At 67.2% G+C, this 49,203-nt stretch carries 45 protein-coding genes (1 of these 45 only partly in view); 21 read left to right on the forward strand and 24 right to left on the reverse strand.

Features of this window, described 5'->3' with window-relative positions:
* From AC1DQR_RS02065 to AC1DQR_RS02080, 4 genes are all read right to left on the reverse strand, one after another.
* Positions 1 to 632, reverse strand: partial view of an NAD-dependent epimerase/dehydratase family protein gene (locus AC1DQR_RS02065; RefSeq protein WP_416052559.1) — the 5' portion only. The gene continues 385 nt to the left of window position 1, outside the view; the window shows 632 of its 1,017 coding nt (coding positions 1–632); the start codon lies at positions 630 to 632; its stop codon lies off the left edge, out of view.
* Complete coding sequence (locus tag AC1DQR_RS02070; RefSeq protein WP_416052560.1) at positions 629 to 1,609, reverse strand: 3-oxoacyl-[acyl-carrier-protein] synthase III C-terminal domain-containing protein; 981 nt, start codon at positions 1,607 to 1,609, stop codon at positions 629 to 631. The genes AC1DQR_RS02065 and AC1DQR_RS02070 overlap by 4 nt, the downstream gene beginning before the upstream one ends.
* A 152-nt stretch (positions 1,610 to 1,761) precedes the next feature.
* The gene (locus AC1DQR_RS02075; protein WP_416052561.1) at positions 1,762 to 3,651 is read right to left on the reverse strand and encodes a potassium transporter Kup; all 1,890 of its coding nucleotides are present in this window, start codon (positions 3,649 to 3,651) and stop codon (positions 1,762 to 1,764) included.
* 181 nt (positions 3,652 to 3,832) lie between these two features.
* Positions 3,833 to 4,858, reverse strand: a complete 1,026-nt coding sequence (locus AC1DQR_RS02080) for an aldo/keto reductase (RefSeq protein ID WP_477132420.1) — start codon at positions 4,856 to 4,858, stop codon at positions 3,833 to 3,835.
* 155 nt (positions 4,859 to 5,013) lie between these two features.
* On the opposite strand from AC1DQR_RS02080, the gene cls reads away from it, so the two are divergent.
* Entirely contained in the window at positions 5,014 to 6,447 is a 1,434-nt protein-coding gene (gene cls / locus AC1DQR_RS02085) for a cardiolipin synthase (protein WP_416052562.1), read from the forward strand.
* Between the two features lie 20 nt (positions 6,448 to 6,467).
* Here cls and AC1DQR_RS02090 read toward each other — a convergent pair whose 3' ends face one another.
* The 9 genes from AC1DQR_RS02090 to AC1DQR_RS02130 form a co-directional block, all read right to left on the reverse strand.
* Positions 6,468 to 6,938, reverse strand: a complete 471-nt coding sequence (locus tag AC1DQR_RS02090) for an ion channel (RefSeq protein ID WP_477132421.1) — start codon at positions 6,936 to 6,938, stop codon at positions 6,468 to 6,470.
* Positions 6,939 to 7,105: 167 nt separating this feature from the next.
* Complete coding sequence (locus AC1DQR_RS02095; RefSeq protein ID WP_416052564.1) at positions 7,106 to 7,597, reverse strand: nuclear transport factor 2 family protein; 492 nt, start codon at positions 7,595 to 7,597, stop codon at positions 7,106 to 7,108.
* Positions 7,597 to 8,382 (reverse strand): SDR family NAD(P)-dependent oxidoreductase, encoded by a 786-nt coding sequence (locus AC1DQR_RS02100; protein WP_477132422.1) that lies wholly within the window; start codon positions 8,380 to 8,382, stop codon positions 7,597 to 7,599. The genes AC1DQR_RS02095 and AC1DQR_RS02100 overlap by 1 nt, the downstream gene beginning before the upstream one ends.
* Positions 8,383 to 8,445: 63 nt before the next feature.
* Positions 8,446 to 8,994, reverse strand: coding sequence for a DUF3833 domain-containing protein (locus tag AC1DQR_RS02105; protein ID WP_477132423.1), 549 nt, complete (start codon positions 8,992 to 8,994; stop codon positions 8,446 to 8,448).
* A complete protein-coding gene (locus tag AC1DQR_RS02110; RefSeq protein ID WP_477132424.1) occupies positions 8,991 to 10,319 on the reverse strand; it encodes an MFS transporter in 1,329 nt (442 codons plus the stop codon). Before AC1DQR_RS02110 ends, AC1DQR_RS02105 begins: the two co-directional genes overlap by 4 nt.
* Positions 10,316 to 10,846 carry a chalcone isomerase family protein gene (locus AC1DQR_RS02115; protein WP_416052568.1) on the reverse strand — a complete coding sequence of 177 codons (531 nt, stop codon included), beginning with the start codon at positions 10,844 to 10,846 and terminating at the stop codon, positions 10,316 to 10,318. The genes AC1DQR_RS02110 and AC1DQR_RS02115 overlap by 4 nt, the downstream gene beginning before the upstream one ends.
* A 1-nt stretch (position 10,847) precedes the next feature.
* The gene (locus tag AC1DQR_RS02120) at positions 10,848 to 12,062 is read right to left on the reverse strand and encodes a class I SAM-dependent methyltransferase (protein ID WP_477132425.1); all 1,215 of its coding nucleotides are present in this window, start codon (positions 12,060 to 12,062) and stop codon (positions 10,848 to 10,850) included.
* On the reverse strand, positions 12,059 to 12,916 hold the full coding sequence (locus tag AC1DQR_RS02125; protein WP_477132426.1) for a DUF1365 domain-containing protein: 858 nt from the start codon (positions 12,914 to 12,916) through the stop codon (positions 12,059 to 12,061). Before AC1DQR_RS02125 ends, AC1DQR_RS02120 begins: the two co-directional genes overlap by 4 nt.
* Complete coding sequence (locus tag AC1DQR_RS02130) at positions 12,913 to 14,256, reverse strand: NAD(P)/FAD-dependent oxidoreductase (RefSeq protein ID WP_477132427.1); 1,344 nt, start codon at positions 14,254 to 14,256, stop codon at positions 12,913 to 12,915. The genes AC1DQR_RS02125 and AC1DQR_RS02130 overlap by 4 nt, the downstream gene beginning before the upstream one ends.
* Positions 14,257 to 14,444: 188 nt before the next feature.
* On the opposite strand from AC1DQR_RS02130, the gene AC1DQR_RS02135 reads away from it, so the two are divergent.
* The gene (locus tag AC1DQR_RS02135) at positions 14,445 to 15,059 is read left to right on the forward strand and encodes a TetR/AcrR family transcriptional regulator (RefSeq protein WP_174426277.1); all 615 of its coding nucleotides are present in this window, start codon (positions 14,445 to 14,447) and stop codon (positions 15,057 to 15,059) included.
* A gap of 105 nt (positions 15,060 to 15,164) precedes the next feature.
* Here the strand turns inward: AC1DQR_RS02135 and AC1DQR_RS02140 are convergent, their stop codons facing one another.
* Complete coding sequence (locus AC1DQR_RS02140; RefSeq protein ID WP_477132428.1) at positions 15,165 to 15,434, reverse strand: hypothetical protein; 270 nt, start codon at positions 15,432 to 15,434, stop codon at positions 15,165 to 15,167.
* Between the two features lie 257 nt (positions 15,435 to 15,691).
* Positions 15,692 to 16,708 carry a sigma-54 interaction domain-containing protein gene (locus AC1DQR_RS02145; protein WP_477132429.1) on the reverse strand — a complete coding sequence of 339 codons (1,017 nt, stop codon included), beginning with the start codon at positions 16,706 to 16,708 and terminating at the stop codon, positions 15,692 to 15,694.
* 324 nt (positions 16,709 to 17,032) lie between these two features.
* On the opposite strand from AC1DQR_RS02145, the gene AC1DQR_RS02150 reads away from it, so the two are divergent.
* Positions 17,033 to 18,442, forward strand: a complete 1,410-nt coding sequence (locus tag AC1DQR_RS02150) for a sigma-54-dependent transcriptional regulator (RefSeq protein WP_416052574.1) — start codon at positions 17,033 to 17,035, stop codon at positions 18,440 to 18,442.
* A gap of 173 nt (positions 18,443 to 18,615) precedes the next feature.
* Positions 18,616 to 19,446 carry a sensor histidine kinase gene (locus AC1DQR_RS02155; RefSeq protein ID WP_477132430.1) on the forward strand — a complete coding sequence of 277 codons (831 nt, stop codon included), beginning with the start codon at positions 18,616 to 18,618 and terminating at the stop codon, positions 19,444 to 19,446.
* 243 nt (positions 19,447 to 19,689) lie between these two features.
* Here the strand turns inward: AC1DQR_RS02155 and AC1DQR_RS02160 are convergent, their stop codons facing one another.
* Positions 19,690 to 21,648: a hybrid sensor histidine kinase/response regulator gene (locus AC1DQR_RS02160; protein ID WP_416052576.1), complete on the reverse strand. Its 1,959-nt coding sequence runs from the start codon at positions 21,646 to 21,648 to the stop codon at positions 19,690 to 19,692.
* Complete coding sequence (locus AC1DQR_RS02165; protein ID WP_416052577.1) at positions 21,645 to 21,890, reverse strand: histidine kinase; 246 nt, start codon at positions 21,888 to 21,890, stop codon at positions 21,645 to 21,647. Before AC1DQR_RS02165 ends, AC1DQR_RS02160 begins: the two co-directional genes overlap by 4 nt.
* 369 nt (positions 21,891 to 22,259) lie before the next feature.
* Between AC1DQR_RS02165 and nthA the strand changes: the two genes are divergently transcribed.
* The 5 genes from nthA to AC1DQR_RS02190 all read left to right on the forward strand — a co-directional run bounded on the left by nthA (position 22,260) and on the right by AC1DQR_RS02190 (position 26,289).
* The gene (gene nthA / locus AC1DQR_RS02170; protein WP_477132431.1) at positions 22,260 to 22,994 is read left to right on the forward strand and encodes a nitrile hydratase subunit alpha; all 735 of its coding nucleotides are present in this window, start codon (positions 22,260 to 22,262) and stop codon (positions 22,992 to 22,994) included.
* Positions 22,991 to 23,662, forward strand: coding sequence for a nitrile hydratase subunit beta (gene nthB / locus AC1DQR_RS02175; protein ID WP_416052579.1), 672 nt, complete (start codon positions 22,991 to 22,993; stop codon positions 23,660 to 23,662). The genes nthA and nthB overlap by 4 nt, the downstream gene beginning before the upstream one ends.
* Positions 23,655 to 24,041 carry a nitrile hydratase accessory protein gene (locus AC1DQR_RS02180; protein WP_416052580.1) on the forward strand — a complete coding sequence of 129 codons (387 nt, stop codon included), beginning with the start codon at positions 23,655 to 23,657 and terminating at the stop codon, positions 24,039 to 24,041. Before nthB ends, AC1DQR_RS02180 begins: the two co-directional genes overlap by 8 nt.
* A 172-nt stretch (positions 24,042 to 24,213) precedes the next feature.
* On the forward strand, positions 24,214 to 24,810 hold the full coding sequence (gene ribA / locus AC1DQR_RS02185; protein ID WP_043355124.1) for a GTP cyclohydrolase II: 597 nt from the start codon (positions 24,214 to 24,216) through the stop codon (positions 24,808 to 24,810).
* Between the two features lie 129 nt (positions 24,811 to 24,939).
* Positions 24,940 to 26,289: a sensor histidine kinase gene (locus AC1DQR_RS02190; protein WP_416052581.1), complete on the forward strand. Its 1,350-nt coding sequence runs from the start codon at positions 24,940 to 24,942 to the stop codon at positions 26,287 to 26,289.
* A gap of 6 nt (positions 26,290 to 26,295) precedes the next feature.
* On the opposite strand, the gene cqsA is transcribed toward AC1DQR_RS02190, so the two are convergent.
* Positions 26,296 to 27,624, reverse strand: coding sequence for an alpha-hydroxyketone-type quorum-sensing autoinducer synthase (gene cqsA / locus AC1DQR_RS02195; RefSeq protein ID WP_477132432.1), 1,329 nt, complete (start codon positions 27,622 to 27,624; stop codon positions 26,296 to 26,298).
* A 219-nt stretch (positions 27,625 to 27,843) separates the two neighbouring features.
* Positions 27,844 to 28,695 carry an AraC family transcriptional regulator gene (locus AC1DQR_RS02200; protein ID WP_416052583.1) on the reverse strand — a complete coding sequence of 284 codons (852 nt, stop codon included), beginning with the start codon at positions 28,693 to 28,695 and terminating at the stop codon, positions 27,844 to 27,846.
* Between the two features lie 123 nt (positions 28,696 to 28,818).
* Between AC1DQR_RS02200 and AC1DQR_RS02205 the strand changes: the two genes are divergently transcribed.
* Together AC1DQR_RS02205 and AC1DQR_RS02210 are read left to right on the forward strand one after the other, a co-directional pair.
* Positions 28,819 to 29,628 (forward strand): sulfite exporter TauE/SafE family protein, encoded by an 810-nt coding sequence (locus AC1DQR_RS02205; protein ID WP_416053258.1) that lies wholly within the window; start codon positions 28,819 to 28,821, stop codon positions 29,626 to 29,628.
* 96 nt (positions 29,629 to 29,724) lie between these two features.
* On the forward strand, positions 29,725 to 29,904 hold the full coding sequence (locus AC1DQR_RS02210; RefSeq protein ID WP_416052584.1) for a hypothetical protein: 180 nt from the start codon (positions 29,725 to 29,727) through the stop codon (positions 29,902 to 29,904).
* Positions 29,905 to 29,938: 34 nt separating this feature from the next.
* Here AC1DQR_RS02210 and AC1DQR_RS02215 read toward each other — a convergent pair whose 3' ends face one another.
* The 4 genes from AC1DQR_RS02215 to AC1DQR_RS02230 all read right to left on the reverse strand — a co-directional run bounded on the left by AC1DQR_RS02215 (position 29,939) and on the right by AC1DQR_RS02230 (position 33,372).
* Positions 29,939 to 30,364, reverse strand: coding sequence for a hypothetical protein (locus AC1DQR_RS02215; protein ID WP_416052585.1), 426 nt, complete (start codon positions 30,362 to 30,364; stop codon positions 29,939 to 29,941).
* 95 nt (positions 30,365 to 30,459) lie between these two features.
* Entirely contained in the window at positions 30,460 to 31,431 is a 972-nt protein-coding gene (locus tag AC1DQR_RS02220) for a GGDEF domain-containing protein (protein ID WP_477132433.1), read from the reverse strand.
* A 158-nt stretch (positions 31,432 to 31,589) separates the two neighbouring features.
* A complete protein-coding gene (locus AC1DQR_RS02225; RefSeq protein WP_416052587.1) occupies positions 31,590 to 32,006 on the reverse strand; it encodes a hypothetical protein in 417 nt (138 codons plus the stop codon).
* 205 nt (positions 32,007 to 32,211) lie between these two features.
* Positions 32,212 to 33,372 carry a site-specific integrase gene (locus AC1DQR_RS02230; RefSeq protein ID WP_477132434.1) on the reverse strand — a complete coding sequence of 387 codons (1,161 nt, stop codon included), beginning with the start codon at positions 33,370 to 33,372 and terminating at the stop codon, positions 32,212 to 32,214.
* Positions 33,373 to 33,493: 121 nt separating this feature from the next.
* Here AC1DQR_RS02230 and AC1DQR_RS02235 point away from each other — a divergent pair, with 121 nt between their 5' ends.
* Positions 33,494 to 34,462 (forward strand): DNA-binding protein, encoded by a 969-nt coding sequence (locus AC1DQR_RS02235; protein ID WP_416052589.1) that lies wholly within the window; start codon positions 33,494 to 33,496, stop codon positions 34,460 to 34,462.
* Positions 34,463 to 34,624: 162 nt separating this feature from the next.
* Here AC1DQR_RS02235 and AC1DQR_RS02240 read toward each other — a convergent pair whose 3' ends face one another.
* Entirely contained in the window at positions 34,625 to 36,193 is a 1,569-nt protein-coding gene (locus AC1DQR_RS02240) for a fatty acid--CoA ligase (RefSeq protein ID WP_477132435.1), read from the reverse strand.
* Positions 36,194 to 36,483: 290 nt separating this feature from the next.
* Here AC1DQR_RS02240 and AC1DQR_RS02245 point away from each other — a divergent pair, with 290 nt between their 5' ends.
* From AC1DQR_RS02245 to AC1DQR_RS02285, 9 genes are all read left to right on the forward strand, one after another.
* On the forward strand, positions 36,484 to 38,304 hold the full coding sequence (locus AC1DQR_RS02245; RefSeq protein ID WP_477132436.1) for an acyclic terpene utilization AtuA family protein: 1,821 nt from the start codon (positions 36,484 to 36,486) through the stop codon (positions 38,302 to 38,304).
* Between the two features lie 284 nt (positions 38,305 to 38,588).
* Positions 38,589 to 39,359: an AraC family transcriptional regulator gene (locus AC1DQR_RS02250; protein ID WP_416052592.1), complete on the forward strand. Its 771-nt coding sequence runs from the start codon at positions 38,589 to 38,591 to the stop codon at positions 39,357 to 39,359.
* Between the two features lie 108 nt (positions 39,360 to 39,467).
* Positions 39,468 to 40,280 carry a TIGR03084 family metal-binding protein gene (locus tag AC1DQR_RS02255; RefSeq protein ID WP_416052593.1) on the forward strand — a complete coding sequence of 271 codons (813 nt, stop codon included), beginning with the start codon at positions 39,468 to 39,470 and terminating at the stop codon, positions 40,278 to 40,280.
* A complete protein-coding gene (locus tag AC1DQR_RS02260) occupies positions 40,277 to 41,179 on the forward strand; it encodes a phosphatidylglycerol lysyltransferase domain-containing protein (protein ID WP_416052594.1) in 903 nt (300 codons plus the stop codon). The genes AC1DQR_RS02255 and AC1DQR_RS02260 overlap by 4 nt, the downstream gene beginning before the upstream one ends.
* A gap of 138 nt (positions 41,180 to 41,317) precedes the next feature.
* A complete protein-coding gene (locus tag AC1DQR_RS02265) occupies positions 41,318 to 42,940 on the forward strand; it encodes an acyl-CoA carboxylase subunit beta (protein ID WP_416052595.1) in 1,623 nt (540 codons plus the stop codon).
* Between the two features lie 55 nt (positions 42,941 to 42,995).
* Positions 42,996 to 44,150, forward strand: coding sequence for an acyl-CoA dehydrogenase family protein (locus AC1DQR_RS02270; RefSeq protein ID WP_416052596.1), 1,155 nt, complete (start codon positions 42,996 to 42,998; stop codon positions 44,148 to 44,150).
* 39 nt (positions 44,151 to 44,189) lie between these two features.
* Complete coding sequence (locus tag AC1DQR_RS02275; protein ID WP_416052597.1) at positions 44,190 to 46,190, forward strand: acetyl-CoA carboxylase biotin carboxylase subunit; 2,001 nt, start codon at positions 44,190 to 44,192, stop codon at positions 46,188 to 46,190.
* An 85-nt stretch (positions 46,191 to 46,275) separates the two neighbouring features.
* The gene (locus tag AC1DQR_RS02280; protein WP_416052598.1) at positions 46,276 to 47,061 is read left to right on the forward strand and encodes an enoyl-CoA hydratase/isomerase family protein; all 786 of its coding nucleotides are present in this window, start codon (positions 46,276 to 46,278) and stop codon (positions 47,059 to 47,061) included.
* Positions 47,062 to 47,133: 72 nt separating this feature from the next.
* A complete protein-coding gene (locus AC1DQR_RS02285; RefSeq protein WP_416052599.1) occupies positions 47,134 to 48,699 on the forward strand; it encodes an acyl-CoA synthetase in 1,566 nt (521 codons plus the stop codon).
* The last annotated feature ends 504 nt before the right edge of the window (positions 48,700 to 49,203 follow it).

Genomic DNA, 49,203 nt, shown 5'->3' on the forward strand with positions numbered 1-49,203 from the left:
TTGGGGGTAAAGGTCAGGTCCATCAGCACCTCGCCTGCGCGCGGCAACGGCAGCTTGCCGCGTCGTTGCGCCATCAGCGCCAGCACGCGCGGCATCAGCACGCGGTCGTGCGGGCCGAACAAGGCGCGTGGGCGCAGCATGACGAAGGCGGTGGCAGCCTGATTGCCTGCGCGCAGCCGTATTGCCGCCTCGGCCAGCGCCTTGGTGCGCGCATAGTGGTTGGCGTAGCGCGCTGGCCGGTAGCTCTCGGGAATGTCGAGATGATGCCGATAGTCGAAGTACAGCGACGGCGTTGAGACGTGCACGAAGCGTTCAACGCCGGCTGCGATCGCCGCGTCGGCGAGCCGCTCGGTGGCGGCCACGTTGGCCGCGTGGAAATCGGCGGAGGCGCCCCACGGCGATGACAGCGCGGCGCAGTGCCAGACGGTGCCCACGCCGCGCAGCAATGCGCGTGCCTGCGCAGCATCGAGCGTGGCCAGGTCCGCCGGCACGAAGTCCACGCCAAGCGCGCGCAGCGCCTCGCCCTGCGCGGGGTTGCGGCCGGTGGCGCGCACGGGCAGGCCACGCTGCAACAAGTACTCGACGGCATTGCGGCCGAGGCCGCCGGTTGCGCCGGTTACCAGCGTGATCACAATCGCAGCACCATGGCGCCCACGGTAAGGCCGGCAGCCGTGCCCAGCAGCAGCGCGCGCGAGCCGGCGCCGGCTCTGCCGCTGCGCATCGCTTCGTGCAATGCCGTGGGCAGGGACGCGGCGACCTGGTTACCGTGCGCGCGGTAGATATCCACCACCGACGCCGCCGGCACGCCCAGGCGGCGCCCGATGTGCCGCATGGCGAGGTGGCTGGCCTGGTGCGGCACTACCACGTCGATCTCAGCGAGCCGCAGCTTGCCCGCGTCGAGCAAGCTGGCCAGGAAGGCGTCCATCACCGTGGAGGCCAGCTTGAAGACCCGCTTGCCTTCCATATGGAACAGGAAGTCGGACTCGCGCGCGCCCATGCGCGGGTTGGTGCGGGTACCGCCTGCGCGGATCTCGCAGAAGGCCTTGCCCGCGGGATAGGTCTCCATGCGATAGGCCTCGATGCCGGTGCTGCCATCGCCGCGCTCCACCACCGCCGCCGCCGCACCGTCGCCAAAGATGAGCGAGGCCTCCGGCTGGCTCCAGTCCAGCCCACGGGAGGCGAGGTCGGATGCGACCACCGCGATGCGGCGGTAGGTACCGCTGTGCAGCAGGCTGGCCGCCACCTGCAAAGCGGCCAGGAAGCTCAGGCAACTGGCGTTGACGTCGAAGGCCGGTGTGCCGGCTGGGATGCCGGCGGCTTCGAGCAGCCGCGCGCCGGTGCAGGGCAGGGCTTGCTCCTGCACGCCGGCGGCGGAAATGACGAGACCGATCGAACCCGGGGCGATGCCACCGCGCGCCATGGCATCGCGCAGCGCGGCGGCCGCCAGCGCGGATTGCGTTTCGCCAGGGCCAGCGTGGTAGCGGTGGTCGATGCCGGAGGTTTTCCTGACGTAGCCGGCGGCTTTGCCGAGCACCTTGTCAAGCTCGGCGGAGGTGACCTGCCGGGCAGGGAGTGCTTTGCCTGTGGCCAGGATTCTTAATGGCAGCATGTCGTTGGTTGGGTCTCCCGCCGGCGTGAACTGAGCGGCGGGAGCGAATCGATCCTTGAGCGGCAGAGAGGTTGGTCACGAAAGAAAGTGCGTATTGTAGTGAGTTGGCCGGCAGGGGGGCTTGATCGCTCGATCGTTCGATCGCTTGACCGTCAGATCGAGACGCGGCGGCCGATCTCCACCACCTGATCGCTGGGCAGCCGGAAAAGATCGGTCACGTGCATGCCGTTCCTGACCATCAAGGCGAACAGTTTGCCTTGCCAGCGCGGCATCCGGCTGTCGCCCTCGCGCAGCACGATGGTCTCCAGGCCCATGTAGTAGGTGATGGTGCCCAGATCCAGCCCGCAGGGCAGCATCTGAGGCTGCAGCAGGAGCTTGGGAATATCAGGCCGCTCCATAAAGCCGTAGCGGGCGTTGGCGCGCCAGAAACCCGGCATCGGTTGCGTTAGCGTCAGGCGCTCGGCATCCTTGATCCATGGCACCGTCTCCGTCACGATGCTCACGGCAAGGATCTTCTGCTGCAAGGCGTGGTTGCGCTTGACATGCCACAGCATCACCGGCGGCGTGCCATCCAGCGTTCGCGTCAGGAACACCCCGGTCCCGGGCACGCGCGGAATGCGCTTTGCCTGCACCTCGCCCAGGAACGCGTCGATTGGCGTGATGTCTTCGTTGATGGCCGCCGAAATCGCGGCCGTGCCGCGGTGCCAGATCAACATGACGCCATAGACGACCGCCGCCAGCATCAACGGGATATACCCACCATCCAGTACCTTGGCGAGATTGGCCACGAAGAACCCGCCGTCGATGATCAGGAAGACGCCGGACACGGCCGCGCTGGCCCACAGGCTCCAGCGCCAGATATCGCGCATGGCGATAAACAGCAGCACGGACGTCATCAGCATGGTGAGGGAAACGGCGATGCCATACGCGGAAGCCAGTTGATCCGATGACTTGAAGAACAGCGCCAGGCTGACCGTCACCACCATCAGCAGCCAGTTGACCGTGCCCACGTAGATCTGCCCGTAGCCCTCCTCGGAGGTCTGCCTGATCTGCAGATGCGGCAGCCATCCCAGCAGGATCGCCTGGCGCGTCATGGAAAACGCGCCGGTAATAATGGACTGGCTGGCGATCACCGTCGCCACGGCGGCCAGGATGACCAAGGGCACCAGCAGCGGCGGCGGGCAGAGCAGGTAAAAGATGTTGTGCGTTGAGTCGGCCCCGGACAATACCAGCGCGGCCTGTCCGGCATAGTTGAGCAGCAGGCTGGGGAACACGATGGCGGACCATGCCAGGCGGATCGGGCGCGGGCCGAAATGGCCCATGTCGGCATACAGCGCCTCGGCGCCGGTCACGCAGAGGAAAATGCCACCCAGCACCAGGAAACTGGTATAGCCATTGGAAAACAGGAATTCCAGGCCATAGATCGGATTGAGCGCAATCAGGATCGACGGGTGCAGCAGGATGCCGCGAATGCCGAGCACGGCTATGCAAAAAAACCATAATGCCATCACCGGCCCGAAGGCCCTGCCGATGCGGGACGTTCCCATCGGCTGGATGGCAAAGAGCGCCACCAGTATGCCCACCGTGGCCGGCAGGATAATGGATTTGGCCTCGGGAAAGACAATCTCCAGTCCCTCCAGCGCGGAGAGCACGGAGATGGCGGGTGTGATCGCGCCGTCGCCATAGATCAATGCCGCCCCGAACAGCCCGGCGGCCACCACCAGCGGGCGTTTCTTCTGCTTGATCCCCAACAGCGACATCAAGGCGAGAATGCCGCCTTCGCCGTTGTTATCGATGCGCATGGCGAAGGACACGTACTTTACCGTGGTGATGATGATCAATGTCCAGATCAGCAGGCTCAGGAGGCCCAGGATAACCGGCGCCGACGGTTTGCCACCCGAGAGCGCGAGCACGGTTTTCAGGGTGTAGAGCGGGCTGGTGCCGATGTCGCCAAATACCACGCCCAGTGCGGACAGCCCCATGACGGCGAGGCCGGAACGGGGTTTAGCGGGCGTATCGATCAGCGCAGGGGCTTGCGGCATGACTATCTCTCCAGGCAACCCATTGAAGAACACTCCGGGAAGCCCGGGATGCAGAGCATGGTTTGTAAGCCGACGTGATGATAATCGCGAGGCAAAACCCGCGATCCGTCCGTGAAACGCGGACCGGCCCGAGCGCGAGCCGTTGGCCAGGACGGGCGGCCCGCCCTGGCGGGCAACGCGTTCAGGCTGCGGGAACCGGTCGCCCGGTCAGCGGATAGTTCGGATCGTTGTAGCCATGCGTGGAGGCATGTCCGGGGCGCACCAGCTGGTCAACCAGCGCCTCCTCTTCGGCGGAGATGGGCACGCCGACGGCGCCAAAGTAATCCTCGAACTGTGCCAGCGTGCGCGGCCCGGCAATCACCGAGCTGACGATCGGGTTGGCCAACACCCAGGCGGTAGCGAGCTGGCCCAGCTTGAGGCCGCGCGCATCGGCATGCGCTTTCAGCGTCTGGGCAATCACCAGCGATTCCTCGCGGAATTCCGTTTCCATCATGCGGCGGTCGGCGCGGCCCGCGCGTGAGTCTTGCGGGGGCTGTTGGCCGGGCAGGTACTTGCCGGTGAGCACGCCGCGCGCAATCGGGCTGTAGGGCACCACCCCAAGGCCGAAGTGCTGGCAGGCCGGCAGGATTTCCACCTCGGGCATGCGGTTAAGCAGGTTGTAGTAAGGCTGGCAAACCACCGGGCGCGGCACACCCAGCTGGTCGCACAAGCGTGCCACCTCGGCGACGCGCCAGCCGCGGAAATTGGACAAGGCCCAGTAGCGGATCTTGCCGGCACGGACCAGGTCGCCCATGGCACGCACGGGTTCTTCCAGGTTTTCGCCGGGGTAGTCGCGGTGCAGGTAGAGGATGTCGAGGTAGTCGGTGCCAAGGCGGCCCAGGCTTTGCTCGACTTCGCGCAGGATCCAGACGCGCGAGTAGTGCGAATGGTTGGGCGCAGCCTGCATCGGGTTGCCGAGCTTGCTGGCCAGGATCCAGTCATGGCGGTCGGCGGCAAGCAGCTTGCCCACCATGCGCTCGGAGCCGCCCTTGCTATACACGTCCGCGGTGTCGATGAAGTTGACGCCGTGCGCGCGAGCGCTATCGACGATGCGGCCGGCCTCGGCTTCGTCGGTCTGGTCGGCGAACATCATGGTGCCGAGGCACAGGGCCGATACCTTGAGGTTGCTGGCGCCCAGGCGCCGGTATTCCATCTTGAACTCTGACATTGCGGTCTTCCTTGATGTGGCTGGCGGTCAGGCAGTAACGCGGTAAGGCGTGAAAGCTTAACGCCTGCGGGGAAATTCTGCCTGCCCCCGGGCCGCGGCTATGCCAGAATGCTAGCCATTGTGGTCCGGCTCCGCCAAGGCGAAATCTAACAATCATGCTCAGCCCCTCCCTCGTCGCGGCGATCGTGCTGGCGTTCCATCTGCTTGGCGTCGTCGCGGCCTTGCACGCGGTCATGACGGTGCGCACCGCGCCCGGCGCCATTGCGTGGGCCGGCTCGCTGGTGATGATGCCGTACTTCACGCTGATCCCGTACCTGATCCTCGGCAGCAGCAGTTTCGCCGGCTACGTGAATGCCCGGCGCTTCAACAACGACCGGCTGCGCGAGGTCACGCACGAGATGGAGCCACACGAGCGCGAGGCGCGCGACGCCAGCGTGGTGCACTCGCCCCCCCAGCCTTACCTGCGCGCTTTGCCCCGGCTGACCGGCATGCCGTGCCTGGCCAACAACGCGGTGCGGCTGCTGGTCAACGGCGAGGCGACGTTCGAGGCCATCTTTGCGGCGATCGCCGCCGCGCGGCAGGTGGTGATCGTGCAGTTCTTCATCGTCCACGACGATGCGCTTGGGCGGCGCCTGCAGAGCCTGCTGTGCGAACGCGCTGCCGCGGGCGTGAAGGTGTATTTCCTCTACGACAGCATCGGCTCGCATGCGTTGCCGGGCCAGTACGTCAAGGTGCTGCTGGCCGCCGGGGTGGAGGCGCGCGCCTTTGCCACGCGGCGCGGCTTTGTCAACCGCTTTCAGCTCAATTTCCGCAACCACCGCAAGCTGGTGGTGGTGGATGGGGAGTGCGCGTTTACGGGCGGTCACAACGTCGGCAACGAGTACCTCGGGCAAAAACCGCCGCTGGCGCCTTGGCGCGACACGCATATCGAGATCCGCGGCAGCGCCGTGCTGGACTTGCAGATGGTGTTTGCCGAAGACTGGTTCTGGGCCGCGCGGGAGGTGCCCATGCTGCTGCCTCCGCCAGCAGCACCTGCCGGGGGCATGACCTGCCAGGTGGTGCCGTCCGGCCCCGCCGACGCGCAGGAGACCTGCTCGCTGTTCTTCGTCGAGGCGATCCAGGCGGCGCGCTGGCGGGTGTGGATCACCAGCCCGTACTTCGTACCGGACGAGGCCGTGTTCGCCGTGCTCCGGCTGGCGGTGCTGCGCGGGGTTGACGTGCGCATCCTGCTGCCGGCGCGCCCCGACCATCTCGTGGTGTTCGCCGCCTCCACGCTGTATGCCTACCAGGCCGTCTGCGCGGGCGTGAAGCTCTATCGCTACCAGCCGGGCTTCCTGCACCAGAAGGTCATCCTGATCGACGATGAGGCCGCGGCGGTCGGCAGCGCGAATCTCGATAACCGCTCGTTCCGGCTCAATTTCGAGCTGATGGTGATGACCGCGGACCGCGATTTTGCCGCCAGCGTGACGAGCATGCTGGAGGCGGACTTCACGCAGGCCCGCCAGATCGAGCGCAGCGAATACACCGCCGCGCCGACGCTGCACCGCGTGGCGATGCACGTGGCCACGCTTTTTGCGCCGATCCTGTAATCATGTGCCGTGCGCCGTGCCTACAGATCCGCTTGCGCCGCTTGCCTGGAGGTGCCGGTTGGCCAGTCGCGGCGCATGATGATGTAGGTGAAGGATGTCGACCAGCCGATCAGGATCAGGCCCACCAGCGGCTCGATGCTGGCGAGCAGGCGCGTGGCGCCAACCGGCGCGATGTCGCCCAGGCTTTGCGTGGTGAACGTTTCAAGCGAAAAGTAGAGGTAGACGATGGGCGTGATGGGATGGGCGCTGGCAAGGCCGCCCAGGCCCAGCACATGGCCCGCCACCCAGTAGCCGATGGCAAACACCATGGCTTCAAGGCTATGGGCCAGGATGATGCAGACAATCAGCACGCCAACGTTGACGCGGCCGGTCCAGCGGCGCGGATTCATGCCTGACAGCAGGCGCAGGGCTTCGTAGTGGATGGCGACCACGGTCACGGTGAGGATACTGGCGCAGGCCAAGGCCAGGAGGTCGTGGACGGTGAGGTTCATTGGGCATTCCTTGTCGGGCCGGGATCGCCTCGGTTGGGCGCGGCACGCGGGTAGTGACCGCCCTTGCCGCCGGGATGTTCCCCGGGGCATGGCCGCACACGGTCACAAACTGCTTGGAATGTAACGGGGGATCACGCGCAATGCCAGCCCGAAGCGCACTGGCGCGGCTAGGAAAGCGGCGCGGCAAAGCGGCGGCGCAGCCAGCCCACCAGCGGCCCGAGCCAGGGCAGTTGCTGCCAGAGCTCCTGCGCGGCGTCCCAGTAGTCACGATGGAGTGTCACGCGTCCATCGCCGTCAAAGCGGAAATGCGAGCTACCGTGCACCTGGTAGGGCTTGCCCTTCAGGGTGAAGTGGAAGTCCCACAGCACAAACGCCTGGCCCGGCTGCCGGAATTGCTCACCGATCACAAAGCGCGGGTTGTCCGTGGCGACGAACATGTGCGCAAAGATCCGGCGGATCGCCTCGCGTCCGCGCACATCGTTGAAGGGATCCTTGAAGCGGGCATCGTCGGCATAGAAGCGCGCGATGTCGGCCAGCGAGGCGGGCGAGAGCGTTTCGTACCATCGCAGCAGGGCAGTCAACTCGGTCAATTCGGTCAACTCGGCCAATTCGCTCAATTCGGTCAACTCCGTCAGTGCGTTCGGGCGGGTCAGGGGCATCACGGCGCGTCCATCACTTTTTGCAGGGCCGCAAGGCGCAGCCGGTAGGGTAACAGGCTGGCGAGCTTGAGCAGGCGGGTGAAGCGGCGCGGGAAATCGATCTCGAAGCGGCCGCGCGCCAGCCCCTGCAGGATGGCCTCGGCGGCGGCCTCGGGGGTGAGCAGGGCAGGCATCGGGAACGCGTTGTTGGCCGTCAGGCGTGTCCTGACGAATCCCGGGTTGACCAGGTAGACGCCCAGCCCGCGCGGATGCAGCTCGGCGTAGAGCAGTTCGGCCAGGTTGATCAGCGCGGCCTTGGTCGGCCCGTAGACGGTGGCGTTGGGCAGGCCCATGTAGCCGGCTACGCTGGCGACCAGCACCAGGCTGCCGCTGCCGCGCGCGAGCATGTCGGTGAGCGTGGCCTGCAGCCCGTAGTAGACGCTGTTCAGGTTGGTCTCGATGGTGTGGCGCACGCTCTCGGCCTCCAGCTCCCAGGGGCGCAACGCACGATAATCGGCGGCGCAAAACACCACCAGGTCCACGCCCTCCCAGGCTTCGCGCAGTGTGTCATGTGCCAGGTGCCAGGCGTGCGGATCGGTGGCATCCATCGGCAGCAGCAGCGCCGTCGCATGCTCGCCGGCAACCGCCTTGAGGGCTTCAGCCCGGCGCGCCGACAGGGCTACCCAGGCGCCGCGCGCAAGCAGGGCGCGCGCCAGCGCCGCGCCGATGCCGCTCGATGCGCCGACCAGCCAGACCCGCTTTTCGCGCCAATCCGTCCAGCGGGGGTTGAGTGCCGTCCAGGCCATGGTTGCCTCTCTGATTTACGCCGCAGCCGCGATCGGTCATTGCGGCCATTGCGGCTATTTCGGCTATTGCGGGCGCCGGAAGAACACCGTGACCTGGCCAACCTCGAAACCGAATTTCGAGACGCTGGCGCGATTGATCATGGTGCGCGCGTCGACCAGGTACATCCAGTCGTCGAACTGCACGTCATACGTGGCGTCTCCCACTGGCAGCCGCAGCGTGTAGCGCCAGTTCAGCGTGTTGCCCGCGCTGTGCCCGATCGCTTCGCCCACGACGTCGCCGGCGCGGCCGCGCCAGGTGCCGTCGGGCTGGCGCGCCAGCGTCCAGGTGCGCTGCTCGGTGCTGCCGTCGCTATAGGTGAAGTGCTCGTCCAGTACGAAGTCGCTGCCTTGCCGGCGGCCCTCGATGGCTACCGTGAAGCGCTTGACGACCTCGCCGCTGCGTTTCTGGAACATGCCCCAGGCCTCGGTCTTGCCGACAAAGAATGCCAGCACATCGAGCACGGGCTGCTGCTGCGCATACTGCGAAACGTCCGGGCCGGCGCAGGCAGCCAGCCATAGCGCGGCGTACAGCAGCAGGCGTTTGCCGCAGTGCGAAGGGTCAAGGCAAATCATGTCGGATCCTCCATCAGTGGTGCCGGGGCCGTGCGCAGGCACAGCATGGCGGCGAGCTTGAACAGGCAGGGCAGGCCGCCGTAGAGCAGCGCCAGGGCATGGCTGCCGGCCGCCGTGCCGCCCGGGCCAGGCTGGTAGCCGCACCAGGCCAGCAACGGCAGCGCCAGGCCCGACAGCGCGAGTGCCAGCTTGCCCAGCAGGCTCCAGATGCCGTAGTAGCCGCCGGGTTGCTCGCCGGGGGGAATCAGGCACGCCAGCAGCACCGGCGGCAGCGCCAGGTCGGCGCCAAGCGCAAGCCCCGCCAGCACGCACACGGCCAGGTAGGCGCCGGTGTCGCCCGTGCCCAGGCCAGCCGCCCAGACAAAGGCGGCCACCGCCAGCGCCATGCCAAGCCGCCACGCCCGCGCGAGGCCGATGCGCGCGGAAAGCCGGGGCCAGAGCGGCAGGCCGGCAGCGCCCGCCGCGAAATAGGTGGCGAGGAATGCGCCGGACCACTGCGGCGCGCCCAGCCGATCCTGGATGAAGAACAGAGCCAGCGTGGCCGGTATCGAGACCGATACCGCATTGAGGAAATACGGCAGCAGCAGGCGCCGGAATGCACGGTTGGCGAGCGTGGCGCGCCAGCCGTGCACGCCAGCGCTGTGGTGGCGCCAGGCCGGCGCGTGCCGCAGCAGCAACGCCAGCGCGCCCAGCAGCAAGGCGGCGAACACCAAGGCATAGCCCGCCATGGCCGGCGCGGCGGGCCAGCCCGATGCGCCCAGAAGCCAAGCGGGCAAGACGCTGGCCAGCATCACCCCGGCCAAGCCCGCTGCCTCGCGCCAGGCTGCGGCGCGGGTCAGCCTGGCCGGCTCGCGAGACAGGCGCGCGCCCCAGGCCAGGTAAGCAATGTTGACCACGCTGTGCGCGCTGTAGACCAGACCCAGCGAGAGCGCCAGCCAGGCGGCCAGCGCCCCGCCGCGTACAGGCGGCAGCCACAGCATGGCAAAGGAGGCCGAGAGCACCAGGCACGCCAGCCACAACGCGGGTGCCAGCTCGCCGCGCTGCGCCAGGTGGTCGATCCAGCGGCCGAGGAACGGGTCCTGCACGGTGTCGAGCAGCCGCGCGGCGAACAACACCGTGCCAGTCGCGGACAAGGCCAGCCCGAGCTCGCTTGCGTAGTAGGCGGGCACCTGCACGTAGACTGGCAGGGCGGCCATAGCCAGCGGCATGCCGAGCAGGCCATAGGCAGCCATGGCGGATGCCGGGGCGGGCGCTGGGAGGGCCGGATCGGGATTGGGCGCGGTGGGCGTCGCGGCAGTCGCGCTGCCAATGTGCGGCGCGGTCATCGCACGAGCCCGAGCAGGCGCTGGCGCAGCGCCGGCGCGCGCGTGGCCGGGTCGAGCCAGATCGAGAAAAACGCCTGCGCGAAGGCGGGGTCGTCGATCTCGGTGGTCAGCCGATCGCCTGCGTAGAAGCGCACGCCCTTGCCGGGCATCAACACGCCGGTGAGCGTGTCGCCCGGGCGCACGTCGACAAACGCCTGTGCCATGCTGGCGCGCCAGCTATCGAGCATCTGCGGGCTGGGCGGCGTGTTGCCGGCGCTGCCGATGCGCTTCATCTCGTCCAGGCTGGTTTCGACCAGGCGCTCGCGCTTGATGCTACGGTCGTAGGTGAGTTGCAGCGCAAAGGGCGCATCCGGCGCGATCGGCAGCTGTGCGCTCCAGAGCCGGGCGGTATAAAGGCGAAATCCAAACACGCGGAATTCGCCTTCGCCCGATAACCGGGCGGGCTGCACGTCTGCGCGCCAGCCCGCCGCGGCAGGCGCTGGAACACAGAGGATGGCCATGGCGAGGGCGGCGGCAGCGCGGCGCATCTCAGGCTTGCCGCTGAAGCACGAACTGCATGACGTCGGTGCGGCCTTCGTCGAATCCGGCTTCGCAGTAGCACAGGTACAGGCGCCAGGTACGGATGAAGACCGCATCGAAGCCCTGCGCGGTGACATCATCAAGCCCCTGCTCGAAGGCCGCGCGCCAGCGCCGCAGCGTCTCGGCGTAATCCGAGCCAAACGCCAGCGTGACGCGGCATTCCAGCCCGGCCCGCAACCCAGCCCTCAGGAATCGCTCGGGGCTGGGCAGCATGCCGCCCGGGAACACGTACTCGCGGATAAAGTCGCTGCTCGCGCGGTAGGCCTTGAAGCGCGGCTCTTCGATGGTGATCGACTGGACCAGCGCGCGCGCGCCGGGCCGCAGGCGCTGGCGCAGCATCTGGAAGTAGCCGGGCCAATAGCGCTCGCCCACGGCCTCGAACATCTCGATGGAGACAATGGCGTCGTACTCGCCATCGAGGTCCCGGTAGTCGCGCAGCTCCAGCCGGGCGAGCCCTTCCAGCCCGGCCTGGGTCACGCGCTGCTGCGCCACCTCAAGCTGTGCGGCGGAGATGGTGATGCCGTGCACGTGGATGCCTTGCCTTGCCGCATGCATGGCAAAGCCGCCCCAGCCGCAGCCCACTTCCAGTACGCGCATGCCGGGCTTGAGGCCGAGCGTGTCGACGATATGCTGGTACTTGGCGTCCTGCGCCGCTTCCAGCGGCCGGCCCCGCTCGCCCTGGAACAGCGCGGCGGAATAAGTCCAGGTCGGGTCCAGCCAGCGCTGGTAGAAGGCGTTGCCCAGGTCGTAGTGCGCGTGGATGTTGCGGCGGCTGCCGGTGCGGCTGTTGGGGCGCAGCCGGTGGCGCAGGCCGTACCACCACCGCGCCAGCCAGCTGCCGACTACGGTCCGCGCCAGCGCGGACTCATTGCGGATGGCCAGGCGCAGCAGCGCGGTGAGGTCTGGCGTATCGAACCAGCCTGCGCGGTAGGCCTCGGCAAAGCCGATGTCCCCGGCGCGCAGGATCTCGGCACAGGCACGCCAGTCGCGCAGCTCCAGGCGCGCACCGGGTCCGGCATGCGGATCGCCAAACAGGCACTGCTCGCCCGAGGGTGCGACCAGCAACAGGTGGCCAACGCGGATGCGCGCGAGCAGGGTTAAGAAAAGACGGGCTGACGCAGGGGCACCGTCGGGCGGCAGGGTTAGCGCGCGAGAGGGCGTCATGGCTTGTTTTCCTCGAACTGCGACAGGTTGGCGGAGGGGTTGGGGAAACTCGTCGGGCCGGGGGGATCGGCACCGGGGCCTGGGTCTTTGCCGCGGAACGGCACTTTCTTCAGCCACAGGCGCAGCGCCTGCCAGTGGATGCGCGCCATCACCGACACCGTGAGCCAGGGCTGCCGTGCCAGCGCACCCAGCACATTGGCGCGCGAAAATGGCAGGCGGCGCCCGCCGATCGCGGTACGGATCACGAGGCCCGTGGCGTCGTAGTAGTCGATGCCGGCAAAGCTGGTGCCGCCGGTATCGCGCAGGCGGAACGCATAGCTGCCCTCGACCACGCAGAACGGCGACACATGCAGCGCCTTGTGGCAGCTCAGCACGGTGTCGGGGCCGATTGCGCAGCGGTCGGGCGCGCACAGCAAGTAACGGTGGCTAGCGCCAAACGTGTTGTTGACCTCGGCCAGCACCGCGCGCAACTGGCCGGCGCGGTCATGGCAATGCCAGAAGCTCACCGGGTTGAAGGCATAGCCGAACACGCGCGGGAACGTCTGCAGCCAGATCTCGCCGTCGGCCGGCAGGTTGGCCTCGACCAGCAGCTTGCGCATCCACGCGGCCAGGTCGCTGCCATCGCGCGGGCCGTAGTCGCGCGTGGCAAGCGACAGCGGCGCCCAGCGGTCGATGCCGAACCACCAGTGGCGCAAGGCAGGCAGGCGGTCGAGATTGCAGCGCAGGTAGAACACCGGATACACAAAGCGGTGCCGTGCGGGACGCAGGCGTTCATGCATCACGCGGCCAAGTAGCAACCACGCGGGCGGCGCGTCGGCGGGGCTGCTGGCGAGGTGGTCTTCCCTGCCGCTCATAGCCTGGCCCAGTCCGGCAGCACATCGAAATCGGCGGCCACGCGCAGCGCGGACTTGAGCCCGTCCTCATGGAAGCCGTAGCCCGTCCAGGCCCCGGCAAACCAGGTGCGGCGCCGGCCCTGCAACGCGGGCAGCGCGGACTGCGCCGCCACGGCGGCCAGGTCAAAGACCGGATGCTGGTAGTGGTAGCGGCCCAGTTCCGTGCCGGGCGCTGGCGCGGTGATGGGGTTGAGCGTCACCACCACCGGGGTCTTGAAGGGCAATGGCTGGAGCTGGTTGCACAGGTAGCTCACGCAGACCGGGCGGGTGTGGCCGGCATGATCGTGCGTGCCCGGGCCCGCATCGTGGGTGCCAACGGCACCGCCCAGGTAGTTCCAGGCTGACCACACCTTGCGCCGGCGCGGCAGCAGGGCCGGATCGGTATGCAGGATCGCCAGGTTCGGCTGGTACCGCACCGCGCCAAGCATATGGCGCTCGCCGGGATCCGCGTCGGCCAGCATGCGCAGCGTGGTGGGCGCGTGCGTGGCCAGCACCACCGCGTCGAAGTGCTCGGGGCCATCGTCGGTCAGCAGGTCAACGCCGTGGTCATGCCTGCGGATGCTGCGCACGGGCGTCGATATCCGGATGGCGGCATCGCGCTGCCCCAGTTGCGCGGAGATCCGCCGTACATAATCGCGCCCGCCGCCCTGCACCGTTTTCCACTGCGGCCGGTTGTTGACCTGCAGCAAGGCGTGGTTGAGGCAAAACCGCAGGAAGGTGGCGGCAGGGAAACGCAAGATATCGGCGGTCGCGCTGGACCAGATCGCCGCCGCCATCGGCAGCAGGTAGTTGTGGCGAAACGGCTGACCATAGCCGCCGTCGAGCAGCAATTGGTCCACCGAGCAGCCGCTCCGGGTGGCCAGCGCCAGGTTGCGCTCGGCGGCACCGTTGAAGCGCACGATATCGCGCAGCATCGACAGGAAGCTAGGCGAGAAGAGGTTGCGGCGCTGCGCGAACACGGTGTTGAGGTTGCTGCCGGCCCATTCCAGCCGGCCCTGGTCCAGCGATACGGAGAACGACATATCCGTGGGATAGGCCGTGACTCCAAGCTCGGCGAACAGCGCGATCAGGTTGGGATAGGTGCGGTCGTTGAACACCAGGAAGCCGGTGTCCACGGGATGGCGCGCCCCCTCCAGCTCGACCTCGACCGTGTTGGTATGCCCACCCAGGTAGTTACCGGCTTCAAACAGTGTGACGTTGTGCCGGCGCGACAGCAGATAGGCGCTCGCCAGGCCGGAGATGCCTGCGCCGACTATGGCGATGCGCTGGCCGCGCGGATAGGTTCCGGGCGCGCCGCTCATGCCGGTTCCTGGCTGGCGAGCGCGCGCTCGCCAATAGCGCCAGCCCTTGTGGCAGCTTGGCTGGCGGTGGTTGCAGGGCGGCAGTGCTGGGGATTTCCTGAATTCGACATCGCTTTGCCTGGATGGGTGCTAAGATGGTTTCGTACCGTGTTGGAAAAAAGATTACTACATAGTAGCGAGATTTACTAATGAGTATTTTCGGCAGGCTGAGTTTCAAGGACCAGGCCTTCAAGCTGCGTGAGGACGCGATCCTCGACGCGGCGACCCGCATCCTGGCTGGCAAGGGCTTCGACCTGATGACCATGGACGACGTGGCGCTGGAGGTCGGCATCTCCAAGCCCAGCCTCTACAAGCACTTCAAATCCAAGGAGGACCTGGTCGGCGAAGCGCTGATCCGGCTGATCGACGGCGCGCTCGAGTACCTGGAGCAGCTCCCGGGCGATCTCACGGGGCTGGCGCGCCTGCGCGCCTTGCTCGAGTGGGCGCTGCGGGTACGCCTGACCGGCGGGCTGCCGTTCCTGCCATCCACCAGCCCGCATGTGCGCGAAATGCTCACGCGCAACCTGCGCTACGTCACGCGCGTGCTCAAGCTCAACCGGCAACTGGAAAAGCTCGTGGCCGAGGCCAAGGCGGCGGGCGAGCTCGACCCGTCGCTGCCCGACGAGGTGATCCTGTTCAGCTATTACGCGCGCACTTGCGATCCGGCCGTGGAGTACCTGCAGCTGTACAGCAAGCTGGGCACCGACGCGATCGTCGAGCACATGCTCAAGGTCAGCTTTGAAGGGATGCGTAGTCACTTGTAGGCGGGCGCGGGCAAGCCGCGCGCTGGGGGTCCTGATGCCTACATGTACGGAGCGCAGCGGGGATTGGATGCGCGCCGGCAGCGCCCGGCCCCGGGGAGACGGGGCCTAGTCGAACTCGACGTAGAATTCGCCGCGCGGCCCGTCAAAGCCGACGCGTGGCACCTTGCCGTGTTCGCGGCTGGAGCGGGCCAGGGCGCGGAGCTCGGCCTGCCGGGCGGGCTCGCGCAGGCTGCGGCGGGCCTTGCTGCTGATCTCCACCGGGCCACACTGAGGGTTGTCGCAGTCGTACCGCACCCATTGCCCGTAGCTGCCTCGACGGGCACGGGCTGCGGCCTGGGTGCCGCAAAGCGGGCAGTATTCTTGTTTTTCCTTCATCGCCGTCAATGGTCGTAAAGGGGAGGGGGCAGGGGCAGGGAAATCGGTCCAGGCGCCATGCTGCCTCGCTGGTAGCAACGCAAAGTCGAATTGAAACGTGGCCAGCTACGCCGCCAGGCGGTCAACGTGCTGACAGACTTTGCATACAAGTCTGCGCAGTTCGCGATCGTGGTGCTGCCCCTCTTTAGAGGGGATCGATTGTCCGAGGGGCGCACCGGGACGCGGTGAGCGCGCCTCCAGCGGGCGAATGGCGCGGCTCAGCTCGTGCGATAGGCATCCAGCCGGTTGTAGAGCGTCTTCAGGCTGATGCCTAGCGAGTGCGCAGCCTGCCGCTTGTCGCCACCGAAGCGCGCCAGCGTGGCCAGGATGATCTCGCGCTGCGCGTCGGCCAGCGAAGTGCCGATGCGCACGTTGACGAAGCCGTCCAGCGTGGCTGGCCGCGGCGGTTGGGTGGCGATATTGGGGTTGGTGATGTCGATGACGCGGTCAGCCAGGATAAAGGCGCGATAGATGGTGTTCTTCAGTTCGCGCACATTGCCGGGCCAGCCATAGTGCCGCAACCTTTCCAGCGCCGTGCCGGAGAACACCTTGTCGGTGCCCTCCATGGCGTTGAATTCCGCCAGGAAGTGCCTGGCCAGCTGCGCGATATCTTCGCCACGCTCGCGCAGCGGCGGAATGTGCAACGGGAAGACCGCAAGGCGGTAAAGCAGATCCTCGCGCAGCTGGCCGGTGCGCACCGCATCAACGGGGTCGCGGTTGGTCGCGGCGAGGATGCGCACGTCGCACACGATCTGCGTGTCGCCGCCCACGCGGTGGAAGGTGCGCGTCTCCAGTACCCGCAGCAGCTTGATCTGCATGTCGGGCGCCATTTCCGTGACTTCATCCAGAAACAGCGTGCCGCCCCGGGCTTGCTCGAAATACCCGGCCTTCTGCTGCACGGCGCCCGTGAAGCCGCCTTTCTCGTGGCCGAACAACTCCGACTCGATCAGCGTGGGGGATATCGCCCCGCAATTGACCGCAACGAACGGCCCGGCCCGGCGTGCGCCACGGTCATGCACGGCGCGGGCTACCAGCTCCTTGCCGGTGCCGCTCTCGCCCACCGCCAGCATCGTGACTTCCGTGGCGGCCACGCGGTCGATCTGCGCGAGCAACTGCTGCATGACGGGCGAAGCGCTTTGCCATAGCAAGGCCGAGGGAGCCTGTACGGCGCGCCGCGGCGCGCCGCATGCCGGCGTGGCGGGAAGGGAGGCGGCAGGCGGGTTGAGGCTTGTCATCGAGTGCGGCATGGGGGCGCGATCGCCTATGGCCGGGTCGGCGGGAGGTGCGTCGGCGGTGGGGCAATCTGGCGGCAGTTGAGCTAATCCTAGCGCGTGCTTTGGCTTGAAGCCACTGTTTTGAAGGGCTCCTGCGCCAATGCGTGCCGGCGCGTGGCGTTGTCAGACAGACACTGGTACCGCTGCGGCTGGCGCCCGCATAAAATTGTTTGTATCCCCGGATTAACCTTGGCGCCAGGACGCACTGCCGCCCTATGTTCTGACATAGGGCCAGGACCGTGCTTGCCGTGGCCGCCGGGTGATACGGTGCCGATACGGAGAACGATGCCCCACATCCTGATCGTCGACGACGATGAAAATACTTGTGCCGCACTGTCCGAGATCGTGGCGGCCGAGGGCTTCACGTCCGCCACCGCAGGCGACCTGCGCGAAGCCTGCCTGCAGATCGGCTGGCAGGTGCCGGACGTCGTGCTGGCCGACCTGAAGCTGCCCGACGGCAGCGGCATGGACCTGTTCAACGAGGTCGGCACCGCCGGCGTTGAAGTGATCCTAATGACCGGCTACGCCAGCGTGGAATCCGCCGTGGATGCCCTGCGCCGGGGCGCCACCGATTACCTGGTCAAGCCGATCAACGTGACACGCCTGCGCACCGTCCTGAAGCGCATTGCCACCACCGGCGACCTCAAGGCGGAAATCCATTCCCTGCGCGACGAACTGCGCCGCTATGGCCGCTTTGGCCGCCTGCTTGGCAGCTCCGAAGCGATGCAGGTGGTCTACGACCAGCTCGGCAAAGTCGCGCCCACCGAGGCCACGGTGCTGCTGGTGGGCGAGAGCGGCACCGGCAAGGAGCTGGCCGCGCAGACCTTGCACGAACTCTCCGCGCGCCGGCGCCAGCCCTTCCTGGCCGTGAACTGCGGCGCGATTTCCTCCGCGCTGATCGAGTCCGAGATGTTCGGCCACGAGCGCGGCAGCTTTACGGGCGCGGAACGCCAGCACAAAGGCTACTTCGAGCGGGCCGACGGCGGCACGCTCTTTCTCGACGAAATCACCGAGATGCCGGTCGAGCTGCAGGTCAAGCTGCTGCGCGTACTGGAGTCCGGCGCCTTCATGCGCGTTGGCACCAACCGCGAGCTGCATGCCGATGTGCGTGTGGTGGCCGCCACCAACCGCAACCCGGAAGACGCGGTAGCCGAGGGCAAGCTGCGTGCCGACCTCTACCACCGGCTCAACGTGTTCCCCATCGAGCTGCCGCCGCTGCGCGCGCGCGCCGACGACGTGGTGCAGATCGCTAACACGCTGCTGGAGCAGATGAACGGTGAGCATGGCACGCAACGCCGCTTTGCTCCGGCGCTGCTCGATAGCCTGCTGCTGCATGCATGGCCCGGCAATGTGCGCGAGCTGCGCAACTTTGTGCAGCGCGCCTACATCATGGCCGACCAGGATCTCATTGCCGATGCGCACGTGCCGCTGCAGGTGGCCGCGACCAATTCGGCCGCCACCGCCATGGTCTCGGTGCCAGTGGGGATGTCGCTGGCCGAGGCCGACCGCCAGTTGATCTTCGCCACGCTGGAGCAGTGCTCTGGCGTGAAGAAGCACGCCGCCGAGATACTCGGCATCAGCCTCAAGACCTTGTATAACCGCCTGGAAGAATATGCATCAAGGGGGGAGTTGCCCGAATCGCTGCGCGCCAACGGCACCAGTACGCCGCCGGGCAGCACCACCGCGCCGACCTAGCATGTGCCGCGCGCCGCCAGCGTTCCTGGCGTGCCACCGTTGGATCGGATACCAAAAATTGGCCGGATGCGTGCCGGGATTACGGTTTCGCGCTACACGGATGCCATCCATTGGCGTGCGCGGTATGGTTATTGCATGACAACCGGGCGAGCATGCAGCCCCAAAAGGTGTCCATGTCGCAGCAACATCATCCTTCAGAAGGCCCCGACGCATCGGATCGTCCCGCGACCGTTGAACCCAGCGAGCCGATCCAGAGCGCCGCGGAAGTCGCCGCATTGATCAGCCAGGTGGCGCATGACCTGCGCTCCGCGCTTAACGGGGTGCAGAGCTGGTCCTACGTGCTGGACCACTCGATCGACACGCCGCCCGCCTCCGCTCAGCGGGCGCTTAGCGGCATCCGCACCGGCATGCAGCAGCAACTGGAGCTGATCGAACACATGGAGGAGGCAGTGGCGCTGCTGGCCGACGACAGCTCGCCGCGGTGGGAACGCGTAGACCTGCTGGCCGCATTGCAGAAGGCGATGGACAAGGTACGCCCGTTGGCCGAGGCGCGCGGCGTCACCCTGGCTGCGGGGTGTGTGGATGGCCTTGAGGGACAGCCTGCCGCCGCCCTGCTGGTCGACGCCGACCCGCGCCGCCTGGATCCGATGCTGCGTCACCTTCTGGTGCATTGCATCCGCCATGCGCGCAGCGCCGATACCGTGGAGACGCACCTCAAGCCCGAGGCCGGGCGGATCCGGCTGCGCATTACCGAGAGCCGGGCGCCCACCGGCGCACGCAGGGAAGAGCGCATTGCCGTGCTCTCCGATTTCTTCCGCCGGCGCAAGGCCCAGGACGGCATATCGGCGCCGCGCCAGGGCACTGCGCTGCTGCTCGCCAGGCGGCTGGTGGAAACGCATGGGGCGCACATCGAGGCCGAAGGGCAGGGGTGTTCGACCGATAGCGGATCGGTGTGCATTACAGTGAGTTTTCCGCTGCATACCACACCGTACGGAACCCCTTGAGCCCGTAGTTTTTACCGGTTGCAGCATAAAATGCATGGCGCCTGCGAAATGCCGTTTTCAGTTTGGCTTCGAAGCCTCAGGCCCGCTGCGGCGGCGGGGGCCTGTCGCCTGGCGGCGGATCGCTCACAGGCATGGGTGGATCGGGATCAGGCACTTCCGGGGGCGGAACCTCCGGCGGTGGCGGATTTTGATCAGGCTCGGGCGTGATATGAAAGTGCATCTGCATGCTCCATCTCCGAAAAATCAAGGTCGGGGGGCGACCGGCTCCCCAAGTTCATCCAGCATCCGCGACAACGCCTCCAGGTCCACCGGCTTCACCAGATGCCGGTCAAAACCGGCTTCGGCGGTCCGCTGCCGGTCAGCTGGCTGGCTATAACCCGTCAACGCTACCAGCCGCACATGCTGCAACTCCGGTATGGCACGCAGCCGTTGCGCAATCTCGAAGCCATCCATGGCCGGCATCCCGATATCCAGCAAGATTACATCGGGCTGCGCCTTGACCGCGCGCACGATGGCGGCCGGCCCGTCGATAGCGGTCACCACCGTGTGTCCCATGGCCTCCAGCGTGAGCGCCATGGCTTCCAGCGCATCGATGTTGTCGTCTACCACCATCACTGTGCGTGGTGTGCCGAGCGGGGATCGTAACTTGCCCACTTCGGGCTGCCAGCTCTGCCACGGCTGCGCGGGCAGCTCCACCACAAAGGTGCAGCCCAGGCCCGCGCCCGCGCTCTGCGCGTGGACAGTGCCGCCATGCAGCTTGACCAGCTTTTGCACCAGCGACAGCCCGATGCCCATGCCCTCCTGGCCGGTGGTGCCGCGGGACTTGTCGCCGTGATGCACGGTGGTTGGGTCGAAGATGGCTTGCAGCGCCTTTGGCGACAAGCCGGGGCCGTTGTCCCGCACCCGGACCGTGAGCAGCGTGCCATCGCTGGTGACTTCCAGCGCGAGCTGGCCGTCCGGCTGGGTATAGCGCGCCGCGTTGTGCAGCAGGTTGCTGAAGATCTGTGTCAGCCGCACCAGGTCGCCGCGTACGGGCATTGGCCCCTCGGGCACGCTCAGCCGCAGCGTGTGGCCGCGCGAATCGATCAACGGGCGCACGGCTTCCACGGCGGTGCTCAGCGCGGTGCGCAGCTCGACCAGGTCGTCGCGCAGCACGATCCGGCCCTGGGTGAAGCGCGAAATATCGAGCAGGTCATCCACCAGGCGGGTCAGGTGATGCAGCTGCCGGGCGATGATGTCGCGCGCCTTGAAGGTGTCCTCGCGGCTTGGCGCGCAGCGCATCAGCAAGTCGGCGGCGCTGCGCATCGGTGCGAGCGGGTTGCGCAGTTCGTGGGCCAGCATGGCGAGGAAATCGTCCTTGCGGCGGTCCTCGTCCAGCAGCATGCGCTCGGCGCGCTTTTGCGGAGTGATGTCCTGGCAGATACCGGCCACGCGATAGAACACGCCGGCCGTGTTGGAGACCGGGAATGCGCGCGCGCGGACCTCGCTGACTTCGCCATCGCCGCGCTCGAGCCGGAATTCCGCATCCATATGGCCGTCGCGCAGCATGGCATCGAATGCAGCCTCCATGCGCTCGCGGTCCTCGGCGTGCACGCTGGCGAGCCAGTTGCGCGGGTTGTGCTTGAGGTCTTCCACCGGGCGCCCCCAGAGCTGGGCAAATGACGGGCTCATGAACAGGAACTGGCTCTCGGCGGGGTCCAGGATCCACAGCGCGTCGGAGAGATTCTCGGCCAGCTGGCGGAACAGTTCCTCGTTCTCGCTCAGCGCTTGCGACGACTGGCGGGAGGCCTCCTCGGCCTTGCGCATGCGCAGCAGGGCATTGATGCTCGACACCAGTTCTTCCGCGTCCACGGGCTCGATCAGGTAGCTGTCGGCGCCGCCATCCAGGGCCTGAACCCGGTGGCGCGATTCGGTCAGCGCGGCTGAAGTCTGCAGCACCAGCGTGCTGGCGGTCTCGGGATCGCTCTTGATCAGCCGGCACACCTCCAGCCCACTGATGTCGGGCAGCTTCACATCCAGCAGCACCAGGTCCGGGGCATGCTGGCGTACCAGCGACAGCGCGGCCTGTCCGCTCGCGGCCTCCAGCACGGAGAAGCCCGCGCGCTGCAGGATGCGGCCCTTGACGTAGCGAGGCCCGTCGCTATCGTCCACGTTGAGGATCAGCGGGCGCCTGGCGTTGATGGGAGAGGGCAGGATGTTCATGGCGAACTCAGCGAAGTGGCATATCGAAAGGTGCTGTCCAGCGTGAATTCGGTGACGTCCACGTCGGTCTTGCCCGAGGCAATCATCGCCAGGTCGAGCAAGTCGTCGACCAGCTGGCTCAGCGCCTCGGCGGAATGGCGCACCGTCGTCACCTGGTGCACCTGCCCCGCATTGAGCGGGCCATCGGTCTGGAGCGCTCGGAAAGGCAGGCGGCCCATGCGAAGAATTGGAATGCGCTCCATATCCGTTCGTGCGTTGCGCGCGGCTAGCGTGGGGCGGAGCTTGTAAGAAGGACAAGGCCGTCAGGGCCCTGATCGGTATCTTCTGCATGTGGCGTTCGCGCCACGATTCTCCCCCCTTGATATGCCAAAGGCTGCGTTTCCCATTGGCCGGCCACGGTTTGCAGGCGCTGCCCTGGAGCCGGCAGGCCTGGCTCGGGCCGCCTGATGGCCCGGATGGAGGAAATGGCGCAAGAGCCGTGCCCACGTGTAGGACCCTGCATCAGGAGGGCGCAGGGCGGCCCGGATTGCCAGGCGCCGCACGCGCGGCCATACTGAGCGCTCAGCAGTGTCCGTGCCAGAACGATCCCGGAACGATCTCCCCAGACATCGATGCGCCAAGACTCTCCCGACTCGCCATCCAGTCCCCCTCATGGCCCTGACCATGACCATGACCATGACCATGACCATGACCATGACCATGACCATGAGCATGACCATGACCATGATCACGGCGGCAGCACGCTCTCCGAGATGGATCTGCGCGTGCGCGCGCTGGAATCCCTGCTGGTGGAGAAGGGCTATGTCGACCCGGCCGCGCTGGATGTCCTGATCGAGACCTACGAGCAACATATCGGCCCACGCAACGGGGCGCGCGTGGTCGCCAAGGCCTGGGCCGATCCCGCCTACAAGGCGTGGCTGCTGGCGGACGCCACCGCGGCCATCGCCTCGCTCGGTTTTACCGGGCGCCAGGGCGAGCACATGATCGTGCTGGAGAACACGCCCGCCACCCACAACATGGTGGTTTGCACGCTGTGCTCCTGCTATCCCTGGCCGGTGCTGGGATTGCCACCGGTCTGGTACAAGTCTGCGCCGTACCGCGCGCGGGCGGTGATCGACCCGCGCGGCGTGCTGCGCGATTTTGGCTTTACGCTGCCGCAGGCGGTGCAGATCCAGGTGTGGGACTCCACCGCCGAACTGCGCTACCTGGTGCTGCCCATGCGCCCGGCCGGCACCGAGGGCTGGGGCGAGCAAGCGCTGGCGGAACTGGTGACCCGTGACGCGATGATCGGCACGGGCCTGCTGCCGGATGTGACCACGCCGGCAACGGCAGGGGAGCCGCAATGAACGGTGGGCAGGACCTCGGCGGCATGCAGGGCTTCGGCCCGGTTCGCCCGGAAGCCGATGAGCCGGTGTTCCACGCCGGCTGGGAGCGCCGCATGCTCGCACTGACGCTCGCCATGGGTGCGCTCGGCAAGTGGAATATCGACACCATGCGCGCGGCCCGCGAAAGCCTGCCGCCGGCGCAGTACCTTGGCAGCAGCTACTACCAGATCTGGTTCGAAGGCCTCAAGGCCATGCTGCTCAGGACTGGCATGGCCAACGCGGAAGAAATCGCCAGCGGCGCATCCACCACGCCGCCGCTGCCCCTCGCGCGCATCCTGAGCGCGGATCAGGTTGCCCCGGCCCTGGCGCGCGGCACGCCTAGCGTCCGGTCCGCGCCGGGAGCAGCCCGTTTCCAGGTGGGCGACCGGGTACGCACCCGCCAGATGCATCCCGCCGGCCACACCCGGCTGCCACGCTATTGCCGTGGACGGCAGGGCGAGATCGCGGCTGTGCATGGCGCCCATGTGTTCCCGGACGCCAGCGCCGCCGGGGCGGGCGACCAGCCACAGTGGCTCTACACCGTGCGCTTTGCTGCCACCGAGTTGTGGGGTCCCGACACCACCGCGGCCTCGGTCTGTGCGGATTGCTGGGAGTCCTACCTTGACCCGGCGGAGGTGGCCCATGGCTGATCCGGCGTCAACTTTGCCCTCGCCCGCAAGTCTGCAGGCCATGCGGGCAGCACTGCCGGCACTGCCTTGCGACAGCACCGGACCGGTGTTCCGTGAGCCGTGGGAAGCACAGGCCTTTGCGCTGGCGCTCGCCTTGCATGAGCGCGGCGCCTTTACCTGGACGGAATGGGCGGCCACCCTGTCCCAGGTCATCCGCGAAGCCCAGGCAGGCGGGGATCCCGACAACGGCGAGCATTACTACCGCTTCTGGCTGACCGCGCTGGAGCGGCTCGCCGCGGCCAAGGGCCTGGTCGACGCCAGCGCGCTGCTGAACCGGCGCGACGCGTGGGACGCGGCGGCCCGGCGCACGCCCCACGGCCAGCCCATCGAGCTTGGCTGAGGGGCCAAGGGGCAGGTTTCATCGCAACGTTCAGGCCAAAGACATGCCGCCGGAGCGCGCCCGGCCACTTGCCCGCCAGCGATCCGGCCTCGCTCGTGCTACCGTAGCGGACTAGACGCTATCAAGCGCCCCGATGCCGCGCCGCCAAGGCCGGCGCAACACTCCGACTGACATGAACGACACAGAGATCCAGCTGATCGGCTCGGCCCGCTTGCCGACCCGTTTTGGCGAATTTACCGCCCACGCCTTCAAGGGTGCCGTTTCGGGCATCGAACACCTTGCGTTGAGCGTTGGCGACATCACCGGCGAGGCTGTGCTGACCCGCCTGCATTCCGAATGCCTGACCGGCGACGTGTTCGGCTCGTGCCGTTGCGACTGCGGCGAGCAGCTCGACCTGGCCATGAAGAAGATCGCCGAGGAAGGCCGCGGCATCCTGTTGTACCTGCGCGGCCAGGAAGGGCGCGGGATTGGGCTGGGCCACAAGATCCGCGCCTATGCGCTGCAGGACGGCGGGCTCGACACCGTCGACGCCAACCTGGCGCTGGGCCAGGAAATCGATAGCCGCAACTACGCCTTTGCGGCCGACCTGCTGCATCAGTGGGGCGTCAAGTCGATCCGGCTGATGAGCAACAATCCCAAGAAGAAGCAGGCGCTGGAAGCCGCGGGCATCAAGGTGGTCGAGCAGATGCGTCATATCGTGCCGTCCAACGCCGAGAACGAAAAATACCTGGAGACCAAGCGCGAGCGAATGGGCCACCTGCTGGATTGACGCTGCAGGGCAAGCCAGCAGCGGATTCCGGCCTAAGCTGCGAAAAGCGCACAAAATCGAGAAAAGAACCGGGCTATCCGGCTACACTTTCGCATCGTTGCCACCATCAGCCCTCAGCCGGTTCTCAACATGCTTGCCCAGATTCAACGCAGTTGCGGTGAAAGCGCGATGCGCCTGCGCCGGGTGCTTGCCAGGGAAGTCCATCTCGATATCCGCCAGCCGGCCCAGGTCAAGCGTATCCGCCTGCTGGGGTGGCTCGCCTTTACGGGCTACCCGGCGTTCTACCTGATCTGGAAGTTCTGGTTTCCCCAGCCTTACGAGAGCCTGACCCTGCGGCTGGTGGCCATGGTCATGTGCCTGCCGCTGATCGTCTCGCGCGACCTGCGCGACAAAAAATGGCTTCCTGCGCATTTTTTGGCGACCCTGACGTACAGCCTGTCGTTTTTTTTCGTCTACATGTATTTGATGAATCACGGCAACCTGGTGTGGTCCCAGTCGCTCGTGATCGCCGTCATCATCCTCTTCAACTTCAGCGGCTGGCTGGGTGGCGCCACCTCCCTGGTGGTGGGCACCGCCCTGGCGTGGCTGGTCTACAACTACGTGACGCCGCCGCCCGCCGCAATGCTGGAGGTGAACTGGCCGGTGGAGCTGCCGATCATCGGTTTCACCATCTGCACGATTGCTGTGCTGAAGATCGACCAGCGCATCCTGATCCAGGAAAAGCTGGACGGCATGGCGATTGCACTGGGCACGGTGGCCCATGAGTTGCGCACGCCGATCCGCAGCATCGGCTCCACGGCGCTCGGCATGGGCCGGTACCTGCCGGGGCTGATCCGTTTCTATGAGGAAAACGAGACGCCGGAGAACTCGCTGCACCTGCCGCGGGCCCATTTTGGCCTGCTCAAGGACGCGCTGCCGCGGATCCAGCTGGAGGTCGACCGCATGAACCACGGCATCGACGTGCTGCTGGTCAATGCGCGCGCCAAGACCCTGCGCGGGCCCAGCGAGGTTTTCCTGCTCGGCCAGGCCGTGGAGGAAGCGATCTCCCGCTACCCCTTCGAAGCCAGCCAGCGGGAGCTGGTGCGCGTGGATCTGGAAGAGGATTTCCTGATCCACGCGGACCAGAAGCTGATGGTCATGGTGCTGTTCAACCTGATCAAGAACGCGCTGCACGCGCTGGCGCGGGCAGGGCACGGCGATATCCGGCTGCGGCTGGAGCGCGGCACCCGGCGCAACCGGCTGATCTTCCGCGATACCGGCACCGGCGTGCCGGAGCGCGAGCTGCCGTCCATCTTCAAGCGTTTCCACACCTACCCGCGCAACGAGGGCACCGGCATCGGCCTGGCCTTTTGCCGCGAGACGCTCGAGGCTTGGGACGGGCGCATCCATTGCAGCTCGGTCGAACACGAGTACACGGAGTTCGTCCTCGAGTTCCCGCTTGCCAAGCCGCGCCCGGAGGACGACGGCGCGGCAAGCTGAGCCGGCTCAGGCCGTGCCGTGCAGCGCTTCGAGGCTGGCTTGCAGCGTGGTCTGCATGGCCATGGGCGGGCGAGCCACCGGCGTGCGCGGCTTGCGCTGCGTGGAACGCCAGCCGGCCAGGTTCACCTCATCGCGGATTTCCGCGCAGACCTGGATCAGGCGCTCGATTTCCACGGCGGTCAGGTGGGCATGCATGGTCAGCCGCATCAGCGCGCGGTCCCGCGCGGTGGCCGGCGCGCAGAACACGGCACCAAAGATTCCGCGTGACTGCAAGGCATTGCGCAGCACCAGCGTCTGCTCCTCGGTGCCAGACTCCAGCGCGATGATCTGCTCGGATCCTGCCGAGACGTTGTAGCCCAGCCCGGACAGCGCTTCGCGTACCTGAGCCGATACCGCATGCAGCTGCCTGCGGCGATCGTTCGCCCCGACGATGAAATCCGCTGCGGCGTCGAACCAGGCCAGTTCATGGCTGAGCAGCCCCGAACTGAAAATAGCCGGGCGCGATTCCGCGGCGAAATACCCCTTGAACGACGACGGGCACGTCACCAGCCCCGCGCGGCCGCCAAACGCCTTGGCCAGGCTGGCCGTCTGGAAGTGGACCCGCTTCGACAGTCCGAGCTGCGCCACCAGGCCCGCGCCGCCGGGGCCATGCGTGCCGAGCGAATGTGACTCATCCACCACGATCACACTACCGGTACGCTCCGCAACCTCCACGAAATCGGTCAGCGGGCACAAGCTGCCATTGGTGCTGTAGACGGAATCCACCACGATGATGCCGGGGCCCTCCTTGCGGATCTGGCGCTCGGCGTGCTCCGCGTCGTTGTGCATGAACGGCACGGCACGGGCGCGCGCCGTGTGGGCGCCTTCCCACAGCGACATATGGGCCAGCATGTCCAGGTAGACCGGCGTGCGCTCGTTGGCGATGCTCTGCAGCAGGCCCACATTGGCCACCCAGCCCGACTGGCAGAGGATGCTGTCCTCGGCGCCACTGAACTGCGCCAGCTTGCGCTCCAGCCGGCTTGTGGGATTGTCGCCGTACTGGAACACCGCCGACATCAGCAGCTCGCTCTCCGGCCCGCGCATGGCGGCCGTCTGCGCGCGCACCAGCTTGTCTTCGCCGAGCAGGCAAAGATAGTCGTTGCTGGAGAAATGCACGGCGTCGGGCCCCGGTTGCCGGCCGTGCAGCAGGTGGCTGCCGCCCCAGCGCTTCTGTACGCGTTCCACCTCGTGGCCCGCCACCCGCGTGGTGACAAAATCCGGCCAGGCAGCCACCGTGGCGGCGGCCTGGTGCGACGTACGGCTAGCTTGCAGGCAACCCGAATCCATATTGCTCATTACAACCCCCTTGAAGTACTCCGACTAAAGAAAATGGCCGAAACGGCCGATAAAGGTCGAGGCAACGCAGGTGCTTCCCGCGTCCTTTGTTTGCAATATAGATTCCGGGGCGGAATGGCAGCCTGCTGCATGTCCGATGTTGCGCCGACAAGCTATTCTGACGCGTGTCCGGGAATTCGCCTTGTTCCGTAGCAGACAAATGGCGCGGCGATGCCACGCCTAGATGTGGGCCAAGGCTTCGGCGGGCAAGCCGGCAGGCGGCAATGCGGCCGCCAGCGGCTCGCCGGCGGCGCGCGGGCCGGCCATGCCTTGGCGCAAATATTCTGTAGGGGCGTGGCCCAGCACGCGGCGGAACATGGTCGAGAAGGCCGCCGGGCTGTCGTAGCCGAAATCCAGGGCAATGCGCGTAACGCCGTCGCCGGCGGCCAGCCGGGACAAGGCCAGGACCACGCAGGCGCGCTGGCGCCATGCCGAAAACGCCATGCCGGTCTGCTCGCGGAAAAACCGGCTGAAGGTCCGGCTGCTCATATGCAGCGCCAGGGCCCAGCGCTGCGGCGAATCATGCGTGTCGGGTTGCCGGAGAAAGGCGTGGCATAGCGGCGCGAGCCGCGCATCGCGCGGCAGCGGAATATGCAAGGGCAGCGCCGTCATGCCCGCGATCTCATGCAGCAGCAGGGCGACCAGCGCGCCATCCCGGCCGTCGGGATCGTAGTGCGCCGGCATCTCCACCGCGCCAATCAGCAACTGCCGCATCAAGGCGGATATCCCCACCACCTGGCACGTATGGCCCGGCCCCGGCACGGCGCCGGGCTCGATATACAGGCTGCGCGTGCTGACGCCCAGCATCGTGACCTCATGCGCCATCCCCGGCGGAATCCAGACCGCGCGCTGCGGCGGAACGATCCAGTTGCCATCGTGCGTCGCCACATGCATCACACCCGTCGCGCCATAGAGCAGCTGCGCGCGCCGATGGGCATGGCGCGGCAGCAGGTAGCCCTCGGGGTAGTCGGTGCCGATCGCAACCACGGGCCTGGGCACGTGGTCGTAGTCGTCGATGCGGACGTTGCGCATGGAAGGAAATGGCGGCGGAAGGGTGGAATGGCCGAAACACAAATATTATTGACCAATCTTCGAAAGTTGGCCATGCCAACCGCACGTATCGTGGGCACACCTGGAACCCACTCCGCCTTTGCGATGCTCTATCTCCTTTTTGTCCTGTTCGGCTGCCTGACTGGCTTGACCACTGTTTTGTTCGGCTTCGGCGGCGGGTTTGTGGTGGTGCCTTTGCTTTACCGCGCATTGAGCGCCGCCGATGCACATGGGCCAGGCCAGTCCGCCATGCATATTGCCGTCGCGACCTCAACGGCGGTGATGATCCTGAGCGCCTCGCTCGCCACGCGCAAGCATCGCCTGGCGGGCAACATCCTGTGGTCCTATGTGTGGCCGCTGGGGGGATTCATCGGGTTGGGCGCCATCATGGGCGCCGGCGCCGCCACGCTGGCGAGCAGCGACGTGGTTCGCCTTGTCTTTGTGGCGTACCTTGGCGTCACGCTGCTGGATTGCCTGGCACGGCGCGGATTTCTCGCGCGCGCCGGGCAGGACTCACCGCAGCGGCTCGGGCAGGCGCAGACGGTGGCGGGCGGCCTGGCGATCGGTGCAGTCGCCACGTTCCTCGGCGTGGGGGGCAGCGTCATGACCGTGCCCCTGCTGCGCCGCCGCGGGCTGAGCATGGCGCAAGCCACGGCGATGGCGAACCCCTTGAGCCTGCCGGTTGCCGTGCCGGGCACCCTGGCCTATGTGGCCATGGCGTGGTACCAGCCGGTGGCGCTGGGCCGCGGCTATCTGGGGTACATCGACCTTGCCGCGTTCGGCTTGCTATCGATCGGCGCCCTGGCCGGCATCCGCCTTGCCGCCCCGCTGGCCGGGCGCATCCCCGACCGCGTGCATGCGCGCGTCTATGTCGGCCTGCTGGCCCTGGTGATGGTCAGCATGATGTTCAAGTAGGCGCGAGCCTGGCGCCTGGCGTGCAGGGGCGGGATTGGCATCCCGCCCAAGAGCCTTCTAAGATCAAGACACACCCACCCGTGCGGGGACATCACCATGACCAAGATGAGCAAGCCTGTAACGCCAACGCCCCCCACGCCGTCCAAAGCCAAGCCATCGCCGGGCAGCAAGGATGATCACGTGGAGGACGAACTCGACGAAGCCCTGAGGGAGACCTTTCCAGCGAGCGACCCGATTTCGGTGGACCACGGGCGCGTCACCCGCCCTGAAAAATAGGCGAAACACCGAGCCGGAGGATCCCGCCGGCCCGCTAGACCAGTTGCCGCAACTGCGCGACGACTTTCATCAGTTGCCCGTGCGCGACGATCACGCCTGACTCGTCCTGCAGCGCTTGCTGGTATCGGTCACGAAACGCCGGGTCGCTGTCTGGCCCAAACAGTTTCTCGGTGGCCGCGGCCACCGCCTTGCAGGTTTCATCGTGATGCTCGGGCGCGTCCAGCTCTTCGTCGATCTCGATGATCAGCCGCGAGAGCGGGTCCAGCCAGCGGAAATAGGTCTCCTCGGTCACAACCTGCACGAACAGCCCGGCCGGGATCGGGCCATGCAGGCGTTCGTACTCCACGCGATTCAGCGCGATCACTTCCTTGTGCACCTTCAGGAGCGCGGCCCGCAGGGCGCGCAGGCCGCTGCGGCGATCCTCCTGCTTGGCCAGGAATTGCTCGTGTGGCATAGCCATACTCCTTTTCTTGTTGGCTCAGTGGGGCTGCTTGTCAGTATACGCAGGAGGGCGCGCCCGGCGGCGGGCGCGTGGCTTGGCAGCAACCCCTAGGGTTAGCGCTGGCTTGCCTTGCGGGATGCCTTGTTGGCATACATGGCCGCATCGGCCTCGGCCAGCAGCGCGGCGGTGCCGTCGTGGCGCGCCGCATCGAACTGGACGGAGCCGACGCTGAACGCGATCTCATAGCCTCGCGCCGCCTGCTCGTTGATCGCATCCATGGCCAGCTTCAGGCGTGCCAGCGTGGCCTGGCACAGCGCGGCGTCGGAGCTGGTCAGCAGCGCCACGAACTCATCGCCGCCCAGGCGGCCGATCACATCGGAGTCACGCAGCGACTGGCCCAACTGCGCGGCAAAGACCGACAGGGCGCGGTCGCCCTCGGCATGGCCGAAGCGGTCGTTGATGCCTTTGAAACCATCCAGGTCGAAGAACAGCAGCGTGGCGGGCTTATCCAGCCGCTTGCATACATTGAGCGCGTGCTGCGCAAGCGCCGAGAAGCCGCGGCGATTGGACAACAGCGTCAGCTCGTCCATGGTGGCCAGTTGCAGCGCGGCCAACTCCTGCTCGGCCATGTGCGCCAGGTCGCGCAACAAGGCGCGGTCCTCCTCGCCAAACTCGCGCGGCTGCACGTCGATCAGGCACAGCGTACCCAGCTTGCTGCCGTTGGCCACCGATAACGGACAGCCCGCATAAAAGCGGATGCCGGGCGCATCCACCACCAGCGGGTTGTCGTGAAAGCGTTCGTCGAGCAGTGCGTCTGGCACCATCAGGATGCCGTCATCGAGGATCGCGTGCCCGCAGAACGAAACCTCGCGAGGGGACTCGGTGGACGACAAGCCAATGCAGGACTTGAACCACTGGCGGTTGGCGTCCACCAGGCTGACCAGCGCGATGGGTACGCCAAACAGGCGCCGCGCCAGCCGGGTCAGGCGGTCGAAGCGCTCTTCCGCCGAGGTATCGAGGATATTCAGGGCGCGCAGCGTATCCAGCCGAAGCTGTTCGTTGGCGGGGATCGAAGGCGGCGTCATAGGGGTTCGGCTACTGGCAGGGGATAGTGTGCGACATCACGCTCTCGGGCTGCGATTGCACGCGCACCGCCTGTATATCGGCATACCCGGCGCGGATTGTAATGGCTTGCGGGATTCAAACAGGCATGCAAACAGGCATTCGCGCGATGTCCATGGCCTCAGCAGCGCAGCCGCGCCTGCTGATCGCGCAGGTTACGGTAGCGCCGGCGGTAGTCCTCCTGCTCCGGCAGCCGAGCCAGGCGGCGCGCACTGTAGTCGGACTCCAGCAGCCGCATCTGGTTGGCCAGCCAATAACACTGGTTGACCTCGGTGCGGGCGGCCTCGTTTTGCTCGCGCACCAGCCGCGCCTGGTATTCGCGCTCCTCTGCCTCGCGCTTTTTCAGGAACTGCTGGTTGGCCGCGTCGGTAGCCGGCTCGGGGCTGATACGGGAGAGATTGCCGCCCAGCGCCGCGCCCTGCCAGCCGGCCGGGCAGGGGGAGTCGGTGTAGAGCGTTTTGTTGCCGCTTACGCATTTGCCGGCGTGGGCCGCGCCCATGCAGCAGGCAAGCGCAAGCAGGACAAGCCAGTGCCGCATGGCAGTCTCCCGTTGGCACCGCCGGTGGCGGCCGCCGTGATTGTCGATCTGGAATCTGGTGGGCGTGTGCGCAACCCGGCCCATATTCTTGTCCGCCCCAGGGCGGGTTGTCCAGCAGCGCCGACCGTTCTCCCTTGATTCTGGCGCCCTCGCATTCTCGGCATCAAAAACAGATTTAAGACGTTATGGAAGGCGGCAATAGCTGTCACGGCCCTGCATCCTCGTCCTGCACGCCGATCAGGTCAGCCGCCACTGAGCGCCGCGCATCTGCTGCCCGAAAATACCGCACCAGCGTCGCCACGCTGGTGTGCCCCGTCATGGCCATGGCCTCGGCCATCGGCACCTGGCGTGAAGCTGCCTCGGTCACGAAGCCCGAGCGCAGCGAATGCGCCGAGAAATCTCCCTCCAGCCCGGCCGCCTCGCAACGCTGCCTGACGATCTTGCGCACGGCGGCGTCGGACAGCGCTTCGCCCACATGGCCGCCACGGCGCACGCGCCGGAAGATCGCGCCATCGCCAATCTCCGCTGCCTTCAGCCATGCCTCCAGCGCCGCGCCCGCCGCGCCGATCACCGGCTTGGCATTGTCCGGCAGGTCGGCCCCGGCCTGGTTGGTCTTGGACCAGCCCAGTTGATAGACAAACTCGCCCGGCGCGAGGCGCCGCAGGTTAGCCAGGGTGGCCCCCGCCACCTCGGAGCGCCGCCGGCCACCGCTGGACCAGGCGAACAGCAGCAGCGCACGGTCGCGCAGGCCGATCAGCGAATCGTCACAGGTCTCCAGCAGCCGGGATAACGGCTCACGCGTCAGCGCCGCCTTGCGCGCCGGGCGCTCGCCTCGCTTGGCGTAGGCCCGGCGCGTGCGCGCCACCAGCTCGCGCACGGCCGGGTCGGCACAGGGGTTATCCAGGTTTTCCAGCCGATGCGCCTTGGCAATCACGGCCAGCCGGTGCATCAGCGTGGCTAACGCCGGCGGGCCTGTACGCGCTTTGAGGCCACGGGCGACCAGTGCCGCGTCGATGGCCGGCGGCAATTCGCTGACCGGGCCTCGGGGCGTGGTCCGCGTAGCGTGGTCTACGACGAACTGGATGATGACCGCCGGCTGCAAGGGAAGGGCGATCGGCTGGCCGTAGCGCAGCGCGAACCAACCTGCCCAATATCGTAAGGCCGAACGATAGCTGGCCACCGTGTTGGCGGATTCGCCCTCGCGGTACAGCGCTTCAGCGGCCTGGCGGCCCAGCGGGTCGAGTTCGGACGGGCGTAGCGGCGCGGGAAAATCGGCATGAGTGGGCTTCAGGCTGAGGGAATCGGGGCGATTTGGCTGGTTTTCGGCCTTGTCACCGAGGAATGAGGGTAGCTCTGGAGAAATCATAATAAATATGATGTATGCTGTATTAAATTATACATCATTAACCGATAAGGCACGATAACCATTCATTATCGTGCCTTATCTTAGGGCGAGATCCAACGCCGCCAAAAAACTTGCCCGGACCATGCAAAACGCCAATCTGCCCGCCACGCGCTCCCGTTCCATCACCCAGCAAGATGTCTGGCAAGCCGCCGATGCCTTGCTGCTGGCCGGCCAGCGCCCAACCATCGAACGGATCCGGCTGCATCTTGGGCGCGGCTCGCCAAACACCGTCAGCCCGCACCTGGATGCCTGGTTCGCCGGGCTGGGCGCGCGCTTGCAGGATCCGCAAGCGTTTGCGGCGCCAGCGAACCTGCCCGAGCCGGTGAACCAGGCCGCACGCTATTTGTGGGATGCGGCACAAGCCGAGGCCCGGGCCACCGTGTCGGCGAGCTATGCCGCGCGGGAATCGGAACTGGCGCTGGCGAGGGCAGCCGTTGAGGCGGAGCAGGCCGCGCTGGCGCAGGAACGCGCCATCCTGATGGCGAAGCTGGACGCCGCCGACAACGCCCTGGCCGAACTGGCGCGCACCCGGGATGAAGCCAGCGAACGCGCTGCCCGTGCCGAGGCGCAACTGGTGGCACAGCAGGCCGAGAACGACGCCGTACGCGCCGCACTGGGACGCGCGCAAGAAGAGAAAGATGCGCTGCTGCGCGATACCGCTAGCCAGCGTGCCGCGTGGGACAAGGAGCGCGAAACCATGGCGGATCGCTTTGGCGCCAATGAGCGGCGCATGGCGCTGGAACTGGACGGCGCGCGGGTGGCGCTGCGCGAAGGGCAGCGCCAGATGGACAACGAGCGCAAGGCGGCCCAGCAAAAGCTGGCGGACGCGGCCGAAGCCGCGGGGCGGCAGGCCGAGGAACTGGCAAAGGTAGGGAATGCCGTGGCTGTGCTGGATGAGCGGGTCCGGCAGCAGGACGGCTTGCTGGCCGAGTACCGGCAGCAATTGGAAAACCGGGGGGAGCCGGACGCGGATATCGCGCGGGCGGCACGCCCGCCGATACGAAAGAGTCGCCCGATCAGGCCCGCCCGGCCACCGAGGTTCAAGGTGTAAGGAGGGTCTATCCTGATGCTAGATCTAGCATTGATAGTGGGATACAACCGGTTGAATTCATTGGAGAATTTTGGAATGCTTCCGCACCGGAATACCTAACATCTGACATCAGGACATGCCGATAAGCCACTGTTTTTGATGCATTCCCATCGCCCGGCTCCTTTACTTCCCCCTTAGCAAGTGCTTCTGGATTTTCCCGCTCGTGGTCTTCGGCAGCGCATCGACAAAGTGATACCTGCGCGGCCGCTTGTAGGCAGCCAGGCGGTCGCCATGCACCAGGAAGCCATCGAGCAATGCCGCGGTAGCTTGCGCTCCGGGCTTGACCACCACATAGGCGCCGACCACCTGCCCCCAGGTAGCATCCGCCTCGCCGATGACTGCCACTTCCAGCACGGCAGCGTGCTCGATCAGCGCATCCTCGACTTCCCGCGGATACACATTCTCGGCGCCCGAATTGATCATGTAGTCGATGCGATCGCGCACCCACAGGTAGCCGTCGTCGTCCAGGCTGCCGAGGTCGCCGGTGTGGTACCAGCCGTGGGCCAGGGCGCGCGCATTGGCATCCGGGCGGTTCAGGTAGCCGGCCATCATGCACGGGCCGCGCACCAGGATCTCGCCGACTTCTCCGGGCGCGCAAGGCTGGGCCGGATCGGTCGGGGCGTCGTCCTCGCGCAGCACCGCAACCACCAGGTCGTGATTGAGCGAGGGCAGGCCGGCCGAGCCGGCGTGGCTGAGCTGCTCATGCGGGTACAGCACGGACATGCAGGGCCCCATCTCGGTGGTGCCATACACCTGCACCAAGCCCGCGCCCACCACGCGGTCCCACTCGCGGATCAGGTGCGGCGCCATCGATGCGCCGCCGTACTCCACCAGCCGCAGCGACGACACATCGCGCGTGTGGGCATCCGGGTGGTTGAGCATCATGCCGACCATGGTCGGCGCGGCGAAGAAGTGTGTGACCTTCTCGGCTTCGACCAGTTGCCAGGCCTCGCCGGCATCGAAGCGCCGCTGCAGCACCTGCGTGGCGCCCAGCTGCAGGCGCGGCAGGAAGCTGGTGTGCAGTTCCGCCGTGTGGTTCAGCGGTGCAATCGACAAGCCCACGTCCTCGCGCGAGAGCGTCATGGCCTGATGCATCATGGCGTTGTGCGCGAGCTTGCTGCGGTGCGTGTGCAGCACGCCCTTGGGGCGGCCGGTGGTGCCGCTGGTGTACATCAGGATGCAGGGATCGTTTTCGTCCACGGCGATGCCGGGCGCATCATGCGGCTGCCCCGCGGCCAGCGTGGCCAGGTGGTGCGTGGCAAAGGCCGGTGCCGGCTCGGGGTCCGCGTAGATCCAGCGTGTTGTGCCAAGGGCCAGCTCGGCGGCTTTTTCCACCACGGCGCAGCCTTCCTGCTCGAACAGCAGGGCGCTGGCCTTGCCGTCCTCCAGGATAAAGGCCAGTTCCTGGGCGGCCAGCCGGTAGTTGATCGGATTGAAGATCGCGCCCACCCGGGCCGCAGCTAGCATGCTGAAGACAAAGGCTGGCGTGTTGTAAAGGAAGGCCGCAACCACATCGCCATGGCCTACGCCGATCGACAGCAGCGCGTGGGCGTGGCGGTTCACCTGCGCATCCAGCTCGGCATAGGTCCAGGTGCGGCGGCTCGGCCCCATGCCGGCGACCAGCGCGGTCTTGCGTGGCAGGTAGCGCGCGGGCCAGGAAAGGGTGTCGCCCAGGGTAAGGACGTGGCTCAAGGCAATGCTCCAACAGCGGGGGTGGGAGGCGCCGGCGGGCAAGGCAAGCCGGCGAGAGTGGTCGAAAGAAAGCGGTCGAAAGAAAGCGGTCGAATATAAAGCCGGCGTCTCTTTTTGGGAAATAACGATTTGCACTTTGCATATATGGATCCGCCAGGGCGCCCCGCGTCGAAGCCAATTGACGCAAGACGCCCCGCCCGCAACTCGCTATCGTGCCAGCAAGGCCGGCGAGCCATGACTCGCCGATGACAACGGCAATCGATGACTGAGGCGAAAGGGGAAGCGCGTCCATGAACAAGCAAAGTCGGCAGGGCAAGGAAAACGTGCGGATAGGCGGCGCCTCCGGTTTCTGGGGCGACAGCGCAATCGGCCCGGTCCAGCTGGTGGACAAGGGCGACATCGACTACCTGGTGTTCGACTACCTGGCTGAGCTCACCATGTCGCTGCTGGCGGCGGCGCGGCTGAAGAACCCGGAAGCCGGCTATGCGCTGGATTTTGTCACCGGGGCCCTGCGCTCGGTGCTCAAGCCAGCCATGGAAAAGGGCATCCGCATCGTGAGCAATGCCGGCGGCGTGAATCCGCGGGCCTGTGCGGCGGCGGTGCGCAAGCTGGCCGAGGAGCTCGGCGTGACGGTGCGGGTGGCGGTGGTCGATGGCGACGACCTGTTGCCGCAGCTCGACGCGCTGCGCGAGGCAGGCACGCGCGACATGCAAAGCGGCGCCGCGATGCCGGCCCGCATCCTGACGGCCAACGCCTACCTGGGCGCCGTGCCGATCCGCGCCGCGCTGGATGCCGGCGCGGATATCGTGATCACCGGGCGCTGCGTGGACAGCGCGGTGACGCTGGGCGTGCTGATGCACGAGTTCAACTGGAGCCCCACCGACTACGACCTGCTGTCCGCGGGCAGCCTGGCGGGGCACATCATCGAGTGCGGCTGCCAGGCCACCGGCGGCCTGCACACCGACTGGGAGCAGGTACCGGACTGGGCCAATATCGGCTACCCGGTGGTGACCTGCCGGGCGGATGGCACCTTCCTGGTCGGCAAGCCGCCCGGTACCGGCGGGCTGGTCAGCCCCGCCACCGTCGGCGAGCAGATGCTGTACGAGATAGGTGATCCCGCCGCCTACCTGCTGCCCGACGTGATCTGCGATTTCACCGGCGTCACGCTGCGCCAGGCCGGGCCGGACCTGGTGGAAGTCCAGGGCGCCAAGGGCCGCCCGCCTACCGCCAGCTACAAGGTCTCGGCCACCTATGCCGACGGCTACCGCTGCTCGGCGCAACTGACCATCGTGGGCTTCGATGCCGTGCGCAAGGCGCGCCGCAGCGGCGAAGCCTTCCTGGCACGCACCCGCGGCATGCTGGCACGGGCCGGGCAGCCGGATTTCACCGAGACCCGGCTGGACGTGCTGGGCACCGCCGCGGCCTTTGGCCCGCATGTGCCGCAACCGGCCTTGTTCGAGGCGGTGATGTGGCTGGCGGTGACGCATCCGGACAAGCGCGCGCTGGAGATGTTCGCGCGAGAGATCGCGCCGGCAGGCACTTCATGGTCGCCCGGGACCACCGGGGTAGGCGGGCGGCCATCGGTCAGCATGGCCATCAAGCAGTTTCCCTTCCTGGTGCCAAAAACGCGGGTCCAGCCCGCCGTGTGGCTTGACGAGCAGGCGGTGCCGCTGCCCGCGACCATGGCCTGCGCAAGCGATACGCCAACCGGCACTGTGCCGGCTGCCGAGACGCCTTTTGCTGCGGCCACAGAGCCTGCCGCAGACTGGGTCGATGTGCCGCTGATCCGGCTGGCGTACGGGCGTAGTGGCGACAAGGGCGATTTCTCCAACATCGGCATCATCGCGCGCGACGCCGCCTACCTGCCGCTGATCGCAGCGCAGCTGACAGAGGCTGCGGTGGCCGCGTTCCTTGCGCACAACGTCAAGGGCAGGGTGACGCGTTACTTCCTGCCCGGCATCGGCGCCTTCAACTTCCTGTGCGAGCAGGCGCTGGGCGGCGGCGGCATGGCGTCGCTGCGCAACGATCCGCTGGGCAAGGGGATGGGCCAGGTCCTGCTGGCCATGCCGGTGCGGGTGCCTCCGGCGCTGGCGCGGGCACTGGGCGCCTGAGCCAGGCCGGATGGGGGGTTTATCCCGATGCCGACGGCATGCGGCATCGGGATAAACCCCCATCCGGCGGCTCTTGGGCCGCCTTCGCTGGCATCATGACGCAGGCGCGCAAGGCCGCAGGGCGGCTGCCCGCGCGTGCTTGCCGAACCAGGCGCCAGCCGTCAGTCACATCAGCCACTTCAGCCACGCGCGGCGCCGCGAACAGTGAGACCCAGATGCAGCCAGTTTTGCCATGCACACCGGATGCCGCGGGCCTGCCATGCGGGCGCCCGAGCGGAAGCTTCATGTGGATCGACCCCGACCGCGTGCTCTACGTTGGGCTGCTCGGCGCGCCGTCGGTGCGCTCGATCGGCGCCATCCTGCTTTATGTGGCGCTGGACGCCCCGTTTCGCCTGAGCGTGGCGGATGGCGAGTGGGAAACTGCCGAGATCGCCTTCGTGCCGCCCTACGCTGCGCACCGCATCGTTTCCGACAGCCGCAGCCTGTGCGGCTTCCTGATCGAGCCCGAGACCGTCGATATGTCCCGCTTGCCGCTGCTGCTGCGCGGGCCAGGCGGCGCGCTGGCGGCCCCGCGCATGGCGCAGCATGCGCGCGACCTGATCGCCCAGTTGCGCGGCATGCGGCGGCCAGAGCTGGGCGCCGGGCTGCTCGATGCGCTGTTGCTGGGCGAGCCGCTGGCGCCGCGCGCGCTCGATCCGCGCATCGATGCGGCGGTGCGCCAGATCAAGACCGACCCGGGCGGGCGTAGCGCCGCAAGCGACCATGCGCGCGACGCCAACTTGTCGTTTTCCCGCTTCCTGCACCTGTTCAAGGAGGAGGTCGGCACGCCGTTCCGCACGTTCCGCACCTGGAAGCGCGCCCGCAGCCTGCTGCACTACGTCACCCAGGAGGCCAACCTGGCCGAAGTCGCGCTGGATACCGGCTATCCGGATTCCACGCACTTCAGCCACTCCATCCGCCGCGTGTACGGGCTCAAGCCGCGCGACATCTTCGCGGGCTCGCGCAAGCTCGCGCTGCATGGCCTGCCGCCAATGACTGCCTATCGCCCCGCGTAGCTGGCCAGGCGGCGACCACTTTGCACAAGACCAATGGCGCGCCGCGCGCCAGAATCGAAGCCATCGAACCTTGCCAAGCCTGCCGCCAACGGCAGCCGGATACGCCCCATGAAAGCAACCTGCCAGGACCTGCTGGACGAATACCGCGAGCTGGCCGCCCTTTGCGCCACGCTCACCCCCGCGCAATGGCGCGAGCCGAGCGCCTTCTATGACTGGAGCGCCTGGGACGAGATCGCCCACCTGTGCTACTTCGACCAGACTGCGCTGCAGGCGGCCACCGACCCGCAAGCCTTCCTGCGCGACGCGCAAGCGCTCAATGCGCTGATGGCAGGGGGCGGCCATATCAGCGCCGTGGCGCGTGATACCTTTGGCCATCTGGACGGCCCCGCCTTGCTGGCGTACTGGCAGCCACTGTACGAGCAGCTGGTGCGCACGCTGGCCGCGCTCGACCCCAAGGCCCGCCTGCCCTGGTATGGTCCGCCCATGAGCGCCCGCAGCTTTGCCACCGCGCGGCTGATGGAGACCTGGGCCCATGGCCAGGACATCTGGGATACGGCAGGCCAGGCCCGCGCGCCCACCGCCCGCCTCAAGCACATCGCGCATATCGGCGCCACCACCTACGGCTGGACCTTCGTCAACCGCGGTGAGCCGGTGCCGGGGCCTGCGCCTTATATTGCGCTGAGCGCGCCCGATGGCAGCGAGTGGACCTGGAACGAACCGCAGCAGGACAACTACGTGCGCGGCAGCGCGGAAGATTTCTGCCTGCTGGTCACGCAGCGCCGCCATCTGGACGATACCCGCCTGCAATACAGCGCCGGGCCGGCCCGGCAATGGCTGGCGCAGGCCCAGTGCTTCGCCGGGCCGCCCGCCACCGGGCCGGCTGCCGGCACGCGCGTGTTGCGCACGGCTTCGGCAGGGTGAACGGCACCGCAGCGCCCATTCAGGCCGCGCACGGCGAGCCGCTAGTGCCGGCGCTTGCCGCCGGGATCGATGCAGCGCTGCGCAAGCTCAGCGCCGACGCCGGCGAAACCTGCCTCTCCGAGCACGCCTTCGCCAACCTGTACCTGTTCCGGCAAGCGCACGCCTACCGCTATGTCGGCGGCGGCTATCCGCATATCAGCGGTGTGACCTATGACGGCGCGCGCCACGTGCTGCCGCTGTTCGCGCTGGAAACCGCACCGGTTGACGTGCTGCGGGCGCTGCTCCGCGAGCACGCCTGCTTCTATCCGCTGTCCACGGCCCAGGTCGCGCGGCTCGACCCCGCCATCTTCACCTGGACGGCATCGCGCGCCGACGCCGACTACCTCTATCCCGCCGCCAACTTCACAGCCTATCGCGGCACGACGCTGGCCAAGAAGCGCAACCTGATGAAGCAACTGCTGGCCACGCATGCCGTCACCGCGCGCGCCTACCACCCGGGGCTGGCCGACCAAGCCCTGGCCGTGCATGAAGGCTGGATGCAAGCCAAGCACAAGGCGCACGGCGAAGCCGACGACACCCCCTGCGGCGAGGCCCTCCAACACGCCGAACGACTCGGCCTGGAAGGCTTCCTGTACGAGGTAGCGGGGCAGCCCGTGGGTTTCGTGCTGGCGCAGGAGATCCGCCCAACGGTCTTCGCCATGCGCTTCGCCAAAGGCCTGGCGGCCTGCAAGGGCATCTACCAGTACATGTTTCACCACTTCTGCACGGCGTATCCACGCCCGGTAGCGTGGCTGAATTTCGAACAGGACATGGGGCTGGACAACTTCCGTCAGACCAAGCTCTCCTATGCGCCGAGCGCGTTGCTGCCGAAGTTCAGGGTGCAATTGCGGGGGGGTTGACGTACTTCCGGCATCTGTCACACAAAGGCACAAAGGCAGAACGGCGCGAAGCAGCACAGCCAGTTCTCGCAAGACCCTGCCGGCTCCCGCCCCTACCATGGCTTCACACCGGCACACCGCCCCGAACAGTGAACCCACATGGCAAATATCGAATCCAGACTCTCCGCCGGCAGTGAAGCATTCCAGGCCAACCGCGCCGGCATGCTGGCACTGCTGGAGCGTATCCGCGCCTTCGAGCAGCGCGCCGCCAGTTTGTCCGCCGCCTCGCGCGAGCGCTTCGAGAAGCGCGGGCAGTTGCTGCCGCGCGACCGGCTGGCATTGTTGCTGGACCCGGGCGCACCGTTTATCGAGTTATCGTCGCTGGCCGGGCTGGGGCTGGACAACCCCGACCTGGACAAGAGCGTGCCCGGCGGCGGCCTGATCGCGGGCATCGGCTTTGTGTCCGGCCTGCGCTGCATGATCAGCGCCTCGGACTCGGGCATCAACGCCGGTGCCTTGCAACCCAAGGGGCTGGACAAGCAGCTGCGGGTGCAGGAGATCGCGCTTGAGAACAAGCTGCCCTATGTGCAGCTGGTGGAGAGTGCCGGCGCCAACCTGATGACTTACAAGGTCGAGGATTTCGTGCGGGGCGGCAACCTGTTCCGCAACCTGGCGCGCCTGTCGGCTGCCGGGCTGCCGGTGGTGACGGTGACGCATGGCTCGTCCACGGCGGGCGGGGCTTACCAGACCGGCTTGTCGGACTACATCATCATGGTGCGTGGCCGCTCGCGCGCCTTCCTGGCAGGCCCGCCGCTGTTGATGGCAGCGACGGGCGAAGTGGCCACCGAGGAGGAGCTCGGTGGCGCCGTGATGCATACCTCGGTCTCCGGCCTGGGCGACTACCTGGCCGAGGACGACCGCGATGCGCTGCGCATCGCCCGCGAGATCCTGGGCAAGATCGACTGGCACCGCGACCAGCCCGCCGCCGCGCCGCGCAGCTACAAGCCGCCGCGCGTTGATGCCGAGGAGCTGCTCGGCGTGATGCCGATGGACCATAAGCGGCCGGTCGACATGAAGGAGGTGATCGCGCGCATTGCCGACGATTCCGACTTCCTGGAGTTCGGCGAGAACTACGGCGGCGCCACCGTATGCGGCCATATCAAGATCGAGGGCTGGCCGCTGGGCATCATCACCAACAACGGCCCGATCGATCCGGCCGGCGCGACCAAGGCCACGCACTTTATCCAGGCCTGCTGCCAGTCGCGCACGCCCATCCTCTACCTGAACAACACCACCGGCTTCATGGTGGGCCGCAGCTATGAGGAAGCCGGCATCATCAAGCACGGCTCCAAGATGATCCAGGCGGTGAGCAACGCCACCGTGCCGCAGATCACGATCTATTGCGGCGCGTCGTTCGGCGCGGGCAACTACGGCATGTGCGGGCGCGGCTTCCACCCGCGTTTCTGCTTCTCCTGGCCCAATGCCAAGACCGCGGTGATGGGCGGCGAGCAGGCCGCGCGCACCATGGCCATCGTGACCGAGGCCGCCATGAAGCGCAAAGGCGGGCAGGCCGATGCCGATCAGCTGGAAGCACTGCAGAAAGGCATCGTCGAGCGCTTCGACCGCCAGATGAGCGTGTTTGTCACCAGCGCCCACGTGCTGGACGACGGCGTGATCGACCCGCGCAATACGCGCGCGGTGCTGGCCAATGTGCTGGCGGTCTGCCGCGAGGGCGATGCCAGGACGCCGCAAGCCATGCAATTCGGGGTTGCGCGGCCCTGACGGCCACCGCCTCAGCCAGAACAGACATGCAAAAGAACGAACGGAGACCAGCGACATGCTACTGACACCCGAACACGAGGCGCTGCGCGCCACCATCAAGCGCTTTATCGCCGAGCAGATCAATCCGCACGTCGACGCCTGGGAAGAGGCCGAGATCTTCCCCGCGCATGACGTCTTCCGCAAGATGGGCGATCTGGGCCTGCTGGGCCTGTCCAAGCCGGAAGAGGATGGCGGCATGGGGCTCGATTACTCCTACAGCGCGGTGCTGGCGGAGACGCTCTCCGACATCAACTGCGGCGGCGTGCCCATGGCCATCGGGGTGCAGACCGACATGGCTACCCCGGCCCTGGCCCACCACGGCAGCACGGAGCTGCGCCGCGAGTTCCTGGCGCCCGCGATCCGCGGCGAGTACGTGGCCTGCCTGGGCGTCTCGGAGGTGGGCAGCGGCTCCGACGTGGCCTCGATCAAGACCACCGCAAGGCGCGACGGCGACGATTACATCATCAACGGCGGCAAGATGTGGACCACCAATGGCACCCAGGCCGACTTCTGCTGCGTGCTGGCCAATACGTCGGACGGCGCGCCGCACCGCAACAAGACGCTGATCGTGGTGCCAATGAAGACCCGCGGCGTTTCGGTGGCCAAGAAGATCCGCAAGATCGGCATGGACTCGTCCGATACCGCGCAGCTGTACTTCGACGACGTGCGGGTGCCGCAGCGCTACCGCATCGGCGAGGAAGGCATGGGCTTTACCTACCAGATGGAACAGTTCCAGGTAGAGCGCCTGTGGGGCGCGCTCAGCTCCGCCAGCCGATGCGCCAAGGCGATCGACCTCACCATCGAGTACACGCGCGAGCGCAAGGCATTTGGCCGCTCCATCCTGGACAACCAGTGGGTGCACTACACCTTGGCCGAGCTGCAGACCGAGGTGGAAGCGCTGCACGCATTGTGCTGGCGCGCCGTGGAGATGATGGTGCGCGGCGAGGATGCCACCCGCCTGGCCACCATGGCCAAGCTCAAGGCCGGCCGGCTGTCGCGCGAGGTGGCGGACCGCTGCCTGCAGTTCTGGGGCGGCATGGGCTACGTGCTGGAGAGCCCGATCTCGCGCATTTTCCGGGACGGGCGGCTCACCTCCATTGGCGGCGGCGCCGACGAGGTCATGATGCAGATCCTGTGCAAGTTCATGGGCACCTTCCCCCAGTCGAAGTAAGCGTTCAAAGCGAAAGACAAGAGAGCAGACCAGGCCACCATGAAGCAGCCCACGCCATTCCAGAAGATCCTGATCGCCAACCGGGGCGAAATCGCCTTGCGCGTGATGCGCAGCGCCACCGCGCTGGGCTACCGCACGGTGGCGGTCTACTCCAGCGCCGATGCCGGCGCGCGCCATGTCCAGGAAGCCGGCCAGGCGGTGTATATCGGCGAGGCGCAGCCGGCGCAGTCCTACCTGCGCATCGACGCCATCATCGAGGCAGCGCGGCGTTGCGGCGCCGATGCCGTGCATCCCGGCTACGGCTTCCTGGCGGAGAATGCCGCTTTTGCCCGCGCCTGCCGCGAGGCGGGGCTGGTATTCATCGGCCCGTCGGCCGAGTCCATCGTGGCGATGGGCAACAAGGCCGGCGCCAAGCGGCTGATGATGGCCGCGGACGTGCCCTGCATCCCGGGCTACCAGGGCGAGGACCAGGACGAGGCGCGCCTGTGCGCCGAGGCCGAGCGCATCGGCTTTCCGGTCATGATCAAGGCCACGGCAGGCGGGGGCGGGCGGGGCATGCGGCTGGTGCCGCACGCGCGGGCCTTTCCCGAGCTGCTGCGCAGCGCGCGCTCGGAAGCGCAGGGCGCCTTCGGCGACCCCGAGGTGATCCTGGAGCGGGCCGTGGTGGAACCGCGCCATATCGAGATCCAGATCCTGGCGGACCGCTATGGCAACGCCATCCACCTGGGCGAGCGCGATTGCTCGGTGCAACGGCGCCACCAGAAGCTGATCGAGGAGGCACCATCGCCCGCGGTGAGCCCCGAGCTGCGGGCCCGCATGGGCGCCACCGCCGTGGCCGCCGTCAAGGCGATCGGCTACGAAGGCGCGGGCACGCTGGAGTTCCTGCTCGACCGCGACGGCAACTATTACTTCATGGAGATGAATACGCGGCTGCAGGTGGAGCATCCCGTGACCGAGGCCATCACCGGCCTGGACCTGGTGGCGCTGCAACTGCGGATTGCCGCAGGCGAGCCGCTGCCACTCAAGCAGGAAGACGTGCGCTTTTCCGGCCACGCCATCGAAGTACGGCTGTGCGCCGAAGACGCCGATCAAGGCTTTATGCCGCAAAGCGGCGAGATTGCACTGTGGCAGGCCCCGCCCGCCTTGCGCGTGGAGCATGCACTGGGCAGTGGCGCGGCGATCCCGCCGTACTACGACTCCATGATCGCCAAGCTCATCGGCTACGGCGGGACACGCGACGAAGCGCGGCGCAAGCTGTCGCAAGGCCTGGCGGACCTGGTGGCGCTTGGCGTGACCACCAACCAGGTGTTCCTTGGCCGCTGCCTCGCCCATCCCGCCTTTGCCGCGGGAGAGGCCACCACCGCCTTCATCGGCCAGCACCAGGACGCGCTGCTGCAACCCGATGCGGCACTACGCCAGCGCGCCGCCGCGCTGGCGGCGCTGCTCCTGTATGAAACCTCGCCGGAGCGCCAGCCGGGTGTGCCAGCCGCGAGCCTGGCCCCGACCCTGCCCATCGGCCTGCGCTACCGGGTCAACGGGGCGGAGCATCAGGCCAGCCTGGCATTTGGCGGCGGCAATCGCTTCGCGGTTGCCATGGGCGAGTCGCGCTTTGCCTTCGAGACCATCGCGCTAAGCGCGGATTCAGTACGCTTCAACTGCGATGGCCTGGTCGAGAGCGCCACCTTCCATCGCGACGCCAGCACGCTGCTGCTGCACTACCAGGGCACGCCGCTGCGCATCGAGGACCACACCCGGGCCGCCGCCGCCAGGGCTGGCGAGGCTGCCGGGGACGGCAAGCTGCGCGCCTCGATGAATGGCCGCGTGGTCAACGTGATGGTGGCCGCCGGCGACCAGGTCGAGGCGGGCCAGCCCATGGTCACGCTGGAAGCCATGAAGATGGAGCACATCCACGTGGCCCCGGCCGCCGGACGGGTGGGCGCCGTGCACGTGCAGGTTGGCGACCAGGCCGCCGCCATGCGCGTGATCGCGGAGATCGAGTTCGAGGCGCCGCCGGCGGAGCCGGTCAAGGCTGCGGCCTGAGCCCTCCGAGTGGCCTGAGCCTGTTGCCACGCCACCCCTCAGGCCGCTTTCCATCACATAGAGACAGCCTAACCAGCGGAGCACCATGAGCGAATCGGAAACCCCAGCCGTCCTCCATGAAAAACGCGGCGCCGCGTTCTGGATCACCATCAACCGGCCCGACAAGCGCAACGCCATCAACAAGGAAGTCGTGGCCGGCATCCGGGCGGGCTACCGCGCTGCGCACGCAGACCCCGCCATCCGCGCCATCGTGCTGACCGGCGCCGGCGACAAGGCCTTCTGCGCCGGTGGCGACCTGCAGCCCGGCAAGGGCTTTGCCTTCGACCTCTCGCAGCCTAATGTGGACTACGCCGACATGCTGCGCGAATCCCAGCAAGCCACGCTGCCCAGCATTGCGCGGATCAACGGCACCTGCATGGCCGGCGGCATGGGCTTGCTGTGCATGACCGATATGGCGGTGGCCGCCGACAACGCCTTGTTTGGCCTGCCGGAGGTCAAGGTGGGCGTGTTCCCGATGCAGGTGCTGAGCCTGCTGCAAACGCTGGCGCCGCCCCGGCTGGTGCGCGAGTGGTGCATCAGCGGCGAGCCGTTCTCCGCGGCCGAGGCCAAGGCCGCCGGCCTGGTCAACCACCTGGCCGCGCCGGGCGAGCTGGACGCGCGCACCGAATGGCTGGTCGCCCGCGTGGCCGACAAGTCGCCCACCGCCATCCGGCGCGGCAAGTACGCCATGCAAGCGATGGCGTCGATGAGCTTTCCCGAAGGCATCGCCTACACCGAAAGCCAGATCGCGCTGCTGGCGATGACCGAAGACGCGCGCGAAGGCCTGGCCGCCTTCAACGAGAAGCGCAAGCCGGTCTGGACCGGCAGGTAAAACAACCGGCGAGGCGCGCGCCGGGCAGGGCGCGCTGGCGGTGTCTGCAACGACTGAACAAGGAAGCAGCCTATGAACAAAGCATCGTCGACAACATCGTCCACCCAAGCGGACAGCGCCGCCTTCCTGGCGCTCGGCATGGCGCAATGGCTGCGCCGCCGCGCTGCGCGCAGCCCCCGCAGCCGCGCGCTGACCTGCGCCGGGCAGACCTGGACCTATGCCGAGCTGGTGGCCGACGCCCAGAAGATGGCCGCCGTGCTGGCGGCGGGCGGCGTCGGACGCGGCCAGCGCGTGGGCTACCTGGGCCTGAACGACCCGCTGTTCCTGGTGACGCAGTTCGCCTGCGCCTGGCTGGGCGCCATCTTCGTGCCGCTCAATTTCCGGCTCACCGGGCCGGAGCTGGCCTTTATCCTCAACGATGCCGGCGTGCATACGCTGTTCGCCGATGAGGACTACGCCGGCCTGATCGATGAAGCGCGCCCGACGCTGGAATGCCAGCGCTACCTGCGCCGCACCGACGCACCGGGCTGGGAAGGCCTGTTGTCGCGGATGGCGCAAGCCGATGCCGCGCTGCCGCCCGTGCCCACCGAGCCGGATGATGTGGCCGCGGTCATGTACACCTCGGGCACCACCGGACACCCCAAGGGCGCCATGCTCACGCATGGCAACTTCTGGGCCAACAACCTGAACGTGATGATGCTGAGCGACCTCGCCAGCACCGATGTCGCGCTCAATTTCGCGCCCCTGTTCCATGTTGGCGGCATGTGCTGCGTGAGCTTGCCCATCCTGATGGCGGGCGGCCATCTCGTGCTGCAGCGCAGCTTCGACCCCGCAGCCGTCATGCAGGCGGTGGCCGAGCACCGCGTGACGGTCAGCTTCGCGGTGCCCGCCATGCTGCTGTTCGTCAGCCAGCACCCGGATTTCGCGCAGGCGGACCTGTCGAGCCTGCGGACCATTTCGGTCGGCGGCGCCCCCATGCCCGAGCCGCTGCTGCGCCTGTTCGCCGGGCGCGGCATCCCCGTCAACCAGGGCTACGGCCTGACCGAGACCGCCGCCGCGACGACCTTCCTGGCCCCGGAGCGCGCGCAGGACAAGCTCGGCTCCTGTGGCACGCCGGCCATGATGACCGAAGTCTGCATCCGCGACTTCGACGGCAAGCCACTGACCGAGCCACAGGCCCGCGGCGAGATCTGCGCGCGCGGCGGCAACATCATGAAAGGCTACTGGAACCGCCCGGACGCCAGCGCCGCGGCGTTCTACGAAGGCGGCTGGTTCCGCACCGGCGACGTCGGCTATGTCGACGAAGACGGCTTCTACTACGTCTGCGACCGCCTGAAGGACATGGTGATCACCGGCGGCGAGAACGTCTACCCGGCCGAAGTCGAAAGCGTGCTGTACGAGCACCCGGCCATCGCCGAAGTCGCCGTGATCGGCGCGCCCGACGAGCGCTGGGGCGAGCATGTGGTTGCCGTGGTGGCGCTCAAGCCGGGCGCCAGCCTGACGCTGGAAGCCCTGCAGGCGTTTGCGGAGCCGCGGCTGGCGCGGTACAAGCTGCCGCGGGCGTTGCGGGTGGTGGCGGCGTTGCCGCGGAATCCTACGGGGAAGGTGTTGAAGGTTAGGTTGAGGGAGATGGGGTAGGGGGGTAGGGGGTAGGGGTGTTGGGTGGTGCATGGGGGGGTTGATGTTCCTTTTAGCGGCGTTGGTTATTGCACCCAAGGGCCATACGACATCCCCCTGCGGGGGCTGCCGGTCACTCTTCTTTGCGTCGGCAAAGAAGACTAACGAGAAGAAAGCCGACCCTGCCGGGTGCAGAGCAATCAGGCTTATGTGGGGCTGTGGTTGCGTCGTACGGCCCGGAGTGTTAGCTGGCGTGTCCAACCGGCTTGGAGGTCATCGCTACGGCATGACCCCATGGTCACGTGGTGGAGCCCCTGATCGCTTTGCTCGGTGAGCGTTCGGGCATCTGCCGTTCGCGGTGCGTCGCGCCGCGATGCTGCCTGCCTTGGTGGTTTCGTGGTTTTGTCTCTAGCGGTAACCGCCCCGGCGATTTGATGCCCTGTCGTACCGGCGCTGCCGGCTCCTTGCTATCAACTCCCCTGGTTTCGTGGTGGGCACCGTGGCCCGTCCACGAGGGCCGCGCTC

Source organism: Cupriavidus sp. 05L411, assembly GCF_056398045.1.

Coding starts and splice junctions, on each gene's coding strand:
- AC1DQR_RS02160 (WP_416052576.1), bottom strand. CDS start 21,648: ATGAACATCCTGCCCTCTCCCATCAACGCCAGGCGCCCGCTGATCCTC.
- nthB (WP_416052579.1), top strand. CDS start 22,991: ATGAACGGTGGGCAGGACCTCGGCGGCATGCAGGGCTTCGGCCCGGTT.
- AC1DQR_RS02270 (WP_416052596.1), top strand. CDS start 42,996: ATGCTACTGACACCCGAACACGAGGCGCTGCGCGCCACCATCAAGCGC.
- ribA (WP_043355124.1), top strand. CDS start 24,214: ATGAACGACACAGAGATCCAGCTGATCGGCTCGGCCCGCTTGCCGACC.
- AC1DQR_RS02225 (WP_416052587.1), bottom strand. CDS start 32,006: ATGCGGCACTGGCTTGTCCTGCTTGCGCTTGCCTGCTGCATGGGCGCG.
- AC1DQR_RS02115 (WP_416052568.1), bottom strand. CDS start 10,846: ATGCGCCGCGCTGCCGCCGCCCTCGCCATGGCCATCCTCTGTGTTCCA.
- AC1DQR_RS02155 (WP_477132430.1), top strand. CDS start 18,616: ATGTCGCAGCAACATCATCCTTCAGAAGGCCCCGACGCATCGGATCGT.
- AC1DQR_RS02235 (WP_416052589.1), top strand. CDS start 33,494: ATGCAAAACGCCAATCTGCCCGCCACGCGCTCCCGTTCCATCACCCAG.
- AC1DQR_RS02140 (WP_477132428.1), bottom strand. CDS start 15,434: ATGAAGGAAAAACAAGAATACTGCCCGCTTTGCGGCACCCAGGCCGCA.
- AC1DQR_RS02190 (WP_416052581.1), top strand. CDS start 24,940: ATGCTTGCCCAGATTCAACGCAGTTGCGGTGAAAGCGCGATGCGCCTG.
- AC1DQR_RS02205 (WP_416053258.1), top strand. CDS start 28,819: ATGCTCTATCTCCTTTTTGTCCTGTTCGGCTGCCTGACTGGCTTGACC.
- cqsA (WP_477132432.1), bottom strand. CDS start 27,624: ATGAGCAATATGGATTCGGGTTGCCTGCAAGCTAGCCGTACGTCGCAC.
- AC1DQR_RS02245 (WP_477132436.1), top strand. CDS start 36,484: ATGAACAAGCAAAGTCGGCAGGGCAAGGAAAACGTGCGGATAGGCGGC.
- AC1DQR_RS02130 (WP_477132427.1), bottom strand. CDS start 14,256: ATGAGCGGCGCGCCCGGAACCTATCCGCGCGGCCAGCGCATCGCCATA.
- AC1DQR_RS02215 (WP_416052585.1), bottom strand. CDS start 30,364: ATGGCTATGCCACACGAGCAATTCCTGGCCAAGCAGGAGGATCGCCGC.
- AC1DQR_RS02145 (WP_477132429.1), bottom strand. CDS start 16,708: ATGACAAGCCTCAACCCGCCTGCCGCCTCCCTTCCCGCCACGCCGGCA.
- AC1DQR_RS02090 (WP_477132421.1), bottom strand. CDS start 6,938: ATGAACCTCACCGTCCACGACCTCCTGGCCTTGGCCTGCGCCAGTATC.
- AC1DQR_RS02180 (WP_416052580.1), top strand. CDS start 23,655: ATGGCTGATCCGGCGTCAACTTTGCCCTCGCCCGCAAGTCTGCAGGCC.
- AC1DQR_RS02255 (WP_416052593.1), top strand. CDS start 39,468: ATGAAAGCAACCTGCCAGGACCTGCTGGACGAATACCGCGAGCTGGCC.
- AC1DQR_RS02150 (WP_416052574.1), top strand. CDS start 17,033: ATGCCCCACATCCTGATCGTCGACGACGATGAAAATACTTGTGCCGCA.
- AC1DQR_RS02280 (WP_416052598.1), top strand. CDS start 46,276: ATGAGCGAATCGGAAACCCCAGCCGTCCTCCATGAAAAACGCGGCGCC.
- AC1DQR_RS02105 (WP_477132423.1), bottom strand. CDS start 8,994: ATGATTTGCCTTGACCCTTCGCACTGCGGCAAACGCCTGCTGCTGTAC.
- AC1DQR_RS02200 (WP_416052583.1), bottom strand. CDS start 28,695: ATGCGCAACGTCCGCATCGACGACTACGACCACGTGCCCAGGCCCGTG.
- AC1DQR_RS02285 (WP_416052599.1), top strand. CDS start 47,134: ATGAACAAAGCATCGTCGACAACATCGTCCACCCAAGCGGACAGCGCC.
- cls (WP_416052562.1), top strand. CDS start 5,014: ATGCTCAGCCCCTCCCTCGTCGCGGCGATCGTGCTGGCGTTCCATCTG.
- AC1DQR_RS02110 (WP_477132424.1), bottom strand. CDS start 10,319: ATGACCGCGCCGCACATTGGCAGCGCGACTGCCGCGACGCCCACCGCG.
- AC1DQR_RS02275 (WP_416052597.1), top strand. CDS start 44,190: ATGAAGCAGCCCACGCCATTCCAGAAGATCCTGATCGCCAACCGGGGC.
- AC1DQR_RS02220 (WP_477132433.1), bottom strand. CDS start 31,431: ATGACGCCGCCTTCGATCCCCGCCAACGAACAGCTTCGGCTGGATACG.
- AC1DQR_RS02250 (WP_416052592.1), top strand. CDS start 38,589: ATGTGGATCGACCCCGACCGCGTGCTCTACGTTGGGCTGCTCGGCGCG.
- AC1DQR_RS02100 (WP_477132422.1), bottom strand. CDS start 8,382: ATGGCCTGGACGGCACTCAACCCCCGCTGGACGGATTGGCGCGAAAAG.
- AC1DQR_RS02265 (WP_416052595.1), top strand. CDS start 41,318: ATGGCAAATATCGAATCCAGACTCTCCGCCGGCAGTGAAGCATTCCAG.
- AC1DQR_RS02125 (WP_477132426.1), bottom strand. CDS start 12,916: ATGAGCGGCAGGGAAGACCACCTCGCCAGCAGCCCCGCCGACGCGCCG.
- nthA (WP_477132431.1), top strand. CDS start 22,260: ATGCGCCAAGACTCTCCCGACTCGCCATCCAGTCCCCCTCATGGCCCT.
- AC1DQR_RS02120 (WP_477132425.1), bottom strand. CDS start 12,062: ATGACGCCCTCTCGCGCGCTAACCCTGCCGCCCGACGGTGCCCCTGCG.
- AC1DQR_RS02070 (WP_416052560.1), bottom strand. CDS start 1,609: ATGCTGCCATTAAGAATCCTGGCCACAGGCAAAGCACTCCCTGCCCGG.
- AC1DQR_RS02075 (WP_416052561.1), bottom strand. CDS start 3,651: ATGCCGCAAGCCCCTGCGCTGATCGATACGCCCGCTAAACCCCGTTCC.
- AC1DQR_RS02095 (WP_416052564.1), bottom strand. CDS start 7,597: ATGCCCCTGACCCGCCCGAACGCACTGACGGAGTTGACCGAATTGAGC.
- AC1DQR_RS02210 (WP_416052584.1), top strand. CDS start 29,725: ATGACCAAGATGAGCAAGCCTGTAACGCCAACGCCCCCCACGCCGTCC.
- AC1DQR_RS02165 (WP_416052577.1), bottom strand. CDS start 21,890: ATGGAGCGCATTCCAATTCTTCGCATGGGCCGCCTGCCTTTCCGAGCG.
- AC1DQR_RS02135 (WP_174426277.1), top strand. CDS start 14,445: ATGAGTATTTTCGGCAGGCTGAGTTTCAAGGACCAGGCCTTCAAGCTG.
- AC1DQR_RS02080 (WP_477132420.1), bottom strand. CDS start 4,858: ATGTCAGAGTTCAAGATGGAATACCGGCGCCTGGGCGCCAGCAACCTC.
- AC1DQR_RS02230 (WP_477132434.1), bottom strand. CDS start 33,372: ATGATTTCTCCAGAGCTACCCTCATTCCTCGGTGACAAGGCCGAAAAC.